The organism is Desulfosporosinus sp. HMP52 (genome assembly GCF_000765145.1).
Lineage (GTDB): Bacteria > Bacillota > Desulfitobacteriia > Desulfitobacteriales > Desulfitobacteriaceae > Desulfosporosinus.
Map to the genome: position 1 here is coordinate 57,672 of NZ_JMGA01000008.1, position 50,569 is coordinate 108,240.

Here is a 50,569-nt window from a genome sequence, read left to right on the forward strand (position 1 = left end):
TCGTGTTGAGAAGCAATAGTCTGTCTCGCTGACTCAACAGCATCTTTAGCCTGTCGGATATTGAGCTTATATTTATTAGCTACCACTTTCTCCAAATGACCAATAGTTTGCCCTTCGAGCTGTCGCTTAAAGGAATAGCGAATGGCAGTACCAAAAACGATCATCATATTATCTATGAGTCCTTTTTGCTCAACTGTGAGGTCTGTTAGAATCGCCTTCATCGTGGTCTTCGTTGAACTCACCTCGTTCTAGCTCCAACACTTCTATGGTCTGCATTAAGTTACCGACAACCTCAAACACCATAAAGCCTTGCACTAAAGGAGGTGACGGCACTTACTAGTTTGACCATATCTTCGTTAAGTTGAAGTTTTTAGCACTTTTTAAGGGTTCAATTTTCACATTGAAAGACTGGGGCTAGTTCTTATTTTATTTTTCCTGATGCGTCCTAATTTCTCAGTAGAAATGTTCACATTCATACATATTTGTTCTACCTATTTAGCAACTGTTTGTATGTCCTTCCTCTATCAATATTCTACATCCTCGACTACTTTCCTTCTTCTTTCTACAGGCATTCTTTGCCGATCAGGTGTATGCGTTATACACCAGTATGCATTCAAACGCATATTTTGTAGTAGGAAAAAAGGAGGTAGCCCTATGAATTACATTGACAAGGCCCGCGAACTGGGGGAAGCCCTGTCCCAAACTCCCGAAGTACAGGAATTAAAAGCTGCTGAAGCTGCCATTATGGCTGATCCAGCCAGCAAGGAAGCGTTTGCTCAGTACCAGGAGAAGGAACGCGGGATTGTAACCACTCAAATGATTAGTAAAATCGCCCCGGAGAAAGACACTATTGCTCTTCTTGATCTTAAGGTCCGATTAATGAACAGATATCCTCTTATCAAAGCGTACTTTATTCAACAGCAAAGTTATGAAAAACTAATGGCTATGGTAAACCTAACCCTGACTACAGCGATGCATGGGATGCCGTCTGCTAATGACCTGCCAATTCCAGAAGAATTAAAAGGGATGGCTCAACAAATTCTCGACAAAATAAGTGGCGGAAATGTAATGGAAAAGATGCAAATCTCCCCTGATATGTTAAAAGGGATTAAACTCCCCCCTACCCTCTAATCTTATTGAAAGTTAGTAAGAGATGAGACCCCCCGGATATCAGGGAGCACATTTTATTAATGACATTACGCATCCGGTCACCTTAATTGCCTTTCTAATCGTCATCGTTTTAGGGGGATGGGTAACTATATGCACTTGGTTCAGATGATTAGCTGAAAGGAGGAACGCCGTTATTAATCATCCTGAATGCATGCCACCTTTCCCGGCGACTCCTTTTTCCTTTTCAATCTTAGTGACAAGCCCCATCCGCCGTAACCTCTTCTTTTCTCCTGTTAGTTCTATGATATTTCCATTGGCTAAAACAAAACTTCAGTTTGCCGCCATGATAGTGGCTGGGGTAGATATTCTTATAGCCTTTCTCTTTAAGCGTTCCCTTGCCCACCCACCTATTCCAAATCGCCCACCATCGAATCAATACCCCATAACTCTGACCATGCCCCAATTAAATCAACTCATCCAAGCTGCCATCAAGGGGGAAATTCCTCTGCCTGCACCTCAACAATCTGTTCCAGGGCAAGGTTTTGGGCCTGTAGGACGAGATCAACCCCTTTTTCCGGATAATTTAAGTGTCTCACTAATTATCTCTGCCCCCTTTGCTCCCTTTGATGGCAGCCCCGACACATCATTTAACGTTCCTTTATTCGAAGTTCCAGGTGTTCCTGGAAACCTAATCATTGCTGTTAGTTTGCTAATCGCTCAATTCTTTATTGAAAGAGCAGGGGTCGGGACTCCCAATGGAGATAGTTCAAAGGTCAAGACTGCGGTAAGTCTCGCCGAGGGAGGGATCTTCTATGTCATGGCCGTTTAAATCGGGATTGTCTCCGAGGAGCTGTCCCCCCCCATCTGACGCCTGTCCAAACCCACCCTTGAATGCAACGGTTCTACAGTCTTGGGATTATGGTTTTAAGCGCCTTGTACCTCTGCTTCAATATCCCACTCTTGGAACCGGCCTTTTGGCCTGTACAGTATTCTTCTTCATCGCTTTCTTTTCTGATGTTATCTTAGCTAATATAACTTATATGAGCTTAGGAATTGTCGTGACAATAAGCACCTTTGTCTTGCTTCTGCTGTTAATCTTTATTCAGATACTTTTGTAGGGCTTTGGTTGAAGAGAAAATAGGATCTTCGGGTCAGGCGGCTTCGTCCACATCCGTTCACCCAGCACTCCAAGGCTCGCCCACTCGCTGACCTGGGAGCTTCGCCAAACCTCCGGGTAGTACCTGATGTGAACCCGTGGCTCCGCTTCCCCAGGTCAGCTTGTGGGCTTTATCGCCTCTCCATGCAATGGGTTCACTCCTGTGGATCGAAGCCGCCCTGTCTTTTGGGTCTATTATTCTTAAGTATGTTTTGGGGCTTTTTTAGATGATAAGAATAATTAATAAAGGCTGTAACAAACCTCAGAATGAGTTTTGTTACAGCCTAAATATTTAACAATGATATTTCTAATCTGTTTATACACTTATCTTCTACTGATATTTCAGCCCTCCGCTCTTTTAACCTAACTATGAACCACCCATGGGAGGGTTTGTTGGTGGCAGCGAGGGGGCATCGACTTCAGGATTCACTCCCATCTGATTCAAGGATTGCATTAGCTCCGGACTCATAGGGGGCGCTTCGGGATATATGGGAGCCACTTCCGGACTAATTGGAGGTTTTTCCTTATTGCTAAACAGGCCTGTAATCTTACCCCAAATAGTAGTAGCCGTTGACTTCACAGGACGGAGAAATGTCATGACACCCATTGGATCTTTAACTTTTAAGATCAAGGGACCATTGGGTGCTTGCGCCAAGTGGGCAGGATTTTCTGCAGAGACTACAACCCGGTCGTAGTGATGCAGGGGGACAGGGCTTTGGAAATGAGCACGATAAACTCCGGTGCCAACCTGACGTAAGGTTCCCACCAAAAATCCGCTCTTCCCCTTTTCATCCACCAGATATGCTGCATATACCCCGGGTTGGCCAAAACCCAGATAGGTCTGAGGTACGGGCAGATTAGCTATAAGAAGAAAAGTATTGTCCGGCGAAATGGTGGCCACTCCATTGCCGTTTACTCCGGCTTGGGCAGCTTGCAAAATAAGCTGCCTCGCTTGCGCTTGTCCTTGATTATAGGGTATCCCTGGATTGTAACCTTGTTCTGGCATGTAACCCATGTTTGGATGTCCGGGTGGCTGCTTAGCTCCTATAAAACCACCTCGTAAGTTTTGGATTTGTCCATCCTTTTGAAAAACTCCGCTGGCTTTGAGTCCTGAACCTAGGGTATTGCGTATCGCACCCGGAGAGTATCCCGAGCCAAATTGACCATTGGGTACTTGACTAGGGAACCCCTGCTGTCCGATGGGCTCATAAGGATTATTAGGCTTATCCCCAACGAACCTCATTATGCTCCCTCCTTTATTCACTTCAATGTGCCTTTATCTCATGATATGATAGTGAGTATTGAAGGGTTCTGAAAGGAGAATTTAATGGCTAAGAAATCAACACCTCTTGCCAAGACAATATCTCGCCGTAGTTTCTTCCAAAAAATCGGCGGTTTTATTGCAAACCACTGGCTGCTTAGTTCCGTCCCTGTTGCAGGAGCCGGGGTTCTCGGCTGGGCAGAATTTGATACTCTCTCTTTAAAGCTTCAAAAATGGGATCTCTCTTACCCAACTCTGCCCTTGGCTCTAGAGGGAAAAACTATTTGCCAACTGAGCGATTTGCACCTTGAAAGCTTACGGATTTCTCCGGAAAAAATCCAGCAAAGTGTAATGTCTCAAAAGCCCGACCTCCTTGTCATAACAGGGGATATTATTTCGACAAGGACGGATTTAGATAAATTAGCCCCCTATCTCAGTGGACTGACTGCTCCCTTTGGAAATTATGTGGTTATGGGAAATAACGATTATAGTCATTTATCCCGGACTCTTTTGAAACGCTATCTCCAAGAGTTTGAAACTCTGGGCTGGATTCCGTTGCTGAATGATGCCGTTTTTCTCAAACAACTTGATCTTTGGGTTATTGGAATCGATGACCCGGCAACTGCTCATGATGAAGTAGATTTAGCCTACCAAAAGCTACTATCTGCTCAGTCAACTCTAACTAACTCCCCCTTTCGCTTAGCTCTGGCTCATTCTTCAGATTGCCTGGACGATGTGGCAAAACACGGAGCAGATCTTCTACTTACAGGCCATACCCATGGCGGTCAAATCCGTCTGCCGGGATTTGGTCCGCTAATCACTAATACCTACCTGGGAGACCTAGGGTTTTATGAGGGATATCATGTCATTAATGGAGTCCCCCTATATATCAATACGGGTATTGGCGAAAGTATGATTCCTCTACGCTTTAATGTGCCTCCTGAAATCGCTTTCTTCACCTTACATCGTGGAAATGAGCAGCCAAGGCATGAGACCCGGTAAGTTAGCCAAAATAAAATGAAGAGATGTCCCACAACCACTTTGGTTGCGGGACATCTTACTTTTCTGCACATTATCAATTGCTCATAAACGGGCCATCACCATAAACATTCTCCCAATTCTCCAGCCCAGGACGCAGTATGAGACAACGTGACGTCTATACATAAGCAGAAAAACAAACTTCCGTTTAAGTGACCGCCCCCAGACTGGGGCAGTGTACAAGGATGGCTCATCTGGCACGATAGTCTCCAGTGGAGATTATCGCCGTAGGCGGGTTCTTCAAAACAATACTGTCGCCGAAGGATGAAACCCTCTCCCCAAAGCAGGGAGCTTAAAGGGTTAGTTTGCTGTGCTAATGTATGAAGAACGATGGCTCATACAAGTCCCTTAAATACTAAAGGTATGGTTGCCGATACGTTTGATGACAGTACGACTCTTAATCCATTTGTCGGTAGCCGTTTGGGGGTTGTAGTAAAAAATTGCCCCATTTGTCGGGTCCAGGCCGGATAGAGCGGCTTCGGCTGCTTTGTAGGCTTGATCATCGGGATCTAAATGAATTTGCCGATCGTCCACGGCTGTAAAAGCTCCGGATTGGTAGACAATTCCTTTTATTGTTTTAGGAAACCGGGGATCCTTGAGTCGATTAAGTACAACCGCTCCAACAGCTACTTGGCCTAAGAAATCTTCTCCGCGAGCTTCTCCGTAGATGACCCGACTCAATAGCTCTACTTCCTCTTTGGAGACTAGACGTCCCAAACCACGGGAGTGAATTTGACTGTCGTCTTTAGGATCGGGGAGCGACCTAACCTGTTTGTCAATTTTCTTTGTGTCTTGAGTTACAATTATCTCGTAGGTCTGAATATCTGATTTCGGTTGTTCGGAAGACAGTTGGCCTGAATCAGCAACGCTGGACTCTTGTTTATAAACTGTTGCTAACACTGGGATACTTCGTAAGATATTAACCCACCATGGCGTGTCTTCGACAACTTCTTTTACTTTCTCAGCAGAGATTACCGGGGTAGTTGAAACTGCTACGACTTCCTTTGTATATTCCTTAACATCCCTGGGCTGGAGGTCCTCAGTTTTTTTCTGAATGATTGGGTTGGGAACCCATAAGGTCTGTCCCTCCCGAATTTGATCAGGACTTTTTATCCGGTTGAATTTTACGAGTTCATCAACGGAGGTTTGATACCTTTCTGCTAAATGCCAAAGAGTTTCACCACGCTGAACTGCTATCTTCATGGTAGTTGACGAATTTGGATAGATCCCTTTATTTACATTGTTAACGATTTTGCTCCCGAGTCCTAGCGCAGGATAGATATTGGCCTGCCATAAACACAGACACATTATCCCACATAGGAAAATCGCCAAAGACTTCCGACATCGTCGGTGTGGTAATAAAATAAAAATCACCTCTTGTTATAGACTATTTCTAGTCTTTCCCAATTAAGGTGGGTTTTATAACTACCTGCTTAAATGCTTAATAGTGGCAGAATGCTTTTTCCTTATTTGTCATATGCTACTATGGCATACATATACTATTATGACTGAGCAAAGATAGATTAGTCTCATCTTTTGTTTTGTCGATTATTGTAAGTGAGGTGAGGTTGACAACTTGAAGGCTTTTATCAAAAACCTGTTATTGTCGTTATCTCCCCCTGAAGATCCCCCCCTCAGCGAGGAGGAACGCCTGCTTGCGGAAATCGAAGAAACTAGAGAAAAAATGGAACACGCCTGGAACCGCCTGGATTATGCGGCTCCAGAATATGTAGAAATTGCCGTACTCGAGCTTCTGCTCGCTGAAACCCAATATGGAATTCTCAACAAACGCTATCGTCTAATGTTAGGGTTAAAAGATGCCTCTTACTTTATTCCCACCAGGGCCAGAGCTTTATCCACAACTCTAGAGGAAAGCTGTCTAAACCATGCCTTTTATGGATCACTTTCAAATCCTGCTAAAGAGAATCCTGCTGTATCCTCCTTACCTCAGTTAACTTCTCCAAATTCATAGAGTTTTCCTCAGAGGACTATTATTGAGATTTTTTAGGAGACTTTTTAGAGAGTAGAAAAGCGTGTTAAAAGGACCGTCCCCCTAACACACCCTAACACAAAAGCTCCGCCGATTTTTCGGCGGAGCTTTTGTCGTCGGAGCTTTCTTATCTTAGTCCGGTCAATATCACGTGGACCATTGCCTGATGATCTGTGTCCTCTAAAGGGCGTGGCTTTATAAAAAACCTTTGCATACAAAATTGCTCCAGAGTGCCCATAATACAACAAGTAGCTAGTTCGTCATCGAGATCAGCCCGCAATTGCCCTTTAGCCTTAGCCTCTTTGACCATCTCTTTGTAAAACTCGATGATAATTGACTGAGCTGCCATGTGATGGGCACGGATTTCCTCAGAAAGGATTTTGACCTGCATGGCAATATGGACGAATTCCATATGATGGTTTAGGAACTGAGCAAGAAAGTGTGAGCAGTTGAGAATTTTTTCCTCGATGGTTTCATCCTGATCCATGCTTTCTTTTAAACCGATTCTGAATTGATCCACACTGAACTTGAGTATTTCTTCAAACAAGCGATCTTTACTTTCAAAGTACTCGTAAACTGTACCTTTGCCAATCCCCGCCTCTTTGGCGATATACTCCATCTTTGCGCCGTCGAAGCCGTGTTTAGAAAAAACACGAATTGCAGCTTTAAGGATCTCTGTCTGTTTTTCTTCTCTCGACGCCGTGGGTACCATCTCCTTTACACAGAATGTGTTAGCTGAGGCGCAGATTTCTGTTTATTCTTTTTCTTTTCCTTCTTATTCTTTCTGGAATCCCGAATATCTTCAAAAATCGTATAGATAACAGGTACGAGAAGCAGAGTTGATAAAGTGGAAAGGGTTAGTCCGAAGATTACCACGATACCCATGGGAGCCATGGTTTCCGAACCTTCGCCGATACCCAGGGCCATTGGGATAAGTCCCAGGATGGTCGCCAGAGTCGTCATCAGAATCGGCCTTAAACGAATGGGCCCGGCGTTTTCGATGGCCTCTTCCCGTTCTTCCCCCCGCTCTCGACGTTTAATAATATAGTCTACCAAGACAATGGCATTACTAACCGCAATACCTACCAAGAGAATCAAACCGATAAACGAGGGAACGCTTAAGGTGGTTCGGGTAATGAATAATCCCAGCATTCCGCCGGAGAATCCCATTGGCAAGGATAGAATAATCGTAAAGGGGTGAAGTAAGGATTCGAACTGAGCTGCCAAAATCATGTAAACCAGCAGAATTGCCAGGATTAAGGCCAGTCCCAAATCGGCGAAGGATTCCATAAGCTCCTTATTCTCACCTAAGACTTCATACGTGTACCCATCCGGCATCTGATAATCTTTGAGCTTTGTTTCAATATCGGTGGTTATACTCCTTAAATCCCGATCGACAATTTGACTGGTTATATGGACGACGCGAGTCTGTCCTGTTCTCTCGATCTTAACCGGTCCCCGTCCGATCTCAACCTCAGCCACCTGATTAAGGGGAACGGTTGTTCCGGAGAGGGTGGGAATCGGCGTCTGGCCTAAGTTTTCCAGACTTGTCTTAAAGGTCTCGTCCCCGGTAAGAACCACATCAATTTCAGATCCTTCATAACGATAGGTAGTTGCAGTGGTTCCGGAAATAGTCCCTTTGACAGCTTGGGAAATCTGAGCTGCCGATAAGCCGAATTGGGCAGCGTTGGGACGGTTAACTTTAACGACGACCTCCGGAACTCCGTCCGTCATGCTTGTTTTGACTTCCCGGGTTCCGTCAACGGAGGAAATAATCCCTTGTATATCCTCACCAATTTTCTTTAGATCCTCAAGCTCTTCTCCTTTAATCGCAATGTCAATGGGAGTTGTTGAACCACCCATTTGCATATTATCGGTTACCGTTACTTTGATCTCAGCACCAGGAATGTCCTTGGTTAGAGAACGTATCTCGTCTCCAACCTCCCCGACACTCCGGGACCTTTTGTCCAGATCCACCAGCTGAACACTGAGGGAGCCAGTATTGGCAGTATCCCCTCCCAGGGAAAAACCACCGTTAGTTCCTATTTGGGTAAAGACGGTTTCAATTTCAGATATGCCTGCCAGTTTTTCCTCGATCTTGTTCATGGTATCTTCAGTATCTTCAAGTTTGGCGCCATCCGGCAAGGTCAGGTTAACTGTCAATTGACCTACATCTGATTCAGGCATGAATTCTGCACCTAAACTGAGAGCTGAGGCAGCGGACAGAACAAAGACCAAAGTGGCAGTCACCATCACTGTTTTTCGATGATGTAAGGCATAGTGTAAAAATCTCTTATAGACCCCTTCAATTCGGGCAAAGCCTGCGTCGAAGCCACGACTCATTCTATCGATAAGCCCTCTAATTCCCTTACGTCCCTCGGCAATCTCTCCCGATTTCATTAGCTTAGCCGAAAGGGTAGGAACTAGCGTCAGAGAAACCAGCAGAGAAGCCATTAGAGATATGGCGAAGGTCATGGCTAACTCTCGGAAAATTGTGGATACCACGCCCTCAACGAAGACGATGGGGAGAAATACTGCGACAGTTGTCAAGGTGGAAGCGAAGACAGCCATGCCTACTTCTGATACCCCTTTGACCGCAGCTTCGTATTTAGAATATCCTTCCTGGCGATGGCGATGGATGTTTTCTAAAGCGACGATATTATCATCCACCAAACGGCCCATTGCCAGGGTCAGTCCGCCAAGAGTCATCATATTGATAGTGATCCCGGCAAAATAGAGAACTGCAAAGGTGGCCATCATGGCGATTGGGATTGCTGTAGCAGTGATAAAGGTTGTTCGGATATTATGAAAGAACAGAAACACCACGACAATTGCTAAGACCCCACCCAAGATTGCTTCGTTTTCCACGGTTTTAACGGATTGCTTAATGTCAATCGATTGATCCATAACAACATCGACCTTAAGATCCGGGTATTCTTTAGCAAATGCTTGGACTGTGGCATTGACCTCATCAGCTACTTTAACGGTATTGGTCCCGGATTGTTTTTGCACAGAGATGCTGACACTTTTTTCGGAATTTGCTTTAGTAATGGCATTGACATCTTTATGTACAATCCCTACATCGGCAATATCTTTTAGTTTAATCTGTCCGCCACTAGGAAGGGGAATCAAGACATTTTTGATTTCCTCTAAAGACTTAAACTCTCCGGTGGTGCGAATGGTTAGTTTTTGGGTCCCCTTATCTACCTGACCGCCGGGAGAATTAAGATTTTCTGCGCGAATCAATTGGGCTAAGGAACTGATGGTTAAGCCATAACCATTCATTTTTTCCAGATGGGTTTTAATTTCAACCTGATCTTCATAGCCGCCGATAACTGAGACCGAGGCGGCTCCGGATACTCTCTCCAGCTGAGGCTTGAGTTTATCCTCGGCAATGGACTGAAGTTTCGCTAAGTCTGCATCATGTCCACTGATGGTTAGAATCACCACAGGCATAGCATCCAAATCCAGCTTCATGACCATTGGCGCCCCTGCATCATCAGGTAACCGACTTTTAATCTGATCAACTTTCTCCCGCATTTGCAGGGTTGCAAAGTCCATATCTGTTCCATTTTTAAACTGAGCTATTACGATTGAACTACCCTCAGAGGTTGTCGACGTCACCGTATCAATATTTTCAACGGTGGAAACCGCCCCTTCTAAGGGATTAGTAATGAGTTTCTCGATCTCCTGCGGGCCGACCCCAGAATAATTTGTCACAACGATGGAAACCGGAATTTCTATGTTGGGCAAAAGATCAATGGGAAGGCGAGTCAGGGAAATACCGCCTAAGAGAATGATAATGAGCATCACCATGATGATTGAGACAGGGCGTTTAACTGAAACCTCTGCTAGCTTCAAGACTCTTCCCCTCCCACAATTTTCACCTTATGGCCTTCGTCAACCAAGGTCTGTCCTTTAACAATTACCTTATCACCCTGATCCAACCCTTTAAGGATCTCAATGTCCACCCCCGTATCCAGACCGGTGGTAATCTCTTTGGCAGTGGCTTTATCATCGACAACCACATAGACAATGGTCTTTTCATTTTTCAGAACAACTGCCTCACTTTTGATGGCCATAACGTCCGGCTTTTCATCGGTGGTCAGTTCTACTTTGGCAAACATCCCCGGCTTAATTAAACCGTCTAGATTCTCAATTAAAACTTTAATGGGATAAAGCTGGGTTTTGGGGTCGGCGGCTGGGCTGACATTTTCAATTCTTCCAACAAAACTTTCCTCCGACACTGAGGGAACCGTAACCTTGACTTCGTCATTCATTTTCATACGATTGACTAAGTTCTCCGTAACACTGACTGTGGTGTAGACACTATTGGCATTGGTCAGGCTAACTCCCGGTTGAGCACTGCTGGCCATATTTCCTACTTGAACATTAACCTGAGAGACAACTCCGGCGACAGGGGCAGTAACAACTGCATTGTCTAAGGATTCCCGGGCTTGAGTAAGCTGAACTTCCACTAGATTAAGACTGCTGTCTGAGGCCTGCACGGTTAATTGTTCAATCTGGCCTGCATACGAGGACTCTAATTCTTGCAGACCTAACTCAGCTTGATCCAGTTGAGATTTTGAAGCTGCACCTGCATCATAAAGAGCTTTCGTATTAGCCAGGGTCTTTTTCGCGTCAGCGATTTTTTCTGCGGCTATGGCTTGAGTTCTTGCCAGAGAGGATTTAGCACTCACCCACTGTTCTTTGCTATTTTGGTAACGGGCCTCAGCTAATTGATAAGCTGTATTCAGATCCGTGGTTTCCAAAGTAAACAAGACATCCCCTGCCTGAACTGTGTCCCCTACTTTGACGTTCACAGACATAACCTTACCCGCCATCTTGGGAACCACTGATACATCTGTCTCAGATGATATTTTCCCACTCAATATCGCAGTATTGATAAGCGTCTTGTGGCCGGCCATTTCCACCTCTACTGGTATGTACTTTTCTTCGACAACGGCAACGGGTTTATTTCCGCTGCACCCGGTCAAGACTCCAAACGTCATCAGCGCTACGAGTAAGATCCTAACCTTTCCCATGTTCCTAATTTTCTTCAACGCCTATCTCCTCCACTTTGCCCATAAATTCTCAATCTTTCAGAACCGACTGTTCGGTCACCTAATTAGTTATACCTTGAATAGCTTTGAAAATCAAGCTATCCAGGAAATAATCCTTAAGATCATATGATTACTTCCCAGATAAATAAGATAAAATCAATTAGTATAACTATTGGATTCATTAGACCTGGTCTCAACATTATTTAGATATGGCTGCATATTATTTTAAAAAAAATTTATTATAGTCTTCATAGTTTTGTCTTCTTTGTCTCAAGCCTTCAGCTGTCTGATGGTTCCCGGTTCCGTCTGCGAATGTCCTGCCATAGGGCTGACAATTGCTTTAACCGCTCTAAAAGAGTAACAATAAAATTCAAAGGGTTCTTTCTCATAGTCTCAAGGCCTACTGCTACTTCATTGATTGTTCCGCCAACTTGTTCACTGGTTTGCTTTACCACGGCGGTGACTGACTGAATATCCGCCAGCAGATAGGGCAAATGGGCATTAATATCCTGCACTGTCTGCTTGGCTTCATCTGTCAGCTTGCGCAGGGAACGTACCCAAAGCATCACTTCAATTCCGATTACCCCTAAAATGATGGTCGCCACAAGAGCACATACTTCATAAATCATAGACCCACTCCCACTCGGTTTCATATCAAGTCACGGTTAATCTTTAATTGTCGTACCATAGTCCAGATCATTTGGGCTTATCCTAGTCATTTCTGTTACCTGCTTGTTCGTTTGAAGTGACTGGATCCTAGAGGTTCCACCGATGTCTGTACCCCCCTGAACTGTCTTGGCAATGGCTAAGCCTCCCTCTTGTAAGGTCTGACCTGCAATTCCAAGAATTTCAGGATGAATAACCAGCCAGTAGGCGGTATTCGGAATTAACTCAGCCTGAGGGATCACTTGCAGACCGGCAGCTCCCAGCGGTACAAGTGTTGTTGGCGTTCTCTCTCCTGTGCTGCTGTTGATCAGCTCAATGCTTGAGCTATTTACAGTCTGCCAATCGATATCTCCAGAAAAAGTTACGGTGAATTTTTTATCTAAGGGAATCTCCGTTAATTCCGCAACTTGACGATAGTTAGAAAAATAGTGGATAAAATTCATAGACGATTGTGTTTCCTGAGACCCGTTAGCCGCAACTCCCGACAATTCACCCCAAGCTTCCCAGTAATCGTCGGTTCTGGCCATTTTAAGCGCCTCACTGGAGCCTGCAGTTAACATAAGCTCTGCAGCCTTAAGGGGATCCGAATGCTTAATTACCACATTGGGGCTGACTCCTACTTTATTAATCTCACGACCCAGAGGGGAATAGAAATGATCAACGGTCATCTTAAGTACCCCACCACTTTTGATGGGAAACATACTTTGTACTGTTCCTTTGCCATAGCTGGTAGTTCCAACAATAGTCGCCTTCTCATGGTCCTTGACCGCCGCCGCTAAGATTTCTGAAGCACTGGCACTGTTTTCATTGACCAGAAAAACAATCCGTTCCTCAATTCTCCAGCCCGGATCTTCAGCCTCAATGGGATGAAGTACCCCATCCCGATCTTTAACCTTTACTGCAACATCCGATCCGATAAAGTAGCCTGCCAACTCCATTGCCGAACTCAGATAGCCGCCACCGTTATCCCGCAGGTCTACAATCCAGCTATCCACATTTTGATCTTTCAACTTATGTGCTGCCACCTCAAATTCTTCAGGTGTATCACTGCCAAAAGAATTCAAATCCAGGTAGCCAATATGTCCATCCAGGACTTCGCCGGTCACTGTGGGCTCAGAAATCGCTCGGCGGGTGACCTTCAAATCCCGGGTCTCTGTCTCAGACTTTACTCTAATCTGAACTGAACTCCCATCCGGTCCTCTGAGTATGCTTACAGACTCTTCTGAGCTAAGCCCGGCTAAAGATTCCCCAGCAGCACGAACAATCACATCTCCCGCCTTTAACCCCACCTCTTCAGCTGGCGAGCCTGGAATAACTCCCAGAACTTGAACACCTTCAGGGATCATCTCAATGTGAATCCCAATTCCCGAGAAACTTAGGTTAATACTGCCGACGAACTCTTGAAACTCCTCTTCAGTAAAATACCTTGTATGGGGATCTCCCAATCTCTCCAGCATCTCATCCACTGTAGAAGCACTTAAGACATCCTCTGACACCTGATCAACATACTGATTTTTTAGAAGGGCACGGACTTCAGTGAGAACTCCATTACTTGAAGCCAAAACCGTCGTTGAATTGCTCAGCACTAGCAATAGGATGAGCATTAAGTTTAAAACAATCTGGCCGGCTGCTTTTTTTCGAATAAAATTCTTCGGCATGTTTTGAATAATCTCCTCTCCAGAGTACCTTTTATATAGGGGCTATAAGGGTATAGATTCGACGCTTAAATGGATTTACCTCCGCCTGGGCAAAACTTCTTCTAAGGCACAAAAATGCCCTCTCTAGTTATATCTACTAAAGAGAGCATCGTTACATGCTTACTTGCTTATTAAGATGTTTCATTTATATCGCCTTTCGTTTTGTAATTACCTCACCGATAGTGCTTAATGTGCCTTCCACATTGGCTACCGAATGCCTAAGATTATCTATCTCAGCTCGATGAACTTGATTACTATGTTCTATAGCCTTAACGACTAAATATGTCTCGTCTTGTCGCGATTCCAGATGATCCATCCTTATTTCTAGACTATTCATCTTTGACTCTAGTCTACCCATTCTTGACTCTATTCTATCTAACCTTACCTCGATATTCCCCAACTTATTGAGGATAACTCCAAACATCTCTTTGATCTCATTCTCCATTACTTCACCACCCCTCTTCAAAATTATACCATTGCACTGTCCGCTCTAACAAGACAAATTCTAATATCTAAAACCCAAGGGGACTCATTCGGCTAAAAATCAAAGGAAAAGGCTTGCACAACCTTTTCCTTTGTTAATTCTTATGATTATTATCCGTTTCTCTTAGGGTCTCTGCCTCTTTGAGGTGCGGCAGTTCCACGGAAGTCGTTACTTTTTCTTCTCGACCAGGTATCCACCTTTTGTCCATAGTTATCGCGTGGATAGCTGCCATGGGGTGGTCTGGCATTGCCCATATTCCCCATGCTTCGGCCGCTTCCGCTTCCCATACCTCTTCTTCGGGCAGGAGCTGCTTCAGTCAACTTTACTTCAACATTATCCGGTTCTTTGGTGATAATCTTCAGAGCTGCTGACAAAAGTGTCACGGAATCATTTTCGGCGAGCAATTCTTCAGCAACGGATTTATATTTTTCGATATCTTCTTCAGAGATGACACGCAAAATCTCGTTCATGGTTAAACGCTGTTGACCTTGTACGGCTTCAATGATCGTAGGAATCGGTTTACGTACGATTCTCCGCTTAATCACTGATTCGATCAAGCGCAACATCCCTATCTCACGGGGAGTAACTAAGGTAATGGCTAAGCCTGATTTTCCAGCCCGACCGGTTCGGCCAACACGGTGGACGTAGCTTTCTGGATCCTGAGGGATATCAAAGTTGAAGACGTGAGTCACACCGCTGATATCCAGACCCCGGGCTGCCACATCCGTAGCGACCAATACTTCGATAGTGCCATCTTTAAACTGTCTTAAGACGCTGTCACGTTTACTTTGAGTCAAGTCACCGTGAATTCCTTCTGCCGAATAGCCCCGCTTGCTGAGTGCTTCAGAAAGCTCATCTACCCGGCGCTTAGTTCTGGCGAAGACAATGGATAAATCCGGGGATTGAATGTCCAAGATACGGGATAAGACATCGAACTTTAAGCGTTCAGTAACTTCTACATAGTGCTGCTCAATATCTGATACTGTAACACCAGTTGCCTTAATGCTGATCAGCTGAGGTTCCTTCATAAAGCGTTGAGCAATATTTTGAATCTGGCGCGGCATAGTGGCCGAGAAGAGCAAGGTTTGTCGTTCCTCCGGTACTTCCTTGAGAATAGTTTCGATATCCTCTAAGAAGCCCATATTTAGCATCTCATCTGCTTCGTCCAGGACAACGATCTTGATGTCATGCAGGCGAATGGTCTTTCTTCTCATATGATCCATCAAACGTCCCGGGGTAGCTACAATGATGTGAGGTCTCTTCTTAAGAGCACGGATTTGCCAGTCGATCCCTTGTCCGCCATAAATGGGCAAGGCATGAATGCGCTTAAACTGTCCAATCTTGTTTAATTCCTCGGCAACTTGAACTGCTAACTCACGAGTAGGTGCTAAAACAATCCCTTGAATATTTTCAGATTGCCCCATAATCCTCTCCACCAAAGGAATTCCATAGGCTGCTGTTTTGCCTGTACCGGTTTGAGCCTGTCCGATCAGATCATTCCCTTCCATTGCTGAAGGGATAGTCTGCTCTTGAATGGGTGTTGTTTCTTCAAACCCCATGTTGATAATCGATCTCATAACTAATTCGCTTAAATTTAAATCTGTAAATGTCGCCAATACTTTCATTCTCCTTTATTTCTTTATATCTTTAAGTTTTCCAAATGCGTCCTTATCTATAACTGCGAATCAACCTATAAATAAATTATCTCTATCTATCTTTTACGCCGTAACAGAATATCCGTGATAGCGTGTGAGTTCCGCCAACGTGGGAATAGACGCTTTATAGCACCAACTATATATTATATCATAGATGCAGGATTATAGGAAGTCTAAAAATATAAGCTATTTAGACAACAATAAAGGATCTCCGCGTCCGGAGATCCTAATTGCGCAAGTCATTTGGTTCAAATGGGTCTAACTGACTTACAAAATTAAATTAGCACTAAAAATAACGAAAGTCAAGACAAATCCACAGATTTGAGGTTAGATTGTGGATATCTGCCTTTTTTCTAGTTTGTAGAAGTCACTCCTTTTAAAAACCACTCATAATTACACTTTGCATTAAACAAATCGATTTGCTTTGTTTTGACAGCGTTTTCTTGAACTTGATATTCTTTATTAGTTTCATCTAATTCTAACTGAGAAATCATTCCTAATACCATTTTTAATTTAGCTTCATAAAGAGTTACTTTTTTATCTTGTAGGGTTTTCTGAGCCAATTGAAGTTCACTTTGTAAGTTTGAGATATTATCAATCATGGAATTATAACTTAATCTGACTCCATCTTCTAGCTGAGTTAGTTTTAAGTTTCCATTGGTTAAATCATAATTTGCTTTCTTATATTGTTTGGAAGAGGAACTCGTATCTTTTTTGGCTCGATCTAATGCAGACTCTAGAGTTATGATTTGTAACTTTTGCAATTTTATTGTGTAACTGTTTTCTAGAGCTTTTTCCAAATCGGCATCTTTGTCTTTAATGATGAAATCGGCAGATTCAGAAGGGATCGTGCCAATAGTATACAAGCTTTCTTGATCGTTTAGTAGATTTTTAAATCGACGTTCCAGGGATCCCTGTTGAAATTTTAAACTTTCAAGCTGGGTTTGTAAATTAACCAAGCTTGTTTTGAGATTGTTCACGTTATTTTGTGGTATCATACCTAAGCTCTCTTGCAATTCCATTGCAGTTAATTTCTTTTGCAATGTTTCTATGTTAGATGACAGAGATGATATCCCGCTATTTAGTTGATTGTATCCGATAAAAATTCCTTCTGCAGAGCGAACTATGCCGACTTCGCTTATTTCGTTCTTTAGATCGATGATTGCTTCTATCGTAGGTTTGTCTACTGCCCCTCTTTCAGCTTCCCTAAGTGCATCCAGCAGTATATGTTTTTGTGATCCTAAAGCTAACGCGAGAGCAGGATTTGCATCTCTTTGTTCATCAATATCTTCAAGATCATCCTCTAAATCTTTAATAGTTCTTTTAATATTTGATAAGTCAACCTTATCTTTGAGACTAGAGTTCTTATTGATCTGAACATCAATGTTTTTCTCGGCGATAATTCCATTAATGTCACCAAAATTCACCATCGTTGAGACAGTCGAACCTGCATAAGCCATAATAGGTTGCCCTAAAAGTAACATTGCCGAAAAAAGTGACATTCCAAGTAGTTTCTTCATATGTAGACTTCCTTTCATAATACCTAATAAAATTATTGTAGTTTACCCCATATGTAAAGTCAATTGAAAAAATAGGGTTATTTGTAAACACATGTGTCACGTAAGTGCTCAGGGGAGAGTAGCGAGTGCCACTTTCCTCTGAGTTAATTTTTACTTTATTGTTTCTTGCTTTAGCAGCTTTCCTTGTTTTGCAACAATAAGATCTAAAGTTCGATCAGGGTATTTTTCCTTAATAACTTTCCCGTACTTTTTAATAACTTCATCTGGGGATAGTACTTGCTTATCATTGATCACAATATCAACGTTTACCGCAGGTCGTTCTCCCTCGACCACTTGAACCATAACACTATCAATTCCCTCTTCTGTTTCCAGCTGTTTAGCTAAGTCAGTATCACTTTCTAGTTTATCTTCTTTTGAATCTGTTCCCTGCTGAGCCTGTTCTTGTACTTTTGTTTCTGGAGTTGATTTGGAATCAGAGCATCCCGTTATCAAAAGAAAAATCGTTATTACACCTATAATAGATAACCAATTCCGCTTTGTCATGCTTTTACCTCCCTAACTTATTACATTATCTACTCCAAATTATTTTCTCTTAGATTATTTTATACTATTTGAAGCATAGAAGCCAAATCGTGACCTGTGCTTTTTGCAGACCCTTAACTACAAAAAGACTAATCCTGGCTACCTTGTCTTAATAAGAATATAGGTTCTACCTGCTCATAAGCTTAATTCCATGAAGTTAAGAACTGTATTATGACTTAGATTTATTAAAGGGTTTTTTTATACTTACACATTTTTTCAATCTAATCTTAATTATAGCCAACAGCTATTAGTTAATGAATCCTACATTAATATATATCTATCGTTTAAGACTCTAGAGACTTAACTAAAAGTAATCTTAAGTAATTAATGGTAATATAACCAAAAAGTTTAAAATGTAATTTCATGTTAAATATGTTAATCTCTATTTGCGCCCGGAAATAACAAAAACAAATTCCAAGTTCAATTTACGACTCATTATTGATTGCTCTAAAAAATACCCACTTGTCTGAAAATTACTTTTCAGGGAGGGACGCTTCCATAAAAACAGTGGAATATTTTTAGATAATGCGCAATGTCTAAACATTTAACTACTAAATGGACAAGGTGGTGAGGAGCGGCTAGTCGGCTTCCTGGTTACAAGAGATGTTCATTTCCCTGAAAAAAAGAGACCCAAATATGAGAGGAGAAATTTACTACATGAAGAAAACTAAAAAAGCCTTAGCGTCCTTAGCTATCGCAGGTATGACATTAAGCATGATTCCTTTCAATGTTTTCGCCGCTTCACCGGTTACTCGCATTGCAGGTGTAACTGCAGAACAAACCGCAGTTCAAATCGCTGAACACACTGGGTACACAGGTACTGCAATCCTTGCTTCCTCTACTTCCTATGGGATGGTTGATGCATTGACTGCTGGACCACTAGCAGCTTCCTTGAAAGCTCCTATCTTATTAACAGGTGCTGGAAGCAGCCTTGATGCAGCTACTAAAGCTGAACTTACTAAACTCGCAGTTAAAAAAGTTTATGTAACAAGCGGAACTGCGGTTATTAAACAAAGTGTTGTCGATGAGTTAAAAGGTATGGGCATTGAAGTGGAAGCTCTCGGTGGTTATGACCGCGCTGAAACATCCGTCAACATCGCTAAGAAAATGACTGGTGTTACTAAAGTTGCAGTCGCTAACACTGTTGTTGACGCACTCTCCATTGCTGCAGTAGCTTCTGCTGCTAACGAGCCAATCCTCTTAACTGACAAAGATGCTCTTCCTGCAAGTGTAGCTGCTTACCTGGCAAGCTCAAGCGCAACAGCAACTGATGTTATCGGTGGAACAGGCGTTATCAGTGAGGCTGTTAAAGCAGGTCTTCCAAATGCAACTCGTCACGCTGGTATGAGTGCTTATGACACCAATAACCAAGTTATCCAAGACTTCGCTGGAAGCCTTCAGTTTGACACCGTTTACGTCGCTAATGGTGTAACGGGTATTGATGCTCTTGCTGGTGCTCCGCTTGCAGCTCAAACCAAATCACCGATCGTTCTTACTGATGGTAAAACAGTACCTCAAGTAGCTGCTTTCACTTATAGCAAAGCACCTGTTGGTGCCGTTGTCACAGCCCTTGGCGGCGAAGCCGTTGTTCCTGAGACTGTTCGTACAGGCGTTGCCAACGGATCAGTAACTCCTAACTCTAATGAATTAGCAATCGTATCTGTAAATGCCCTTGACGATGCAAACAAATTCTTACAAATTGATTTTAGTAGACCAGTAACTAAACTTGAGATTTCTGATATTGCAATTCAAGACGCATCTACATTAGCACGATATGGAGTTAAAAATGTAACATTAGCTTCTAGTGGACTAGCCGCAACAGTTGAATTGTATGGCTCAGATAGTGCTAATATGAGTTCTCCTGTTCTTTCTTACCTTACAGACTACACCGTGACGATAACTGCAAATGGAACGACTTTGAGAGCTAACTTCAATCGTCCTTATTCCTTAGAAGTCCGTGTGCAGAATATCAATGTTGAAGATCAGGAAATTGTAGTTGCAAGCACCAATGATAATACGTCTGTAACATTAAAGGTTCCTGATCCTAAATTTGATTACGTAGGTACAATTGGTGAGCGTATTCAGGTTTGGTACAACAAAGATAATGAGTTAGTAAAATATCAAGTATTAACATCTACCGCAAAACCTGATGCAATTGAAATAACAGATGGAGATACAATTAAACTAATCTCAGCAAATTCGAAGATCGATATTACCACTGAGCTGTATTCAGATGGTATTACCTCTAAATTTAAATTCTACCTTAATGGAGCATCTACGCCTTTAACATCATTATCCACAATTTTGGGAAATAAATATTCATATGCAAAAATTGGCTTTGATAAATCCGGAAAAATTGAGTACGTGAGCGCATATGATTTGAGAGATTTTCTAATTGTTGACACTGTTGAAGGAAATGAAGTAGTTGGTATTGAAGGTGTTGGCACTGGCGGTTCGTTTGATGCTAAAGATGCTACAATTGTAAAAGACGGTAAAGTAATCGCCCTTACTGGCATTAACAAAGGCGATGTATTATACTTCAGTGATTCAGCAAATAGCGGCGATGGATTTGCTGAAGTTTACAGTAATACAATTACTGGTGAAATTGATACCGTCTATGACGACGCAGTGTTAGTAAATGGTAAGACTTATAGCTATAGCTATTCTGCAGGCGAATTAAACACGACACATGCTGTCTATATCAACAATGATGGAGATACAGCTATTGTCGACAGCGATGCTGCTAAAGATCTTCAGGCAGCTGGAGCCGTAACACTCCATCTCAATCGTGCAGGTCACTTAGTATATATTGCTGGTGATGTAGTTAATGTTGCAACTAATAAACAAACAGCTATTCTCACAGAAAACGTCAAAACTGGAGTTACAACTTTTGGCAAGCACCAAGCACAAATCTCTGCCGTTCTTGAAACTGGCGATACTAAAGTATACGATCTTACGCTTGAAGACCTTGATCAAGTTATTATTGATGGCCATGGTTATGATATTGATAGCACACCTGGTAGCAGTACAACAGATTATAACCCAACAGTGTCTGGTGGTAATTTAGTTTTAACACCCGGAAGTGGATCAGCAGTAAGTGTTGCTTTGACAAATGTGCTCAAAGAAGGTCAATTAGTGAAGTTCCACTTAAATGATAACGGAAGTGTGAAAAAGCTGGAACTCTTTACAGCTAATGGAACTCGTCAAGTAACTGACTCAACAAGTAGTATAAAAGCAGGCGATAAATATGTAGACGGTAAAAAACTATTACCGGGCACCCTTGTCTTTGATGCTAACAAAGGTTATGGAAATTCTAATCCATGGAGCTTGACTGACATCAAAAATGGCGACGTTACCGTTACAAAATGGAGCGATTATAAGGGATCTGATATCACCCACTCAGACTATATCATTAATTCTGCCAACGAAGTAGTTGCATTAGTTATCAGAGTTACCTCTTCTTCGGATACAGTATTTGAAGAAGCTGTTATCACAAAGATCCTTCGCAACTCAGATCATGAAGTAGTATCACTCAGCGCTTATGTAAATGGCGAAGTTAAGGCTTTCGAAGTAAATTCAGTTTCTAACACCACTCTGGCGAAGGGTGACGTAGCAGTTCTCGAACTTGATGATAATACGGGCTTGGTTGAAGCCCTCCACGTATCCGGAAGTGCTGAATTCGATCCTCGTGTAAAAACTGGCCTAGTCGTTTCAACAGTCGATGTTGGTTCAAAAGAAGTAACATTTACTAACGGAGATAAGTACAAACTTGTTTCTGACGGAAAAGTTCTTAACGGAACAGACAACAACGATATTACCGTCAAAACACTAGCTGACCTTCGTGGTAAAAACAACGTAACCCTTGTCTTGGATGAGAAGGCTTCGGGTACAATCTTTGTTAAGTACTTCATGTGGGAAACTAATGTTTCCGCTGATTCTACTCCTCCAACCGCTGGTACACTCACTAACCAAGATCTCTCAGCAGTTACCACGGCAAACACTTATCTAGCTGGAGATACGATTACTATTACCTTCAGTGAAGATGTAAACGTAGCTAACCTAAATCTTGCTAGCTTAGTATTAGACAATGGCCATACTTTTGATACTGATGCAACTGTTACGGCAGTTAGCCCTGTGAATGGATTTGCTTCTTCGTTCGTAATCACTTTAGGTACTGCTCCAACTGTAGCAGCTGGAGATACAATTACGATTAACAAAGCAAAAGTTACTGACGTTCAAGGTAATGCAGCTACAGCAAATGCTGTATTCACAGTCGATGCCGCAAACTAATGTATAATGTGATTTGAGATCCGTATAACGGTTGTCTCAAAGAATGACTCCTAAGAAGAGGGTGTGTGAAACTACTTTAAAAAGTAGTGGACTGCACCCCGTCAAGTAGACAATTAAAAAAGTATAAATCTTTTCTGCCAGCGGGTTACACCTACTGGCAGTTTTTATGCTGCTTGTAAATAACTTTCATGTTTCTCTATTGGTGTTAATACGCCAAGATTCCTCTTTGTAATCGTTTGTTGTTATAATAATTAATGTATTTCTCAATCATTTCAACTACAGATTCTCTGCTAGTAAATCTTTTTTCGTAATAACGCTCTCTTTTGATGATCCCCCAAAAACCTTCCATTGGGCCATTGTCAATACACTTGGCTACTCTTGACATACTATGGATCATACCAGCCGCTTCAATCTTCGCATGGAATGCTCGGTTTGTGTATTGGAATCCCCTGTCGCTATGGAAGATTGGATGTGCATCCGGGTTAGCTTCAATAGCAGCATCAAATGTATCGAATACCAGAGCGTTATTATTTGAATCACGTATAATATATGAAACTATGCGTCTATCATATAAATCTAGAATTGCACTAAGATATACTTTGCGCTTTACCATTCCGATGTAATACTTGAATTCTGTTACGTCTGTAAGCCACTTTTCATTTGGAGCTTCAGCGGTGAATTCTCGATTTAGTATGTTTTCTGCTATATACTGCGGATTGGCCGCCTGACGTGTACACCCATTGTTCGAATACTTAATGGTCGATTTTATATCTAGCTTGCGACATATGCGTAAAACTCGCTTGTCATTGGCTTTAATGTTATGATATCGCTCAAGATCATCCCTGATTCTTCTATATCCTTTATCCGGGCTTTCTTCATGAATTTTCTCAATCTCATCAGCGATACGGAAATTTTCCGTTTCCCTTTGAGGTATTTCTCTATGCAGCCACTTGTAATATGCTGCGCGTGATACCTTTTCAAATTTACATAGTGTGCTGATTGGATAACTATGCTCTTGGTTTTCTTCTTTTATAGCCTGATATATAAATTCATGACGAACCAGGCTTAGCGCCGCCTCCTTTCTATTTCCTCGAGTTTTTTTAAGAAAGATGCCTCCATTTCAGCTCGTTCTTTCTCTGCTCTTAAAATCTTATTCTCAGCTTTCAGCTTTTCTAATTCGCTCATCTCGTCCTCAGACTTTCGCTTTCCCCGATTGTCTCTTAATGATTCAATTCCGTAAGCTTCATATTTAAGGGTAAAGTTACGTGCCTGCTGATAGGATACTTGATATTTTTCAGATGTTTCTGCGTAGTTATGATCATGTGCAATACAGTACTGCACGATTTTATTATTTCACTTGTCTACCTAGAAGGCAATGTCATTAAGTTAAGGCCTGAAAAACACAACCATCCAGATTAAGATGGTTGTGTTTTTCTTATACATACAGGTGGGCATATAAAATTTATCAATTGTAAAAAACACTTGACAAAATTTCTAAAAATCGAAGGCTTCGCCTTGAAAATGAGGACATTTTTAAGGAGGCCTTCTAAAATGAAAAAGGAAGCATATCCAGAGCAGGTACGAACTGCGCTGCACCAAGCGATACGCTCAATCACAGCAGATTTACCAGCTTGCGTGAAACGACCAGGGCAAGATTTTTGACGCGAACGCAAATTATCACTGCATACTATGCTGCTTATACTAGTAGGCATGGGAGGCAATAGCCTTTAAAAGAATTATATGATTGGCTGGGCTATTCGTCAGAGACTGCAACCGCCTCAGCATTTGTCCAACAGAGAGACAAAATTCGTCCAGAAGCACTGAAACTACTGTTTCACGAATTTACAAGATTAGCAGTACCGAAGAATTCATTACAAGACTACAGGCTGCTCGCTGTTGACGGTTCGGATTTGAGACTTCCGTCAAATTCAAATGATGGATTCTCCTCCATGAGGAACAGCGAAGATAGCAAAAATTACAATCTTGTGCATTTGGACGCTATGTATGACCTAATGGGCAAGGTTTATGTTGATGCATCCGTTCAACCCAAGAAAGGCATGAATGAGCATAAAGCCTTAGTATCCATGGTAGATCAGTCTGAAATCAGCGGAAATGTAATCGCAATCATGGATCGAGGATATGAGTCATTCAACAATATCGCTCATTCTCAGGAGAAATCATGGTACTATATCATCCGGGCGAAAGAATCCTATGGGATTATATCAAGGCTTTCTCTGCCAAATTGCCCAGAATACGATGAAGAAATCACGTTAACCCTCACCCGGCGCCAAACCAAAGAAACGTTATCGCTTCTAAGAGCATACCCCCATCGGTATCGATGGATACAGCCACATACGACATTTGACTTCATTAAACCGAAAGATTCCAAGTTTTATGATTTACATTTTCGTGCTGTTCGCGTCGCTATTGCTGATGGTGTGTATGAAACGGTTTATACAAATCTCAAGCCAAAGATTTTCCGCCGGAGAAAATAAAACAGCTCTATAATCTGCGCTGGGGAATTGAGACATCTGCTGTGGGTTTGGCGAGTCTGCACAGCAAAAAGAAGGATTTTATATTGCAAGAGATCTTTGCCAGACTTAATTTTATACAATTACTCTTCCATTATCATGCACCACATCAGTATTCCTGAAGATTTGCGAGTAAATTTTCCAGTGGCTTTAAATATATGCCGTCAATTTTTGAGAGAGTAAATTCCAGCGGTCCAAGTTCTTAAACTGATAGGTAAGCACCTTTCCCCAATACGCCCTGGCCGACAATTTCCTAGATATCAAAATTCGATTTCAGCAGTAGGGTTCCAGTACAGAATTATTTGAGATTTAACATGTGTGATAGGACTTTTACAGATGCTTTTCGGGCATCTGCATTTGTGTTGCTCAAAATTCAAAAACAACCGTGGTTTTCTATGTTACTCTGTGTATGCGACAACCCCAGCGGTATCACTTTTCTACCGAGGTTTTTACACTGGTTTTACCCCGGGTTAAAAATCGGTTAAAGTTGTAATCATTTTTGAGAACGCCGAACGCTCCTTCTACCTGTATAGAACGGTTAACTCTCAGCAAGGTTCCTTCTTGTGTCGTGATGTTTTTATATAATGCTTGACGTTTTTCTACGAACATTTTGGACACCTGCATTCTCCGATTGCCGTTGGCTTTCGTGCAGCGGGATTTATGAGAGCAGTCACTGCAATCTTCCGATTCATAGACGGTTATTTCAGATCGATAACCCGTTGCCGATGTCCGATGAGTGATTCCTACTGGCTTGAGCGGCTTCTTATTATGACAGGTGTATTCATCGGTCTCCGAGTTCTAAAGCATATTTTTTCGATTTCTAATGTCCTTTTTAAAACTCCTCTTTTTCCATTATTCATACGTTTGTGGTTTTATAAAACTGGTCTGGCCTTTCGTTTCAAGATAACGATAGTTTTCTTCACTTTCATAGCCCGAATCTGCAATGATGTTTCTATAAGGGGTCTTTAATTTAACTTCCATTTCCTTCAAGAATAGAATCAGTGTGTTTTTGTCATTCCGATCCTGAAAAATCCCAATCCCTGTTACATACTCACTCTCCACTCCGATCTGTACATTGTAAGCAGGCTTTAACTTGGCATTTCGCATGTGATCATCTTTCATATGCATGAACGTCGCATCAGCATCCGTCTTGGAGTAACTATTTCTCTTCTCAAATAATTGGTTGTGTTTATGGTACTTTTCCTGGCGGTTAGAGAATTCCTGCAATTGTTCCGTTAACTTCTGTAGTTTTGACTTCCGTTTCCCAATACCATAAACAAACTCAATTTTCTCCTGCTGTCGTTTTTCTTCCAAGTACGTTATCGCAGCGTTAAGATCATCTAAAACGGTTTCTTTGGCCACTTTAAGGTTGGACATATAGGTTAGGTTCATCTCCTCGATGCAGGCCTGAACTTTTTCGAACATCTTTGCCTCATTTTATGAACAACCTTTTTCCAGACAAAGGTATAACGGTTAGCGTTAGCCTCGATTTTTGTCCCATTCAACTGCAGGTTTTCTTCCTGTGGAAGAGTAGGCCTTGTATAATTTCTCGTAATTTAATCCCTCCAAAATGTGGCTTAGCAGTCGAACTGAGTCATCCTTTGGTATCAACACATTAAAAACGCTTATCAATACTGGGCTAGAAAGTTTAAACTTCAGGAACAGAAGGAGGCCGGACACAGCAGCAAAAAAGAAATTCCAGGTTCTGCTGGTGCCAAAGGAAGAGCTTATTGTAACAAGCTCTTTAATCTTGAAAAAGAGTGGAAAGAGCTGCCACATGAGGAGCGTAAACAGAGCGTCTAATACAGAGTGTCCCTGTTCTAAATACCTTTTTTGCGTGGGCTGAAAATGTGAATCCCTATCAAGAACCGTTAAAAAAGGCCCTCCGATATACACTTAAACATAGGGAATACTTTACAAACTTCTTGCTGGATGGGTGTATTCCTATTTCGAATAACCTGAGCGAGCTAATAAGGAAGCTGAGGAAGGGAAATATACAGAATGGCGATGACAAATATTAACTACATGATGACATGACAAAATCCTTTCTTGATGGAGAAATTGATTGCATCAGTAGTTGGCTGGACTTTCCCTCTGAGATAGAAAACCGGTATCGGAAGATGGTCCGAGAAGATAGAGACTATACAGAACTAATTTTTGACTATCTAGTAGAAGAAGGAACCAACAAGTACGATGATCTATCGGATGACCAATTCAAAAGGTTGATCCTCAAACAATATAAGTACATCAGGATGTTGCAAGTGAAGGTTATTTAAAATAACAATAAATTCGCCCAGATTTCATTAACTAAAGATCTGAGCGAATTTTTTATGCAACGCTACTTGTTCCACCACTTACGTTTCATAGTTTTAAATAGGTTTCTACACACTGTCTTATTGGACGCTTACTGAATAACCATATAAAACCCCCTGAGCGTATTTGATCAGGGGACTACTACATTGTAATTTAAACAATTGACCAATAACTAATGATTAATTATATAACGTCTCCATGGTATGCTGTGAGGATCCACTTTCGCAAGCAAATATACTATATCTTCTGACCCATAGTAATTCGATTTTCCTTGGGAGTCATGCCCCATTAGAATGATCGGCATACCCTCAAAAACATAACTATATGCATCTAAGGCTGCCTGATTTTCTGTAATATTTTCTACCACATCATGTTTAACCATAACTATAGCAAAACTGACACCCTGCTCTTTAATAACTGCACCTTCAATTTGATAGCTCAATACTAAACATCTCCTCAAATAATCCCAAAATAATCGTTATAATTTAGCCAAACTACTTCCACTAATTATTAAAGGCTAATTGGTCTTTTCTTTCTGAAGTTTCAAACTTCTGAACTTTGCTGACCTAACAGCTCTAGTTGGCTTACCATCGAAATCTTTTTAGTATATTACTGTACAGATATCAAGGACTAGTTCCAAATCGTTCGTGACACAGGATCTTTTGCTTATCAGGCATGAGTTTATATCTTATAAGAACTCAAAGCTATAAAGCCTTGCATAATATCACTTTCACAACTGACCTGATCCATGGTAAGAATCCTTTTATAATTCTTTAAGCTTGGAACTCAAAGGGTATTATAGTTTCCGGGGTACTATAAATCGATTCTTAATTACTTATTATATTCTTCTACCTCTAAAGTCTTTACATTTTTTTAATTCAATACAACAACACATGTAAATTTATTATAGAGATTTGTATATGGACATATTAGGGGACTTCGTACCTGAAGATTATGCACTTACTAGTTTTAACGTCTACCATCTTGTTAACCAAAATATAAGGCACATACTTTTTAAGAGCCTTCCGTCTAATAAAGACGAAAGGCTCTTTTGTGACTAATGGTTTATTCACCAGGGAAGGAATAATTTAACTTATTCCACCAGCTATATAAGGCTATTAGTTTGCAGCGGTTACTGTGAATACAGCATTTCCAGTAGCGGCATTACCTTGAACGTCAGTAACTTTTGCTTTGTTAATCGTAATTGTATCTCCAGCTGCTACAGTTGGAGCAGTACCTAAAGTGATTACGAACGAAGAAGCAAATCCGTTCACAGGGCTTACTGCCGAAACAGTTGCATCTGTATCAAAAGTATGGCCATTGTCTAATACTAAGCTAGCAAGATCTAGGTTAGCTACGTTTACATCTTCACTGAAGGTAATAGTAATCGTATCTCCAGCTAGATAAGTGTTTGCCGTGGTAACTGCTGAGAGATCTTGGTTAGTGAGTGTACCAGCGGTTGGAGGAGTGGTATCAGCGGCAACATTAGTTTCCCACATGAAGTACTTAGCAAAGATAGTACCAGATGCTTTCTCATCCAATACAAGAGTTACGTTCGTTTTACCACGGAGGTCAGCTAGTGTTTTGACGGTAATATCGCTGTTGTCTGTTCCGTTAAGAACTTTACCCTCAGAAACAAGTTTGTACTTATCTCCGTTAGTGAATGTTACTTCTCTTTCACCAACATTTACGGATGAAACAACCAATCCAGTTTTCACACGTGGTGCATACTCAACACTGTCTCCGGCAGCCCGAATAACTTCAACTAAATCAGTATTTTTGTTGAGTTCAAGGATTGCTACGTCGCCTTTTCCAAGGGTAGTATTAGCAACCGAATCTACGTCGTAAGTTTTAACTTCGCCGTTTACATAAGCTGAAAGTGAGGTTACTTCGTGGTCGGAGTTGCGAAGGATTTTTGTAATAACAGCTTCCTCGATTACAGTATCCGAAGTTGTAGTAGCTCTAATAACTAGTGCAACTACTTCGTTGTCGCTGTTGACAATATAATCGCAATGGCTTATATCGGATCCTTTATAGTCACCCCATTTTATGACGCTAACATCGCCAGCTTTGATGTCACCAAGGGCCCAAGGAGTTGTATTAGCATAACCCTTGTTTGCATCAAACACAAGCGTAGTCGATAACAGCTTTTTACCACTAATATATTTGTCGCCAGCTTCAATACCTGCTGTTGAGTCGGTAACTTGACGTGTACCATTAGCAGTAAAGAGTTCAAGCTTTTTCACACTTCCGTTATCATTTAAGTGGAACTTCACTAATTGACCTTCTTTGAGTACATTTGTCAAAGCAACGCTAACTGCTGATCCACTTCCAGGTGTTAAAACTAAATTACCAGCAGCCACTGTTGGGTTATAGTCTGTTGTACTAGTACCAGGTGTGCTATCAATATCATAACCATGGCCATCAATAATAACTTGATCAAGGTCTTCAAGTGTAAGATCGTATACTTTAGTATCACCAGTTTCAAGAACGGCAGAGATTTGTGCTTGGTGCTTGCCAAAAGTAGAAACTCCAGTTTTGGCGTTTTCTGTGAGAATAGCTGTTTGTTTATTAGTTGCAACATTAACTACATCACCAGCAATATATACTAAGTGACCGGCACGGTTGAGATGCAGTGTTACAGCTCCAGCTGCTTGAAGATCTTCAGCAGCATCGCTGTCGACAATAGCTGTATCTCCATCATTGTTGATATAGACAGCACGTGTAGTGTTTAATTCACCAGCAGAATAGGAATAACTATAAGTTTTACCATTCACTAATACTGCATCGTCATATACTGTATCAATTTCACCAGTTACAGTTTGACTGTAAACTTCCGCAAATCCATCGTTGTTATTTGCAGTATCATTGAAGTATAGTACATCACCTTTTTTAAGGTCAGCAAGAGTAATTACTTTTCCGCCTTTTACAATAGTAGCATCTGAGGCATCAAAAGATCCGCCTGTGCCAACACCTTCATATCCAACTACTTCATCATTATCGACGCTGTCAACAATCAGGAAATCTTTGAGATCATATGCACTAACGTATTCAATATCTCCGGATTTGTCAAAGTTAATCTTTGCAAATGCGTATTTATTGCCTACCATGCCGGCAGTTATTGTTGTAGGTGTAGTTGAACCATTTAAGAAGAACTTAAATTTAGCTCCACCTGCAGTATAAGTTTCCGTAGAAATGTCATACTTTTTGTTTTCTGTTATCAGTTTGATCTCATCTGTGTCAGTGATTTCAATTGCATCAGTGATAGCAGATGTAGATAAAACTTGGGATTTAATCAATTCATTTTCTTTATTGAACCAAACCTGCATTTTCTCGCCAACTGTACCTGCATAATCAAACTTAGGATCAAGCACTTTGAGAGTTACGGTTGAAGTACCATCTGTGCTAAGAACCTTAATTTCTTTATCAGATACATCAAAACTCTGAACACGAACTTCTAAGGAATACGGACGATTAAAAGTAGTTTTTAAAGTTGTTCCATTGGCAAATACTGTGACAGTATAATTTGTAAGGTAAGAAAGAACAGGATTTGCTTTCTTAGCATCATCAGGTCCATATAATTCAACTGTTGCAGCTAGACCGCTAGCGGCTAATGTTACTGATTTAACACCATAGCGTGCTAATGTGGAAGCATCCTGAATTGAAATATCGGAAATCTCAAGCTTAGTTACAGCTTTGCTGAAGTCAATTTGCAAAAACTTATTAGCTTCGTCAAGTGCACTTACTGAAACAATTTTCAGTTCATTTGAGTCAGGTGTAACCGAACCAGCAGCAACTCCAGCACGAACACTTTCAGAAACAACAGCTTCGCCACCGAGAGCAGTTACAACAGCGCCGACAGGAGCTTTGCTGTATGTGAAAGCAGCTGCTTGAGGAACAGTTTTGCCGTCTGTGAGAACGATAGGTGATTTGGTTTGAGCTGCAAGTGGAGCACCTGCAAGAGCGTCAATACCAGTTACGCCGTTAGCAACATAAACGGTGTCAAATTGAAGGCTTCCAGCGAAGTTTTGGATAACTTGGTTGTTGGTGTCATAAGCACTCATACCAGCGTGACGAGTTGCGCTAGGAAGGCTAGCTTTTACTGCATCACTGATGACGCCAGTTCCACCGATAACATCACTAGCAGTAATGCCAGCAGTTGCAGCTAAGTAAGCAGCTACACTTGCAGGAAGAGCATCTTTGTCAGTTAAGAGAATTGGCTCGTTAGCTGCAGAAGCTACTGCAGCAATGGAGAGTGCATCTACAACAGTGTTTGCAACGGCAACTTTGGTAACACCAGTCATTTTCTTAGCGATGTTGACGGATGTTTCAGCGCGGTCATAACCACCGAGAGCTTCCACTTCAATGCCCATACCTTTTAACTCATCGACAACACTTTGTTTAATAACAGCAGTTCCGCTTGTTACATAGACTTTTTTAACAGCGAGTTTAGTAAGTTCAGCTTTAGTAGCTGCGTCAAGGCTGCTACCAGCACCTGTTAATAAGATAGGAGCTTTTAAGGAAGCTGCGAGCGGTCCAGCAGTCAATGCATCAACCATACCATAGGAAGTGGAGGAAGCAAGGATTGCTGTACCTGTGTACCCGGTTTGTTCAGCGATTTGAACAGCGGTTTGTTCTGCAGTTACACCAGCAATGCGGGTAACCGGTGAAGCTGCGAAAACATTGAAAGGAATCATGCTTAATGTCATACCTGCGATAGCTAAGGAAGCTAAGGCTTTTTTAGTTTTCTTCATGTAGTGAATTTCTCCTCTCGTAATTGGATCTCTTTCTTTTTGGAAATGAACCATCTCTCTGTAACTAGGACGTCTTTTGGTCGCCCCTCACCCCCTTAAAATGTGTAGCACAATCTTTAGACATTGCGCAATATCTAAAAGCATCCACAGAATAAGCGGGAGCGTCCCCCCAAGGATGACGGTGTTCATCCCTCCTGTGGCGTACCATTTAGAACGCATGGGAAATGAAGAAACCACAAAAAGGTCTATATTAGCTATATATATTCTTCACTATAGCCAATATTCCTGCTTGCTGTCCGATTTTTTTTATGGGAACTTGCACTGGCATTATCCCCTCGGACAAGTTCCAATGTTACTTGTCTTAGTTTACACTAAAACCTATCAGTTTTCCACCATTAGTCAAAAAATATACATTGTTTTAATGGAATAAGTAGAGTATAGCATATAAACTGACTCCAAATGTGGACATTTTGTGGAGTTTCAACAAATTATTTGTTGGCCCCATTTGGTACTTAACAAATTTAACATGGTTTGTTCGAAGAATCAATGCTAAATTTTAGGATATACTAATTGGTTGCTTTAAAAACCTTTAAAGCTGAGAATTCCTTGGTATATACCTTGGGCGGCATTTCTTTGGAACTCTGCTGAACCAAGGAGTATTTCTTCACTTGGATTAGATAGGAAGCCGAGTTCCACTAAAACCGCCGGCATCTCTGTATTCTTGATGACATAGAAGGCCGCATCTTTAACTCCTCGACTGGGCAAGCCGATTGCTTTAACCAGATCTGCTTGAATGCTTCCTGCTAAGGCTTTAGACTGTGAAGACATTGGGTTAGCAGAGCTATAATAGGTAGTTGTTCCCGAAGCTGCAGGGTTACTAAAGGCATCGTTGTGCAAACTGATAAACAAATCTGCCTTGGCGTCGTTGGCTATTTGAGTTCTGGCCTGGAGATCAGACCGTTCTGAATAAGCCCCTTCTGCCGGGGTGATGTCTGTGCTGCGGGTTAAGATAACCCGGGCCCCTGCTGAGCGCAGTAAGGTGGCCAGATTTAGCCCCACAGGTAAAGTGTTGTTTTTCTCAAGGGTTCCTGATGAACCTACTGCACCGGGATCAGGACCGCCATGCCCCGGATCAATGACGATGGTCAGATCCGCCAAGAGATAAGGTGGCTGCTCAGAACCTTCCAGCATTGATTTCACTTTTTCGGTGATTACTGCCACTCCGCCGATAATTACAACTCGAAGAGGGCTTTCTGAGGGTCTGGATAAGACAGAGTAGCTGGGCCCTGGGAGATTTGCCCTTTGGGTCATGACAATGCCTGCACGGCGTTTTGCTGCTAAGCTGCCTGCTGCCAGAGCATCGGGAAAGTTCTCACCGGTTACTACATATGCCGTTTGAGATGATAGGGTATCTCTGGCAAACTGGTAGATTTCTGCAGAGGTTTCATAGCGGTCATTGCCAAAAATTCGTTGGACACTTCTTAAGTTGCCTAAGGTTGTAGAAGACACCACAGCTTCTCCGCCGACGACAATTGTATGCAGATCCCCTTCCTCCTGCAGATCCTCAAGTGCTTGCTGAGTATAGCTAGGCATCTCTTTGGATTTTGTCAGAAGAATCGGCGTCTCTGTCGCACCTGCGTAGGCAGAGATGGAGAGTGCATCAGGAAACTGTTCTCCGCTTGCCAAGATGACCTCTCCCTTTGCCCCTACCCGTTCGGCGACCTTTTGGGCCGTCTCGTATTGATCATACCCATAGATTCGTTCAGGCCGGTCTAATCCTGCTTTCAGAATATCTTGCTCCACCTTTTGGCTTAGAGCAGCGACTCCTCCCAACAGAATAACTTTTCGGGCACCTAACCGTTTAATTTCTTCCATAACTTTGGCATCTACCCCACTGGTTGGGGTGAGTAGAATAGGCGCGTCCAGCTTATGGGAAAGGGGTGCAGCTACTAGTGCATCCGGGAAATTATCACAATTGGCGAGTAAAACCGTCTCTGCATGATTCCACCCTTCTATAGAGACGTTGATAGCCGTGTCAATCTGACGGGTGCCAAAAATTCTTGATGTCTCTAGATTTAATGGAGTGGCACTTGCCACATTCTCAACCCCCATTAGAAATCCTAAGCTTAAAACTATTATTCCTAAGAGCCTCCCTTTTAACTTTGCCACTTCATCACTCCTCATTAATCGATTCAGTTGTTTTTTAGGTATACAGATAATTTAATCTCGAATTTAATTTAAGAAAAATCTCTTATTATGGTCTAGATTCATTATCCAAGAGTGATCCCTCAGACAAAGACGGAATTACTGAACCCAATCTTGCACCCTTTGCACGACTTTTTCCGGCAAGGCGTAAATTCCCCCTAAGGACTCAATCCGATAGCCCTGCCAGGATTTCAGGAGAGATGCCAAGCTGGTAGGAATCTCAGACTGGGTTGGAACTAGGACGACTCTGGATCCATAGAAGGCTGCCCGTACCGCTCCTGTCAAAGCATCGGGGAAGTTTTCTCCGGTAGCTAATTCCAGCTTCCCTGAGGCCGGAGGATAGGATTGCAAAACTGCCGCCGCAGTGTCATAGGCTGTCATCCCACTGATTCTCTTAGGAAGTGGCAGTTGCTCGAAAACCTTAGAACTAATTACTGCCGTTCCTCCAATCACCAGAGACTCGGTAACCTTGAGCTCCTGTAAAGCACTCTGGGTATCTCTTGATAAAGTTTGGGACTGGGTCAGCAAGATGGGGATTCCTTGCCTAGCTGCCCAGGATGAGATGACCAAAGCGTCTTGAAAGTAATTGACACTTGCCATGACCGCTTTGCCCTGGGTTCCTAGTTCTAGGGCTATTGCTCGGGCAGTTCCTTCAGCTGTATAGCCGTAGAGACGTTTTACTTCATAGGTTTGGCCCAGCTCGGTTTCAATCCGGGCTGAGAGAGCCGCTGTGCCTCCTAAAAGATAGACAGTTTTCGGAGCCAATCGCTGTATTTCCACTCGAACATCTTCCGTAAGCTCCGAACTGGAGGAAAGCAGGATTGGGGCCTGAAGTTTATAGGCCAGGGGGGCTCCGGCTAAGGCATCCGGGAATTGATTGACCTGGGCTATGATGACTGTATCTGCGCCGGTTGTAAATGTTTCCTGTGAAATCTGGACTGCTGTCCCCTCCGCATTTTCTCCTGCAAAACGCCGGCTCTGCTGACCACTGTTCTGGGCTGTCCCAAAGGCGTAAACCCCAGGCATATAGAGGCCAAATCCGGCTTCTCCGGGGCTGATTTCTCCACCAAGAGAGATCCAGCGTGAGCCATTCCAGCGATATAGAGCCCCTTCAATTTCCTGGTTAAACACAGGGTCCTTCCATTTCACAGAGAGCATTTTCTGGGGAGTGATATTTCCCCAGTTAACTTGAAAGGCCGAGGTTAAGAAGGTGGCCCCATTAGGTAATTCCTTGGGCTCTGTTATGGCCTTTAAGGATACATTCGTTGCTTGGTCAAAGGCCTGAGGGGGGATGGTTAAAGCGACTTGGCTTGTCCCTTCAGTCCCTTCGACAATTCCGCCCAGAGAATGAATCACTGCTGGGGAAGTTTTTGTCTCCAGCGTTTGCTTACCGAGGGTTAAGGCTAACTGGACATCCACCAGTCCGTAACCGTATTCATCGTCCTGGCCCGCTGAGCCTAAATCTTCCGTTCCCTGCTCAAGGGCTTGAATTACTTGATCTCTTGACCATTCAGGGTGCTGACTCCAAATTAGTGCTGCTTCCCCCGAGACAAAGGGAGCGGCCAGAGAAGTTCCGCTGGCGTAAGTGTATCCCGATCCTCCCCTTCGACTCCAGCCGTCTGTCGGGACATAGTCTCCCGGTGCTGCTAAATCCACTTCCGAGCCAGTGGCGGAGTAACTGGTCACTTTACCGGTTTTATCCGTTGCCGTGATGGCTAAGACCCGGGAATCCGCAGCCGGGTAGCTCACTCCCGGATTTGCTTGAGACTCGGGATCATAATTCCCGCTGGCTGCAATTAGTAAGCAGCCTTTATCATAGGCATAGGCCACAGCCTGTTTCAAAATTTCCGAGGAAGTGGCCCCATTTTCTGAGCCTAGGCTTAAATTGATTATCTTAGCTCCATGATCCGCCGCCCAGATAATTCCGTCAGCGATGGCATCATCATACCCTACTCCCGTAGAGCCAATGGCCTTGATGGGCATGATCTTTGCTTGGTAGGCTACTCCCACAATCCCGGTACTGTTGCGCTCGGCGGCGGCAATTCCGGCGACTTCCGTACCGTGACCATTGTTATCCTGATTTGCCCCGGTTGCCGCGCTGCCTGTTATTGAGTTGTAGCCTGGGACTAGATTAGCTATTAAATCCGGGTGGTTCAGGTCTATACCAGTATCAACCACCGCTATAGTCACACCTTCTCCTGTGGCCCCCATTTCCCAGGCTTGAGGTACATTTCTGCTGATTAGTGACCATTGCTTCATAAAGAGAGGATCATCGGGAGGGGCTGAAACGGGGAAGCTTTGGATGATCCGAGAATGATTTTCTTCTGCGCTAATTATCCCAGGCCTACTTTTTAACTCCTCAATAGCTTCTTGAATATCTCTCTCTAAAATTTCTAAAGTGACAAAGTTTAAAGGGCCCTCTCTCACAACTTTGGCAGCAAAATCTTCCGCAATCTGACCAATATTTGTCCCCGGCGTAAAAGATAGGACAATCTGGTGTAGATCCGAGTTGTTTAATTCCCCCTGAGTAACACCGCGAACCTCTGTAATTCCAGGAATCGGAGCCATTCCTAGATTCAGAAGGATCATTCCTACAATCCCCAGAGATAGGAGCGTAGATTTGGTTCGATAAAACCAGCACTTGAACATCTCTTCCACGCCTTTCTATGCATGTTAGTGGATCTGTTATTTGAAGGTAATATTTAATTTAGATGCAATACCTTTATTCGACAAATTATTCAACAATCCTTTTCCTTCCCTTGTTTCCCCTCATTGTTATAATTTGGAGGTTCATAGAAGGAAGGATTTTGGCTTGTTTTAAAGAATATTTAGGTATGTGCAAAATATATGGATTCTTTTATTTGCTTCCATATAAAGAAGGACAGATTAACCAAGTTTTAAATGTTTAAGAGAAAGAGGTTTGCCTATTAATGAAATTTATCACAAAGAAAACTTTAAGCCTTTTATGCTGTCTTCTAATTCTATTAAGCCTCACACCTCTGCTCCCATTTAAGGCCCAAGCTGCCTCTAATGAATCCATCACAGACCGAATTTATGGGAATACATTGTATGATACGGCAGTGGAGATTTCCAAGCATGGTTGGGATTATGCTCCTATTGTCGTCCTGGCGACGGGAAAGAACTTTCCGGATGCTCTAACCGGAACCGTCTTGGCTAATAAGGTCAATGGACCCATGCTCTTGACTGAGTCAGATGGTTTAACTCCCGCCGTTGCCGAGGAACTCAAACGCCTCAATACTAGGGAGGTTTATCTCCTCGGGGGAACCGTTGCCTTGAGTACCGGGATTGAAGAAGCTCTCAAAGGCCAAGGGATTTTACCCAGACGTCTGGCGGGTTGGGATCAGTACGGTACTGCTGCAGAGATTGCCCGAGCAGCCACCTCAAGTTCCAGTCAAGCTTTCCTGGTCAACGGCGAGCTTTTTCCCGACGCTTTAAGTATTTCTTCTTATGCCGCTGCTCAAGGAATTCCGATTTTACTCACCCGCTCAGATTCACTGCCCCCGGAAACAGCTAAGGTAATCAATGACCTGGGGATTTCCGAGGTGACAATAATCGGCGGTACAGCTGTCATTAAAGAGAGTATTGTGGAACAATTGAGCAAACTCCCTCAGCCGGTAAAAGTCACAGCCCGTTATGCCGGGTACGATCAGTACGAAACAAATACGGTGGTTTTAAATCAGCTACCCTTTGACACTTCTAAGGTCTATGTAGCAACAGGACAGAATTTTCCCGATGCCTTGGCCGGAGCTGTCCTGGCCGGGAAGACTAAGGCGCCAATTCTCCTGATTCCCAGTACTCAGTTAGGCAGTTCCACCACGGATTATCTCACTCAGAAGCGAGCTTCCGGCTCAGCCTTTACGATTTTTGGGGGGTGGGGTGTTATCAGTTACGCCATGGAAAGTATCATTCGTACCGGCAATGTTCAGGCGCGAGTATCTCTGCAGTATACCCAAGGTGGCTATGGCGGTATCAATGGTATGCTCAATCAGGTCAAGTCAATTCCTTCTCCGGCGACGGATTATGCAGATATCATCGCACCAAGTTGGTATTATCTAGATGATACTGCTGATGGAAATGTTGTTGGTGGATGGGATGCCACACCTAAGGACTACAAGGAATTTACATCCTATGTGCAATCCCGTAATTTAAAAGTCCTCCCGGTTTTTCAGTCTTCTTGGAGCACTACTAAGACAGTGGACACCGTCATGGCTTCTTCAACAGCCCGAGCAAAACTAATTGCTCAAATTATGAATTTAGTCAGTAGTGTGAATGCTGACGGGGTTGTCATTGATTTTGAATTTATGAGTAATGAGACCGGGCCCTATCTTACTCAGTTCATGAAAGAGCTTTACGCTAAACTCCATCCTCTTAATAAATTGGTTATTCAAGCGGTGATGCCCCGTACCGGTGCAGAAGCATGGCTGGCTGAATTTGACTACCCTGCTCTCGCACAATATGTGGATTACCTCCACGTTATGACTTATGACTATAGCCACGGAACTCCCGGACCCATTGCTCCCCTGGACTGGACCGACAAGGTTATGAAATACACTCGGGATCAAGGGGTTGATATGCGCAAGGTTCTCCTCGGAATTCCCTACTACGGGGTAGATTGGACAGCTACAGGCAACTCATCAGCTCCCTATAGCCGTCGCCCGCGAGGGCTGCACACTCTCTATGGGCCGACTACGGATAAAGACTTGAGCGGCATGATGGAACTGATTGCCAAGTATAATAGCTCTGTCCAGCGAGATGCTTCGCAAGTGCCCTATTTCAATTATACGGATACTGATGGCGTCCATACTGTCTACTACGACGATGCCCAAAGCTGGAATGCAAAAATGGGATTGCTTAGTCAATATGGTCTGGGAGGAGTTGGAGCTTGGTCCCTCTACTGGACCGTTAATCCGGAAAGCTCTAGCACGATTTTCTCAGTGTTGAAGCAGCATCTTAGATAGTCGGATAGGAGCAGACAAGGGAATTAGTTCTCCTGTCTGCCGTCTTGCCGAAAGTCGAAGATTGACGATTTTTTTTTATAATTTATGGAGCAAATAATATTAAGCCGTTCACCATTTTGCAGTGAACGGCTTTTTGTTTGGAGAATCTCAGGTTTAACTTAAAACTCAAAAACTGTGTTTAACTTAATAATCAGGTCCGGAAAAATTGATACTTTGACATCATTTAGTTCGGTATATAATTCCGGCCTTCCATATCGCTTATTACCCTGCAATATGAATACACTTACCAGCTTCACATCCGGCTCAACAATCCAATACTCTTTAACTCCAAATTTTTCATACATGTTGAATTTTAAGAGCCTGTCCTTCTTGGCAGTTGACGGGGAGAGTATCTCAATAACTAAATCCGGCACTCCAAAATAGCCCGTCCCCTTTAATTGATTTTTATCACAAATTACAACCAGATCAGGCTGATAAACGTCGGTAATGTCTTTATCTTTTTTTCCGGCCTCCGATAATCCTAAATCAAAGGGTGCTGCAAATACTTCACAGGGTTTACCAAGCAAGAAATTGGCAAACTGTCTAAGTAACTCCCTGGATATGCTCTGATGCTGCCAGGAGGGTGCGGATTGCATATAGGGTACTCCATCAATTATTTCCCAGCGCTCATCGTCAGGAAATAATAAGTAGTCAGTATAGGTATACTTCCTCACATCGTTTGATGAAGGCATAAATCTTCCTCCTCACGATTTTATACCAATTTTTCCTAATCAACTGGGATTAATTGAACTTGGGAGGGACACCATAATGCTCTGTCCTTCAAGATATTTTTAGTATTCATCCATGAGTAAAAACTCCGCCAGATTTTTATGCTTAACCCCTTCGATATTATCTTGCCAAAAGTCCTCCATTGTTACCACATACTTAGGGTAATGATCCCTTACGCCAAGCAAGGCACCAAATTCTCTCTCTACAGTAGATTCTTCTGCTAATTTATAGGCTACCTGAACATAGACCTTTTGTTCTCTTTTTACTGCCACAAAGTCAATTTCTTTATCGTCAAACTTCCCTACATATACTTGATATCCCTTGCGTTTAAGCTCTAAGAAAACTATGTTTTCAAGAATGCCTGATATATCTCTGTCTCGATATCCCATCATAGCATACTTCAAACCTTGATCACCTATAAAGTATTTCTCATTTGTCTGCAAAACCTCTTTGCCTCTTAAATCATACCTTGGCACACGATAAATGATAAAGGCCCCCTCCAGAGCATTTAGATAGTTGTAGACTGTCTCTATATCAACTTTCCTCATTTGATTTTTGAAATAATCCGCTACTTTTTTGGCAGAAAATATGCTGCCAAGGTTTTCGAAGACGTATTTCACAATCTTCTCCAAAAGCTCAATATTTCTTATACGATTACGCTGTACTATATCGCGAAGAATTGCTGAGGCGTAAATATCGTTGATGATTTTATAGACATCATCATGAGTGTAACCGGCTGTGTGAATAATTGGGAATCCGCCCATCCTTATGAATTGAACCAACTCTTTTTGAATATCCGGTGGTTCTGTCCCTGTCAGAGTCCTTTTAAATTCCAGAACCTCTTTAAACGATAGAGGGCTTACCTTAATTTCAATATATCTTCCCGCAATATATGTAGCAAGTTCAGAGGACAATAATCTGGAATTAGAGCCTGTAATATAGATATCTACATTACAATCCACTAAAAAAGAATTAATTGCTTTTTCCCAGTCTTTTACTTCTTGTATTTCGTCTAACAGCAAGTAACATTTATGGTTAGATGAGACACTTGATTTTATAAATGAATATAGACTTTTGGCATTATCAATATCGGAGTACTCCATTGACTCAAAGTTAATAAAGATAATGTTTTCATCACTGACTCCACGATTTTTTAACTCTTCTTTTAACATGATTAAAAGTGAGGATTTACCACTCCGCCTTATGCCTGTTAGTACCTTTATCAAAGGCCTATCGATAAATGAGCGTAATTGCTCTAAATACAGTTCTCGATTTATCAAGATTACTCACCCCCCCTATGGTATTATATACCATAAGACAGATCAGATATACCTTTATTTTGGTCATAACCTTAAACAAGTATCATTATTTCTAAGCTCTATAACTTATAACCATAAACACTTAATTTTCACTAACCTTTGAAAAGCCTACTCACCTCATAAGTAGCATCTCTGAAGGAAGCACATAAGGCTTTCCGTAGAATAAGTTGGAATTCGCTTGCTTAAAACCTCTCAAATTGTATAATGTTTTAGAAGCCATTCTAGATTAGAGAAGTATGAGGTGAACATTTTGCTAGTTCTCCTAACCATCGTTAATTCGGTGCTCATGGTCTCAGGGCAAACCCTTTGGAAATTAGGGGCATCCGGGAAAGAGATACATAGCCTCGGTCAACTCCTGCGCCTTTTCTTAAGTCCTTATGTGATTTCCGGTCTTATGGTGTATGCAGTTGCTTCTGTCCTTTGGATTTATATTTTGAATAAAGGTGAGCTAAGCTACGTCTATCCTATTCAAAGTACGGCCTTTATTTTTGCCCTTCTTATAGGAACAACAATTTTTAAGGAACAGCTCACAGCCTCGAAGGTCATCGGGGTAATCGTAATCTGCCTGGGCGTAATTATTATCACTCGAAAGTAGGTAGGCATCATCATGTGGAAATCCCTTAAGTATCAGCCTGAGAATCTACCGGAAACCATTGAAATGACCCGTGAATACTACGGGGATTCCTGGATTTCCGATTTGCAGTTTTTAAAATGGCAATATGAAGAGAACCCCGCCGGATCAGCCATGATCCGCTTAGCCCGGGATGTGGAAAGCGGGCAGCTGGCCGGGCAATACGTTGTCATCCCCATGGCTTTTAAAGCCTTTAATGAGCTGATTCAGGGAACCCTCTCTTTAAACACTCTGACCCGACAAATTTATGGCGGACAAGGAATCTTCACAGGTTTGGCCAAGGCAGTCTATCAGGACTGCGCAGAGGAAGGATCTCGCTTCTGCTATGGGTTCCCCAATCCTAATTCCTATCCGGGATTCTTAAAAAAGTTAGGATTTACGGACTTGGGCCGGGTACCTCTTTTGCTCCGCCCTTTAAACACTAAGGCCTTGGTCAAAAAGAAGCTGGGGCCTGTGCTTGCTCAACTCTCTTGGCCATTTCATCTATTCTATAAGGTTAGGAACCTATCAGATGCCCGCTATGTTGTTTATCCTCTCTCCGCCTCAAATCTATCCGGAATGGATGCTTTCTGGGCTAAGGTACAAGACAAATATCCCATAATTGGAGTTCGTAATGCCAATTATCTCCGCTGGCGGTATTTTGATATACCTCTTCGTGATTATCAGGTTTATGGTGTACGTCAGCAGAACTCTTCAGAGCTGCTTGGGTATATTGTTGGACGCTGTACTGAAGTCGCGGATATGTCTTCCGGGATGATTGTTGATTTCTTAGTGGACTCAGAACACCCCGCCGCCGGAAAATGTTTAGTCAATTCAATGCTTCGCTTCTTTGTTGAGAATAATATGGATCTGGCCGGGTCACTGATGCTGACCCACACTGAAGAATCCCGTATCCTCAAGAGCAAAGGATTCTTCACTTGCCCCAAATCCTTAGAACCCCAGCCTTTCCCCGTGATTTACAAAAGGCTTGGAGCTACAAAGGATAATAATCGTGAAGGAGAAAGTGGCTCTGATCCCTTTCTTCAGCTAAATCAGTGGTTCTTAACAATGGGAGATTACGATGTAATTTAGAAGACTTCTTAAAGCTTTGGGGGTTGGTTATAATTCCCAAGTAGGAATTAAGATATTTTATGGGAAAATCTATACCAATTTCTCATTTCAGTCCTATATAATTGTAGATGTTAGCTAAAATGATTTGGCGCTAAGCATTTATGAAAGTTGAGTAGAGTTAAGCAATGAAGAATATTCTAACCATCGATCTGGAAGAGTGGTTTCATGCTAACTATCATGAAAACATCTTTGATAACCAAAACTCATATGAAGTGCGTATAGTCCAAAATACAAAACGTCTCTTATCTCTCTTTGAAGAATACAATGCTAAGGCCACCTTTTTCGTCTTGGGTTTCGTCGCCGAAAAGCACCCTCAGTTGATCAGAGATATTGCTGCTTTAGGCCACGAAATTGCTTCCCATGGGTATGGGCACCAACTTATTTATGAGCAAACACCTGATGAGTTTAAAACAGATGTCAGTAAAGCCAAAACACTGGTGGAAGACATTATCGGAACGAGTGTTAAAGGCTACCGAGCCCCCTCATGGTCAATCACTCCAAAGTCTCTCTGGGCCTGGGAGATCCTGCAAGAATTAGGTTTTATCTATGATGCCAGTGTCTTTCCCATTGAAACTTATCTCTACGGACTCCCCTCCGCTCCCCGCTTTCCCCACCATCCAAAGCATGAGGGCAGATTACTTAGTTTGCTCGAGGTTCCTTCCTCCACCGTGCGTATTTTCAACCAGAACATTCCCTTTGCCGGAGGGTTTTACTTCCGTGTACTTCCTTACCCCATAATCTCCCAGTGCATTAAAGCCGTTAATAAAGAAGGGCAGCCCGTGCTGGTCTATCTGCACCCTCGTGAGATCGACCCTGGACAGCCTCGTCTTAAACTCAGTCTCAAAGAAAGCCTCATCCATTACTACGGGATTAGGAGTTGTGAACGGAAATTGATTCGCACTTTGAAGGAGTATGAGTTTACTTCGATAGCACAGTATTATGAACTCTAATGAAATAAAAAAACGAGATGGTAGGATTCATTCTTACCATCTCGTTTTAGTTTGGTGGGTTTTATTTTATGGCTTATTTAGCGGCTTTAAGTATTGCGATGTCACTCCAATTACTGGCAGTGATTAATTCGACGTTTAATAAATCTTTTCTTATAGCCTTTATTTCTCCACTTATCTCTGCTATATTAAATGCCATTTTGTCATGTTCAGCTTTGTTAACCTGAGTTAAATGTTCTAGCGCTTTTAATATCTGAGTATTTTCTTTAATTTGGAGTCCTTGGTTATCCACTTTTCCTGATAAAGCCGTAATCTGCTTTCCTTGATTGTCCACCTTTTCCGTTAAAGCCGTGATCTGCTTTCCTTGATTATCTACCTTTTCCGTTAGAGCTATGATCCGCTCTCCTTGACTATCTACCTTTTCCGTTAGAGCTGTAATCCGCTCTCCTTGACTATCTACCTTTTCTGATAAAGTAGTAATATGATGTGATAGCCCTTCAAGTGCCTGGAGGATTTTCTCTTCCATCTCTTCACATCCTCATAACAATATATCTGATTATATCATAGGTTGTACAAGCAACCCGTTATTTCTAAATTTTATTATAATCCAAATAATTGTTTGAAGTCGATTGTAAGGTCAGTAAAGACACTACTTTTCAACTGACTGCCCTCTATAAAGATATGTGGTTTTCCATATTGCTCGTCTTTTCCTAATGTGAAAACCATCACTGTATTATCAATGGGGTGAATAATCCAATACTCTCTACTATCCGTTTTTCAAATTCGTCAGCGCTGACGAATTTGAAGAGGTTCATAATTGAGGTCGCTCACATTTGTTGTCATCTGCCCAAAATTTTATTATCCATATAATAACAAAAACTCATGAACCCGAAAGGCTCTTACTGTTACTTCATGCACAGTATATAGCCAAGGTTCATGAGTGTGATCAAGCTCATCTAAGTCAGCGGCGTAACGAGCAGACGGGTGGAGAAACCGCTCCTCCCCAAGGAATAGGAATAGCTTAGTCCCATAAGCTATTCATCCCAAATCCTGCTCATCATCGAGTTCAGAATAATCGCCAGACTCACTTTAAACATATAATACCCGCTCTTAAAGGGCGTAATTGATGAATTCCCTGAGAGGCGCGGATCCATTTCTACAGATATTTCGATGACACGCAGTCCATTCTTGAGCAAAGTAACAATAGCATCCGGTTCCGGATAGTCAGTTGAATAATGGGCTGCCACAATTCTCAAAGCCTTCTTATTATAGGCCCGAAATCCTGAGGTCGGATCTGTAAAATTCTTGCGCACCACAGACTGAATTGTTTTACTTAGCAGATAGATTCCCAATCTCCGGGGCCAGGCAGATCTATAGGATGTCTTCTCAACAAATCTGGAGCCAATAGTGACATCCGCTTCTTTGAGAATGACAGGATCGACTAACTTCTTGATTTCTTCTGCCCTATGCTGGCCATCTCCATCAACCTGCAAGGCCACATCATAGTTATTTTTTAGGGCATACAGAAAGCCGGTTTGAACCGCACCTCCGATGCCCAGGTTCACCGGCAAAGAAATCACTTTGGCCCCATGGGCACGAGCTATCTCGGCTGTCTGATCTGTCGACCCATCATCAATGACCAGGACATCCAGCCAAGCAGATGTAGTCAGCAGATTTCGGACTACAGAACCAATATTATTTGCCTCATTTAAGGCGGGAACAATTGCTAAAATCCTCATGACTTATCCTACACGTCCTTATCGTAATGGCTTACCAAGGTTCGATATTCCGTTTTGTTGAATGAGTTCACTCTCAAAGCCTCCGCCGTTCTCTTCGAGTTTTTTTAGATCATCCTCGAGAAGGGCAATCCGTTGTACCAAAACTCGATTATTAGAACTCAACTTGGATATCTCCAGGGAAAAATGAACACATAACACAAAGATCATAACCCCAAATATTACAAATATCGCAGAGGGGGCATAATAGATACCCATTAAATCCGCTATATACTCAATCCCATCTTTCCAGAGGGATAAGACAATCATTCCCATTCCGGCGATAATCCAGATCAGAGAATATTCCACAGCTAAGCGCCGGCGCCGGACTTGCTCAACAATAAAGCCGGTTACTATTAAACTGGTTATTAACACCACCAATTGGACACGTGACATTACCTAAATCCTCCTACCTGTTCGACTATTAAGCCCAGATAGTCTACCTATCCCCTTAATGGCTATAACTAAAACTAAAGATCCTAACAAAATCATGGCAGGCATAACCGGCAGGCGATAACGAGCACCATCAACTACAGTGATCATGCTTACTATAAAGCTATAGTAAACAACAAAAAGTAATAGGAAGCTATATCTTTTTAAACTGAACAAGCTAAGTAAGATCCCTAGCAGACCTAAAAGCAGGTACCATTTATCCAGGATCGCCCCTTTCATTTTGTAGAGTTGACCTTCTATAGGAGTTATGGGCTGCCAAAAGAGGTTTTTTTCTTTTTCAAAGGTTCGCTGGATAAATAAAAACGGATGTTCCAGTACATAAGATACTGCCAATTGCTTATATTCCTTTTCTTGTTCCGGTATGGGTAATTTTCCGATACGGGCTTTAACCTCAGGATCATAGCTGGGCTGAGCATAATAAAAATACTTATCCGTAATGGTCAAGGGGTTATTTCCCAGGTACAATTCATAGGAACCGTAATTTGATACGGCAATAAACTCATGATATTTGACAAAATTGCGAATCCACCATGGGCTCATGACCACCACAGCCATTATAAAGATAATAGCGAAATCCCGCAGGGCTATTTTCAGTCGCCAACCATGAGCCCAAAGAATCCAGAATCCTAAGACAGGAAAAAAAAGCAACAAAAGAGGACGAACGAGATTCGAAACCCCGATTACTGCTCCCAGATACAAGAGAGTCTTTAGTTTTGGCCGCTGAATTTCTTTCCCATAGCGTGCCAACAGGTAAAGAAATAATGCAATTGTAAAAATGTAGGTGGTCTCAGTAAGAACGTACATCCCCCAAAAGACAAAGATTGGGTATCCCAGGGTGAGGAAAAAGGGGATTAACCCATACCCCTTGCCAAAGAGAAGTTCCCCGGTCTTATAAGCGAGGACAGCACTGGCAGCACTCAAAAGAGAGTGCAGAACCAGGACGACCATTTTAAAGTTCATCAAACCAAATAGTCCATAAATCACTGCCAAGAGTATGGGATAGACCGGGCCTACCACATACTCTCTTGTTTGGGTAACTTCTCGGATAACACCGTTGTCCCCTTGAACAAAGTTCGCTGTATTCACCAGCCCTTTGCCCTGAAGAAAATTTCCGGCTATGTTGGAGTAGTGTAATCCATCCGGCGAAATAAAATATCCAACACCATAAGATCTTATATACAGCAATTCTATCGTTAGGGCGACCAGAAATAAGAGTCCAGTTACCCACCACTTTTTGCGGGACATGAAGCTCGATCCTCGAGATTCAAACCCATCTTTTCGTTTATTTACTCTCTCCAATGACGTCAGTCCTCTGCAGATTTAGGATCATTGAGAAGTCAAAAGACTTCCCATAGTTTTTTCATTGTTACTGGGAATTGCCCCAGTGCCGCCCAAAATATAAACCCTTTTGGTCTTCCCACTTAAACTCTTTAAGAAGGCACAGGTATTTGAATCTATCCCCCCTTTTGGGATAAGGAGCATTGGGCTTCCTGTCAAGGCTGCAAAAGCTCCGCCGGATAAGCCATCCGGGAAATTCTCTCCTGTGGCTACAACAAGGGAACTAGTATCCTGTCCAAAATGCTTAACAATTTGTAACATCGTATCATATTTTGTATCCCCAGCCAAGCGCAGGGGACCATAGCTTTCCAGAGGGCCGCCTTTAGCATCAAAGGACGAAGATATGGCAAACTTTCCTCCCACAATAATAGTTTGGGTTACCCCAAAGTCTTTAAGAATTTGCTTTGTGGCATCAGGTAATTTGCCTTGTTCTGTTAAGAGGATGGGAATCCCCAAAGCAGCGGCAGGAGCAGAGGCAGAAAGGGCATCAGGAAAACTGGTACTGGAAGCTAAGATTACCCGTGTACTAGGGCCCACCCTTTTGGCAATCTCCGCCGCTGTATCTGCGGCAGAAACTCCAAAGATTCGTTCATAAGATAAGCCTTCTTTGACGAGAGCATTAGTGACAGGTTTCGTGAGGGCTCCCTCTCCCCCGATTACATAGACTTTGGCACTGGGGGACAGTCTTTTAATTTCCTGTAATACTGCATCATCCAACTGGTAAGGTGAGGTTAAAAGTAAGGGGGCCTTTAGTTTCTTGGCTAAAGGAGCTGCGGCTAAAGCATCTTGAAAACGATCTACCCGGGCAAGAAGTACAATCGGAGCAGAGCCGTTTGCCCAACCGGTTTGAGAAATTTTAATGGCTGTATCTTCTGCCCGATTTCCATAAAGGCGTTCGATGCTTAATTCATCACCGGGTTGGGGAGTTGGGATGGGAGTCGGTGTAGGTGTGGGGGTTGGCGTAGTAGGGGTTGGAGTTGGCGTAGGAGTAGATCCCTTAATTTTTTCATAACCTATTTTGGCTCGTTCAGTAAGGCTGGCATCCAGGGCTAGTCCCTGCATTACTGTTGCATAATATTTAGCCGCACTCTCTTTAGAAGGGTCGGTACCCTCAGCGGCTAGTTTATCTGCTTCAGCTAGAAGTTTAGTATAAGCATTGAGAAGTCCTACTCTTGCTTTTTCTTTCAGATTTGCGTCCAGATCAGACCCTTGCAAGATTATTTCATAGTTTTGAGCAGCAGTAGCGCAGCTGGTGCTGACACCGGCAAGAGCTAATTTATCAGCTTCAGCTAAGAGCTTAGTTAAAGCATTAAGATGCCCCGTCTGAGCACGTTTTAAAATAGCTGCATCTAGCTTAGGCCCTTGGGCAACTGTCCAATAGTATTTAGCTGCAGTGGCATAGGATGTGTCTTTTTTCTCAAGAACCAGTTTGTCGGCTTCCGTCAAGAGTTTTCCATAAGCATCAAGAATTCTATCTTCAAAAATGTCTTTATCTGAGACAGATGGGCTCTTATAACCGGTAACATAAAATCCTAAAGCGTAGTAAGAACTCCATGAAGCATAATTGTACCAGTAATCACCACAGGCCGATTCTGCACCGCTTCCTCCTCCGGACTTCATTAATCGATCGGAATCAATCTTCAAATCTCCTAAATGAATCGAATCCGGAGTGCTCCAGCGGCTGGATAAGTAAGGTGGATTTACAGGAGGTAAGAGTTCTTTCGGGAATTTTGTCGCACCGGGAGCAAAGGTAATAGCGCTGTTGTACTTTTGACCCATTAGACTAAACACGGAATCCTGATAAGCAGATTTGCCGGTTAGAGTATTAGGATTATTTCTGATTGCCCAACTATTGTAACCCCATACAGCAAAATACCAGTTTTCTAAGACATTGCGATCTCCATCGCCAATCTTGGGATAGGCCCGCCATTTCTGGTTAAGCATTTGACAGCCAATTTCAATATTATAGTCAATATCGTTCTTTAGTTTTTCAATGGTCACCGTATCCTTAGGATCGTAGGACGAGACCTGCATAATCCCTATCCCAATCCCATCACGTCCAATTAAAGGTTTATCCGTTATCGGCTGTCCAGAACTATCCAATTCATATTGCTTCCAGCCGCTTTCCATCCAAGCAACGGCTTTGAGCAGCACAGGGGGAATATTATACTTGTTGGCCATATCCTCCAGCTTTTTGCCAATCTCATTATAATAAGCAGCCTTCTGATCGACTGCTGCCATGACCGGCCTGGCCGGGACAAGCTGCATAATAATCAACCCGATAATAAGTACTGACATAAACTTTCTGCAGCACTGTGCACCTTTACTCACACTCAACATTTTCCTACCCCTTCCTCTGTGTATAACAAATCTCATTTCTTATTCGACTTATTCGACACTAAAGGAGAGGATTCCTGCCCATAATCTATTGAACAGCATATAAAGGAAAATATTGGCTGAGTCTGCAGACACCGTCTTCGTATGTCTTAACTTAGCGGAGAAGCCTTCCTAGACGGGGGACGGTTGTCTGGCTCTGGGGTCGAGCCCTTTTCTGCACGCGTCTGCGAGTTCCGCCGCTGGCTCGCTGGACGGTTCGCGAGCGCGTCCGAACCTCTGAGTATTTCTGAATGTGAACCTGCGGCGCGCTACGGGGACGCGAACCGTCGGCCCTCGCCTTAGCGCGGCTTCACTGACGCATCCGCTTAGCAGAAAAGCGCTCCCCCAGTCAGCTTTCTAGGAATGTAAGCAGAACTTTGGGGGACTTAGGTCAGGCTTCGCAGAATTTTTGCGTGTTAGGAAGACGGTCATTTAGTTTTTCGTCTTCTGCTAGTGCCGCACAGCGGCATGAGGGGCAATTCTGAAAAATTTATAGCCCCTAAACATTCTTAACAATAATAGACCCGAAAGACAGGACGGCTTCGATCCACAGGAGTG

General features: G+C 42.7%; 38 protein-coding genes and 2 pseudogenes (1 of these 40 running past the window's edge). 12 read left to right on the top strand and 28 right to left on the bottom strand.

What is annotated here, in order from left to right:
- Positions 1-242, bottom strand: the 5' end (the start) of a protein-coding gene (locus DP73_RS02915; protein ID WP_052090350.1) for an IS200/IS605 family accessory protein TnpB-related protein. It extends 1,222 nt beyond the left edge of the window; the window shows 242 of its 1,464 coding nt (coding positions 1-242); it begins with the start codon at positions 240-242; its stop codon lies off the left edge, out of view.
- A gap of 412 nt (positions 243-654) precedes the next feature.
- On the opposite strand from DP73_RS02915, the gene DP73_RS02920 reads away from it, so the two are divergent.
- From DP73_RS02920 to DP73_RS02930, 3 genes are all read left to right on the top strand, one after another.
- Positions 655-1,131, top strand: coding sequence for a YlbF family regulator (locus DP73_RS02920; protein WP_034597291.1), 477 nt, complete (start codon positions 655-657; stop codon positions 1,129-1,131).
- A 292-nt stretch (positions 1,132-1,423) separates the two neighbouring features.
- Positions 1,424-1,939: a hypothetical protein gene (locus DP73_RS02925; protein ID WP_348982372.1), complete on the top strand. Its 516-nt coding sequence runs from the start codon at positions 1,424-1,426 to the stop codon at positions 1,937-1,939.
- Entirely contained in the window at positions 1,923-2,228 is a 306-nt protein-coding gene (locus DP73_RS02930) for a hypothetical protein (RefSeq protein WP_034597293.1), read from the top strand. Before DP73_RS02925 ends, DP73_RS02930 begins: the two co-directional genes overlap by 17 nt.
- Positions 2,229-2,633: 405 nt before the next feature.
- Here DP73_RS02930 and DP73_RS02935 read toward each other — a convergent pair whose 3' ends face one another.
- Positions 2,634-3,509: a hypothetical protein gene (locus DP73_RS02935; protein WP_034597295.1), complete on the bottom strand. Its 876-nt coding sequence runs from the start codon at positions 3,507-3,509 to the stop codon at positions 2,634-2,636.
- Positions 3,510-3,593: 84 nt separating this feature from the next.
- Between DP73_RS02935 and DP73_RS02940 the strand changes: the two genes are divergently transcribed.
- Complete coding sequence (locus tag DP73_RS02940; RefSeq protein WP_034597296.1) at positions 3,594-4,529, top strand: metallophosphoesterase; 936 nt, start codon at positions 3,594-3,596, stop codon at positions 4,527-4,529.
- 384 nt (positions 4,530-4,913) lie between these two features.
- On the opposite strand, the gene DP73_RS02945 is transcribed toward DP73_RS02940, so the two are convergent.
- Positions 4,914-5,873 carry a cell wall hydrolase gene (locus DP73_RS02945; protein ID WP_242865671.1) on the bottom strand — a complete coding sequence of 320 codons (960 nt, stop codon included), beginning with the start codon at positions 5,871-5,873 and terminating at the stop codon, positions 4,914-4,916.
- Positions 5,874-6,141: 268 nt separating this feature from the next.
- Here DP73_RS02945 and DP73_RS02950 point away from each other — a divergent pair, with 268 nt between their 5' ends.
- A complete protein-coding gene (locus DP73_RS02950) occupies positions 6,142-6,537 on the top strand; it encodes a hypothetical protein (protein ID WP_034597298.1) in 396 nt (131 codons plus the stop codon).
- A gap of 145 nt (positions 6,538-6,682) precedes the next feature.
- Here the strand turns inward: DP73_RS02950 and DP73_RS02955 are convergent, their stop codons facing one another.
- From DP73_RS02955 to DP73_RS02995, 9 genes are all read right to left on the bottom strand, one after another.
- Positions 6,683-7,267, bottom strand: coding sequence for a TetR/AcrR family transcriptional regulator (locus DP73_RS02955; RefSeq protein WP_034597299.1), 585 nt, complete (start codon positions 7,265-7,267; stop codon positions 6,683-6,685).
- A 5-nt stretch (positions 7,268-7,272) separates the two neighbouring features.
- Positions 7,273-10,416 carry an efflux RND transporter permease subunit gene (locus tag DP73_RS02960; RefSeq protein ID WP_034597300.1) on the bottom strand — a complete coding sequence of 1,048 codons (3,144 nt, stop codon included), beginning with the start codon at positions 10,414-10,416 and terminating at the stop codon, positions 7,273-7,275.
- Positions 10,413-11,618 carry an efflux RND transporter periplasmic adaptor subunit gene (locus DP73_RS02965; RefSeq protein ID WP_081962920.1) on the bottom strand — a complete coding sequence of 402 codons (1,206 nt, stop codon included), beginning with the start codon at positions 11,616-11,618 and terminating at the stop codon, positions 10,413-10,415. The genes DP73_RS02960 and DP73_RS02965 overlap by 4 nt, the downstream gene beginning before the upstream one ends.
- Positions 11,619-11,896: 278 nt before the next feature.
- Positions 11,897-12,247 (bottom strand): hypothetical protein, encoded by a 351-nt coding sequence (locus DP73_RS02970; RefSeq protein ID WP_034597301.1) that lies wholly within the window; start codon positions 12,245-12,247, stop codon positions 11,897-11,899.
- A gap of 36 nt (positions 12,248-12,283) precedes the next feature.
- Positions 12,284-13,942 carry a S41 family peptidase gene (locus tag DP73_RS02975; RefSeq protein ID WP_034597302.1) on the bottom strand — a complete coding sequence of 553 codons (1,659 nt, stop codon included), beginning with the start codon at positions 13,940-13,942 and terminating at the stop codon, positions 12,284-12,286.
- A 184-nt stretch (positions 13,943-14,126) separates the two neighbouring features.
- A complete protein-coding gene (locus DP73_RS02980; RefSeq protein ID WP_034597303.1) occupies positions 14,127-14,426 on the bottom strand; it encodes a hypothetical protein in 300 nt (99 codons plus the stop codon).
- Between the two features lie 149 nt (positions 14,427-14,575).
- Positions 14,576-16,081 (bottom strand): DEAD/DEAH box helicase, encoded by a 1,506-nt coding sequence (locus tag DP73_RS02985; protein ID WP_034597305.1) that lies wholly within the window; start codon positions 16,079-16,081, stop codon positions 14,576-14,578.
- Between the two features lie 392 nt (positions 16,082-16,473).
- The gene (locus tag DP73_RS02990) at positions 16,474-17,640 is read right to left on the bottom strand and encodes a TolC family protein (RefSeq protein WP_034597307.1); all 1,167 of its coding nucleotides are present in this window, start codon (positions 17,638-17,640) and stop codon (positions 16,474-16,476) included.
- A gap of 150 nt (positions 17,641-17,790) precedes the next feature.
- Positions 17,791-18,183 (bottom strand): hypothetical protein, encoded by a 393-nt coding sequence (locus DP73_RS02995; protein WP_034597308.1) that lies wholly within the window; start codon positions 18,181-18,183, stop codon positions 17,791-17,793.
- A gap of 696 nt (positions 18,184-18,879) precedes the next feature.
- Here DP73_RS02995 and DP73_RS03000 point away from each other — a divergent pair.
- Positions 18,880-22,512 carry a cell wall-binding repeat-containing protein gene (locus DP73_RS03000; RefSeq protein WP_081962921.1) on the top strand — a complete coding sequence of 1,211 codons (3,633 nt, stop codon included), beginning with the start codon at positions 18,880-18,882 and terminating at the stop codon, positions 22,510-22,512.
- A gap of 205 nt (positions 22,513-22,717) precedes the next feature.
- Here the strand turns inward: DP73_RS03000 and DP73_RS03005 are convergent, their stop codons facing one another.
- Together DP73_RS03005 and DP73_RS03010 are read right to left on the bottom strand one after the other, a co-directional pair.
- Complete coding sequence (locus DP73_RS03005; protein WP_128751371.1) at positions 22,718-23,623, bottom strand: IS3 family transposase; 906 nt, start codon at positions 23,621-23,623, stop codon at positions 22,718-22,720.
- Entirely contained in the window at positions 23,578-23,853 is a 276-nt protein-coding gene (locus tag DP73_RS03010; protein WP_165574371.1) for a helix-turn-helix domain-containing protein, read from the bottom strand. Before DP73_RS03010 ends, DP73_RS03005 begins: the two co-directional genes overlap by 46 nt.
- Before the next feature lie 569 nt (positions 23,854-24,422).
- Between DP73_RS03010 and DP73_RS23775 the strand changes: the two genes are divergently transcribed.
- The gene (locus tag DP73_RS23775) at positions 24,423-25,007 is read left to right on the top strand and encodes a transposase (protein WP_242865672.1); all 585 of its coding nucleotides are present in this window, start codon (positions 24,423-24,425) and stop codon (positions 25,005-25,007) included.
- A 465-nt stretch (positions 25,008-25,472) separates the two neighbouring features.
- Here the strand turns inward: DP73_RS23775 and DP73_RS23780 are convergent.
- The 3 genes and pseudogenes from DP73_RS23780 to DP73_RS24135 all read right to left on the bottom strand — a co-directional run.
- Positions 25,473-25,808: pseudogene (locus tag DP73_RS23780) on the bottom strand (transposase); the annotation flags it as partial.
- A gap of 87 nt (positions 25,809-25,895) precedes the next feature.
- Entirely contained in the window at positions 25,896-26,435 is a 540-nt protein-coding gene (locus DP73_RS24130) for a transposase (protein ID WP_348982374.1), read from the bottom strand.
- Positions 26,433-26,548: pseudogene (locus tag DP73_RS24135) on the bottom strand (transposase); the annotation flags it as partial. The gene DP73_RS24130 and the pseudogene DP73_RS24135, both read right to left, overlap by 3 nt.
- Before the next feature lie 345 nt (positions 26,549-26,893).
- Between DP73_RS24135 and DP73_RS22295 the strand changes: the two are divergent.
- Positions 26,894-27,064 (top strand): transposase, encoded by a 171-nt coding sequence (locus tag DP73_RS22295; RefSeq protein WP_242865673.1) that lies wholly within the window; start codon positions 26,894-26,896, stop codon positions 27,062-27,064.
- Positions 27,065-27,528: 464 nt separating this feature from the next.
- On the opposite strand, the gene DP73_RS03040 is transcribed toward DP73_RS22295, so the two are convergent.
- The 4 genes from DP73_RS03040 to DP73_RS03060 all read right to left on the bottom strand — a co-directional run bounded on the left by DP73_RS03040 (position 27,529) and on the right by DP73_RS03060 (position 36,964).
- Positions 27,529-27,798: a hypothetical protein gene (locus DP73_RS03040; RefSeq protein ID WP_034597311.1), complete on the bottom strand. Its 270-nt coding sequence runs from the start codon at positions 27,796-27,798 to the stop codon at positions 27,529-27,531.
- A gap of 676 nt (positions 27,799-28,474) precedes the next feature.
- Positions 28,475-32,110 carry a cell wall-binding repeat-containing protein gene (locus tag DP73_RS03045; protein ID WP_081962923.1) on the bottom strand — a complete coding sequence of 1,212 codons (3,636 nt, stop codon included), beginning with the start codon at positions 32,108-32,110 and terminating at the stop codon, positions 28,475-28,477.
- Between the two features lie 579 nt (positions 32,111-32,689).
- Entirely contained in the window at positions 32,690-34,279 is a 1,590-nt protein-coding gene (locus DP73_RS03055) for an N-acetylmuramoyl-L-alanine amidase (protein WP_205623352.1), read from the bottom strand.
- Between the two features lie 135 nt (positions 34,280-34,414).
- Positions 34,415-36,964, bottom strand: a complete 2,550-nt coding sequence (locus DP73_RS03060) for a S8 family serine peptidase (RefSeq protein ID WP_034597314.1) — start codon at positions 36,962-36,964, stop codon at positions 34,415-34,417.
- A 281-nt stretch (positions 36,965-37,245) separates the two neighbouring features.
- On the opposite strand from DP73_RS03060, the gene DP73_RS03065 reads away from it, so the two are divergent.
- Positions 37,246-39,294, top strand: a complete 2,049-nt coding sequence (locus tag DP73_RS03065; protein ID WP_034597315.1) for a cell wall-binding repeat-containing protein — start codon at positions 37,246-37,248, stop codon at positions 39,292-39,294.
- Between the two features lie 158 nt (positions 39,295-39,452).
- On the opposite strand, the gene DP73_RS03070 is transcribed toward DP73_RS03065, so the two are convergent.
- Both DP73_RS03070 and DP73_RS03075 read right to left on the bottom strand, forming a co-directional pair.
- On the bottom strand, positions 39,453-40,025 hold the full coding sequence (locus tag DP73_RS03070; RefSeq protein WP_034597317.1) for a Uma2 family endonuclease: 573 nt from the start codon (positions 40,023-40,025) through the stop codon (positions 39,453-39,455).
- 99 nt (positions 40,026-40,124) lie between these two features.
- Entirely contained in the window at positions 40,125-41,342 is a 1,218-nt protein-coding gene (locus DP73_RS03075) for an ATP-binding protein (RefSeq protein ID WP_034597318.1), read from the bottom strand.
- A 280-nt stretch (positions 41,343-41,622) separates the two neighbouring features.
- Here DP73_RS03075 and DP73_RS03080 point away from each other — a divergent pair, with 280 nt between their 5' ends.
- From DP73_RS03080 to DP73_RS03090, 3 genes are all read left to right on the top strand, one after another.
- On the top strand, positions 41,623-41,976 hold the full coding sequence (locus tag DP73_RS03080) for an EamA family transporter (protein ID WP_242865674.1): 354 nt from the start codon (positions 41,623-41,625) through the stop codon (positions 41,974-41,976).
- Positions 41,977-41,988: 12 nt separating this feature from the next.
- Positions 41,989-43,083, top strand: a complete 1,095-nt coding sequence (locus tag DP73_RS03085) for a GNAT family N-acetyltransferase (RefSeq protein WP_034597319.1) — start codon at positions 41,989-41,991, stop codon at positions 43,081-43,083.
- 164 nt (positions 43,084-43,247) lie between these two features.
- Positions 43,248-44,072, top strand: a complete 825-nt coding sequence (locus DP73_RS03090) for an XrtA system polysaccharide deacetylase (protein WP_034597320.1) — start codon at positions 43,248-43,250, stop codon at positions 44,070-44,072.
- A gap of 73 nt (positions 44,073-44,145) precedes the next feature.
- Here the strand turns inward: DP73_RS03090 and DP73_RS03095 are convergent, their stop codons facing one another.
- The 5 genes from DP73_RS03095 to DP73_RS03120 form a co-directional block, all read right to left on the bottom strand.
- A complete protein-coding gene (locus DP73_RS03095; RefSeq protein ID WP_128751372.1) occupies positions 44,146-44,595 on the bottom strand; it encodes a hypothetical protein in 450 nt (149 codons plus the stop codon).
- Positions 44,596-45,103: 508 nt separating this feature from the next.
- A complete protein-coding gene (locus DP73_RS03105) occupies positions 45,104-45,808 on the bottom strand; it encodes a glycosyltransferase family 2 protein (RefSeq protein ID WP_034597322.1) in 705 nt (234 codons plus the stop codon).
- Between the two features lie 18 nt (positions 45,809-45,826).
- Entirely contained in the window at positions 45,827-46,240 is a 414-nt protein-coding gene (locus tag DP73_RS03110; RefSeq protein ID WP_034597325.1) for a DUF2304 domain-containing protein, read from the bottom strand.
- A gap of 3 nt (positions 46,241-46,243) precedes the next feature.
- Positions 46,244-47,596 carry a glycosyltransferase family 39 protein gene (locus DP73_RS03115; RefSeq protein ID WP_242865675.1) on the bottom strand — a complete coding sequence of 451 codons (1,353 nt, stop codon included), beginning with the start codon at positions 47,594-47,596 and terminating at the stop codon, positions 46,244-46,246.
- Between the two features lie 27 nt (positions 47,597-47,623).
- Positions 47,624-49,975: a cell wall-binding repeat-containing protein gene (locus tag DP73_RS03120; RefSeq protein WP_034597326.1), complete on the bottom strand. Its 2,352-nt coding sequence runs from the start codon at positions 49,973-49,975 to the stop codon at positions 47,624-47,626.
- Positions 49,976-50,569: the final 594 nt, after the last annotated feature.

Coding starts and splice junctions, on each gene's coding strand:
- DP73_RS02920 (WP_034597291.1), top strand. CDS start 655: ATGAATTACATTGACAAGGCCCGCGAACTGGGGGAAGCCCTGTCCCAA.
- DP73_RS02930 (WP_034597293.1), top strand. CDS start 1,923: ATGTCATGGCCGTTTAAATCGGGATTGTCTCCGAGGAGCTGTCCCCCC.
- DP73_RS02935 (WP_034597295.1), bottom strand. CDS start 3,509: ATGAGGTTCGTTGGGGATAAGCCTAATAATCCTTATGAGCCCATCGGA.
- DP73_RS02940 (WP_034597296.1), top strand. CDS start 3,594: ATGGCTAAGAAATCAACACCTCTTGCCAAGACAATATCTCGCCGTAGT.
- DP73_RS02945 (WP_242865671.1), bottom strand. CDS start 5,873: ATGTGTCTGTGTTTATGGCAGGCCAATATCTATCCTGCGCTAGGACTC.
- DP73_RS02955 (WP_034597299.1), bottom strand. CDS start 7,267: ATGGTACCCACGGCGTCGAGAGAAGAAAAACAGACAGAGATCCTTAAA.
- DP73_RS02970 (WP_034597301.1), bottom strand. CDS start 12,247: ATGATTTATGAAGTATGTGCTCTTGTGGCGACCATCATTTTAGGGGTA.
- DP73_RS02975 (WP_034597302.1), bottom strand. CDS start 13,942: ATGCCGAAGAATTTTATTCGAAAAAAAGCAGCCGGCCAGATTGTTTTA.
- DP73_RS02980 (WP_034597303.1), bottom strand. CDS start 14,426: ATGGAGAATGAGATCAAAGAGATGTTTGGAGTTATCCTCAATAAGTTG.
- DP73_RS02990 (WP_034597307.1), bottom strand. CDS start 17,640: ATGAAGAAACTACTTGGAATGTCACTTTTTTCGGCAATGTTACTTTTA.
- DP73_RS02995 (WP_034597308.1), bottom strand. CDS start 18,183: ATGACAAAGCGGAATTGGTTATCTATTATAGGTGTAATAACGATTTTT.
- DP73_RS03000 (WP_081962921.1), top strand. CDS start 18,880: ATGAAGAAAACTAAAAAAGCCTTAGCGTCCTTAGCTATCGCAGGTATG.
- DP73_RS24130 (WP_348982374.1), bottom strand. CDS start 26,435: ATGAACCTAACCTATATGTCCAACCTTAAAGTGGCCAAAGAAACCGTT.
- DP73_RS03045 (WP_081962923.1), bottom strand. CDS start 32,110: ATGAAGAAAACTAAAAAAGCCTTAGCTTCCTTAGCTATCGCAGGTATG.
- DP73_RS03060 (WP_034597314.1), bottom strand. CDS start 36,964: ATGTTCAAGTGCTGGTTTTATCGAACCAAATCTACGCTCCTATCTCTG.
- DP73_RS03065 (WP_034597315.1), top strand. CDS start 37,246: ATGAAATTTATCACAAAGAAAACTTTAAGCCTTTTATGCTGTCTTCTA.
- DP73_RS03070 (WP_034597317.1), bottom strand. CDS start 40,025: ATGCCTTCATCAAACGATGTGAGGAAGTATACCTATACTGACTACTTA.
- DP73_RS03085 (WP_034597319.1), top strand. CDS start 41,989: ATGTGGAAATCCCTTAAGTATCAGCCTGAGAATCTACCGGAAACCATT.
- DP73_RS03090 (WP_034597320.1), top strand. CDS start 43,248: ATGAAGAATATTCTAACCATCGATCTGGAAGAGTGGTTTCATGCTAAC.
- DP73_RS03095 (WP_128751372.1), bottom strand. CDS start 44,595: ATGGAAGAGAAAATCCTCCAGGCACTTGAAGGGCTATCACATCATATT.
- DP73_RS03105 (WP_034597322.1), bottom strand. CDS start 45,808: ATGAGGATTTTAGCAATTGTTCCCGCCTTAAATGAGGCAAATAATATT.
- DP73_RS03110 (WP_034597325.1), bottom strand. CDS start 46,240: ATGTCACGTGTCCAATTGGTGGTGTTAATAACCAGTTTAATAGTAACC.
- DP73_RS03120 (WP_034597326.1), bottom strand. CDS start 49,975: ATGTTGAGTGTGAGTAAAGGTGCACAGTGCTGCAGAAAGTTTATGTCA.